At 65.3% G+C, this 50,727-nt stretch carries 73 protein-coding genes and 2 tRNA genes (1 of these 75 only partly in view); 36 read left to right on the forward strand and 39 right to left on the reverse strand.

All coding sequences use genetic code 11. The annotated features are described in order from the left end of the window. Positions 1-274 precede the first annotated feature (274 nt). Complete coding sequence (locus HWX62_RS31145) at positions 275-991, forward strand: FCD domain-containing protein (protein WP_174386656.1); 717 nt, start codon at positions 275-277, stop codon at positions 989-991. A 101-nt stretch (positions 992-1,092) separates the two neighbouring features. Further along, positions 1,093-2,079, forward strand: a complete 987-nt coding sequence (locus HWX62_RS31150; RefSeq protein WP_175932425.1) for a Gfo/Idh/MocA family oxidoreductase — start codon at positions 1,093-1,095, stop codon at positions 2,077-2,079. A gap of 60 nt (positions 2,080-2,139) precedes the next feature. Here HWX62_RS31150 and HWX62_RS31155 read toward each other — a convergent pair whose 3' ends face one another. The 7 genes from HWX62_RS31155 to HWX62_RS31185 all read right to left on the reverse strand — a co-directional run bounded on the left by HWX62_RS31155 (position 2,140) and on the right by HWX62_RS31185 (position 7,431). After that, positions 2,140-2,832: an amino acid ABC transporter permease gene (locus HWX62_RS31155; RefSeq protein WP_006484207.1), complete on the reverse strand. Its 693-nt coding sequence runs from the start codon at positions 2,830-2,832 to the stop codon at positions 2,140-2,142. A gap of 122 nt (positions 2,833-2,954) precedes the next feature. After that, complete coding sequence (locus tag HWX62_RS31160; RefSeq protein WP_175985323.1) at positions 2,955-3,749, reverse strand: cystine ABC transporter substrate-binding protein; 795 nt, start codon at positions 3,747-3,749, stop codon at positions 2,955-2,957. A gap of 99 nt (positions 3,750-3,848) precedes the next feature. Continuing rightward, positions 3,849-4,886, reverse strand: a complete 1,038-nt coding sequence (locus HWX62_RS31165) for a quinone-dependent dihydroorotate dehydrogenase (protein WP_027807358.1) — start codon at positions 4,884-4,886, stop codon at positions 3,849-3,851. Positions 4,887-4,985: 99 nt separating this feature from the next. Next, positions 4,986-5,816 (reverse strand): arginyltransferase, encoded by an 831-nt coding sequence (locus HWX62_RS31170; protein ID WP_175932426.1) that lies wholly within the window; start codon positions 5,814-5,816, stop codon positions 4,986-4,988. 33 nt (positions 5,817-5,849) lie between these two features. Further along, a complete protein-coding gene (gene aat, locus HWX62_RS31175; RefSeq protein WP_175932427.1) occupies positions 5,850-6,614 on the reverse strand; it encodes a leucyl/phenylalanyl-tRNA--protein transferase in 765 nt (254 codons plus the stop codon). An 11-nt stretch (positions 6,615-6,625) separates the two neighbouring features. Then, a complete protein-coding gene (locus HWX62_RS31180; RefSeq protein WP_006476111.1) occupies positions 6,626-7,171 on the reverse strand; it encodes an NUDIX hydrolase in 546 nt (181 codons plus the stop codon). A 183-nt stretch (positions 7,172-7,354) separates the two neighbouring features. Then, positions 7,355-7,431: transfer RNA gene (locus HWX62_RS31185), tRNA-Met, on the reverse strand. Between the two features lie 198 nt (positions 7,432-7,629). Between HWX62_RS31185 and HWX62_RS31190 the strand changes: the two genes are divergently transcribed. The 3 genes from HWX62_RS31190 to HWX62_RS31200 are packed head-to-tail and all read left to right on the forward strand — an operon-like array spanning position 7,630 to position 9,655. Continuing rightward, positions 7,630-8,127 (forward strand): heme-degrading domain-containing protein, encoded by a 498-nt coding sequence (locus HWX62_RS31190; RefSeq protein ID WP_124677587.1) that lies wholly within the window; start codon positions 7,630-7,632, stop codon positions 8,125-8,127. 3 nt (positions 8,128-8,130) lie between these two features. After that, positions 8,131-8,469: a multidrug efflux SMR transporter gene (locus tag HWX62_RS31195; protein WP_174386649.1), complete on the forward strand. Its 339-nt coding sequence runs from the start codon at positions 8,131-8,133 to the stop codon at positions 8,467-8,469. Between the two features lie 31 nt (positions 8,470-8,500). Continuing rightward, the gene (locus tag HWX62_RS31200; protein WP_175932428.1) at positions 8,501-9,655 is read left to right on the forward strand and encodes an enoyl-CoA hydratase/isomerase family protein; all 1,155 of its coding nucleotides are present in this window, start codon (positions 8,501-8,503) and stop codon (positions 9,653-9,655) included. Positions 9,656-9,767: 112 nt separating this feature from the next. On the opposite strand, the gene HWX62_RS31205 is transcribed toward HWX62_RS31200, so the two are convergent. After that, on the reverse strand, positions 9,768-10,196 hold the full coding sequence (locus tag HWX62_RS31205; protein WP_114176913.1) for a hypothetical protein: 429 nt from the start codon (positions 10,194-10,196) through the stop codon (positions 9,768-9,770). Positions 10,197-10,537: 341 nt separating this feature from the next. Between HWX62_RS31205 and ssuD the strand changes: the two genes are divergently transcribed. From ssuD to HWX62_RS31250, 9 genes are all read left to right on the forward strand, one after another. Further along, positions 10,538-11,695: an FMNH2-dependent alkanesulfonate monooxygenase gene (gene ssuD / locus HWX62_RS31210; RefSeq protein WP_175932429.1), complete on the forward strand. Its 1,158-nt coding sequence runs from the start codon at positions 10,538-10,540 to the stop codon at positions 11,693-11,695. A gap of 16 nt (positions 11,696-11,711) precedes the next feature. Continuing rightward, positions 11,712-12,524, forward strand: coding sequence for an aliphatic sulfonate ABC transporter permease SsuC (gene ssuC / locus HWX62_RS31215; protein ID WP_175932430.1), 813 nt, complete (start codon positions 11,712-11,714; stop codon positions 12,522-12,524). Further along, positions 12,521-13,480 (forward strand): ATP-binding cassette domain-containing protein, encoded by a 960-nt coding sequence (locus tag HWX62_RS31220; protein WP_175932431.1) that lies wholly within the window; start codon positions 12,521-12,523, stop codon positions 13,478-13,480. The genes ssuC and HWX62_RS31220 overlap by 4 nt, the downstream gene beginning before the upstream one ends. 56 nt (positions 13,481-13,536) lie before the next feature. After that, the gene (locus HWX62_RS31225) at positions 13,537-13,752 is read left to right on the forward strand and encodes a TOBE domain-containing protein (RefSeq protein ID WP_006476104.1); all 216 of its coding nucleotides are present in this window, start codon (positions 13,537-13,539) and stop codon (positions 13,750-13,752) included. 145 nt (positions 13,753-13,897) lie between these two features. Beyond that, positions 13,898-14,095: a hypothetical protein gene (locus tag HWX62_RS31230; RefSeq protein ID WP_175932507.1), complete on the forward strand. Its 198-nt coding sequence runs from the start codon at positions 13,898-13,900 to the stop codon at positions 14,093-14,095. Positions 14,096-14,150: 55 nt separating this feature from the next. After that, on the forward strand, positions 14,151-14,396 hold the full coding sequence (locus HWX62_RS31235) for a hypothetical protein (RefSeq protein WP_175932432.1): 246 nt from the start codon (positions 14,151-14,153) through the stop codon (positions 14,394-14,396). 130 nt (positions 14,397-14,526) lie between these two features. Further along, complete coding sequence (gene dusA / locus HWX62_RS31240) at positions 14,527-15,513, forward strand: tRNA dihydrouridine(20/20a) synthase DusA (RefSeq protein WP_244136127.1); 987 nt, start codon at positions 14,527-14,529, stop codon at positions 15,511-15,513. Positions 15,514-15,567: 54 nt separating this feature from the next. Further along, positions 15,568-15,643: transfer RNA gene (locus HWX62_RS31245), tRNA-His, on the forward strand. Between the two features lie 144 nt (positions 15,644-15,787). Next, positions 15,788-16,648: a toll/interleukin-1 receptor domain-containing protein gene (locus tag HWX62_RS31250; protein ID WP_175932434.1), complete on the forward strand. Its 861-nt coding sequence runs from the start codon at positions 15,788-15,790 to the stop codon at positions 16,646-16,648. 29 nt (positions 16,649-16,677) lie between these two features. Here HWX62_RS31250 and HWX62_RS31255 read toward each other — a convergent pair whose 3' ends face one another. The 8 genes from HWX62_RS31255 to HWX62_RS31290 are packed head-to-tail and all read right to left on the reverse strand — an operon-like array spanning position 16,678 to position 21,023. Continuing rightward, entirely contained in the window at positions 16,678-17,799 is a 1,122-nt protein-coding gene (locus tag HWX62_RS31255; RefSeq protein ID WP_175932435.1) for a hypothetical protein, read from the reverse strand. Positions 17,800-17,801: 2 nt separating this feature from the next. Further along, positions 17,802-18,041 (reverse strand): DUF4224 domain-containing protein, encoded by a 240-nt coding sequence (locus HWX62_RS31260; protein ID WP_175932436.1) that lies wholly within the window; start codon positions 18,039-18,041, stop codon positions 17,802-17,804. Then, positions 18,038-18,703, reverse strand: coding sequence for a hypothetical protein (locus HWX62_RS31265; RefSeq protein ID WP_244136120.1), 666 nt, complete (start codon positions 18,701-18,703; stop codon positions 18,038-18,040). Before HWX62_RS31265 ends, HWX62_RS31260 begins: the two co-directional genes overlap by 4 nt. 29 nt (positions 18,704-18,732) lie before the next feature. Then, positions 18,733-18,930: a hypothetical protein gene (locus HWX62_RS31270; protein ID WP_175932438.1), complete on the reverse strand. Its 198-nt coding sequence runs from the start codon at positions 18,928-18,930 to the stop codon at positions 18,733-18,735. Further along, positions 18,927-19,856, reverse strand: a complete 930-nt coding sequence (locus HWX62_RS31275) for a phage Gp37/Gp68 family protein (protein WP_175932439.1) — start codon at positions 19,854-19,856, stop codon at positions 18,927-18,929. Before HWX62_RS31275 ends, HWX62_RS31270 begins: the two co-directional genes overlap by 4 nt. Further along, entirely contained in the window at positions 19,853-20,233 is a 381-nt protein-coding gene (locus tag HWX62_RS31280) for a hypothetical protein (protein WP_175932440.1), read from the reverse strand. The genes HWX62_RS31275 and HWX62_RS31280 overlap by 4 nt, the downstream gene beginning before the upstream one ends. Next, positions 20,230-20,466, reverse strand: coding sequence for a hypothetical protein (locus HWX62_RS31285; protein ID WP_034201659.1), 237 nt, complete (start codon positions 20,464-20,466; stop codon positions 20,230-20,232). Before HWX62_RS31285 ends, HWX62_RS31280 begins: the two co-directional genes overlap by 4 nt. Further along, positions 20,463-21,023 (reverse strand): hypothetical protein, encoded by a 561-nt coding sequence (locus tag HWX62_RS31290; RefSeq protein WP_175932441.1) that lies wholly within the window; start codon positions 21,021-21,023, stop codon positions 20,463-20,465. Before HWX62_RS31290 ends, HWX62_RS31285 begins: the two co-directional genes overlap by 4 nt. 36 nt (positions 21,024-21,059) lie before the next feature. On the opposite strand from HWX62_RS31290, the gene HWX62_RS31295 reads away from it, so the two are divergent. Together HWX62_RS31295 and HWX62_RS31300 are read left to right on the forward strand one after the other, a co-directional pair. Then, positions 21,060-21,269 (forward strand): hypothetical protein, encoded by a 210-nt coding sequence (locus HWX62_RS31295; RefSeq protein ID WP_175932442.1) that lies wholly within the window; start codon positions 21,060-21,062, stop codon positions 21,267-21,269. A gap of 153 nt (positions 21,270-21,422) precedes the next feature. After that, positions 21,423-21,908, forward strand: coding sequence for a hypothetical protein (locus tag HWX62_RS31300; RefSeq protein ID WP_175932443.1), 486 nt, complete (start codon positions 21,423-21,425; stop codon positions 21,906-21,908). A 45-nt stretch (positions 21,909-21,953) separates the two neighbouring features. Here HWX62_RS31300 and HWX62_RS31305 read toward each other — a convergent pair whose 3' ends face one another. From HWX62_RS31305 to HWX62_RS31325, 5 genes are read right to left on the reverse strand one after another with little or no spacing between them, the layout of a single operon-like run. Next, entirely contained in the window at positions 21,954-22,193 is a 240-nt protein-coding gene (locus tag HWX62_RS31305; protein WP_175932444.1) for a hypothetical protein, read from the reverse strand. Then, positions 22,190-22,375: a hypothetical protein gene (locus tag HWX62_RS31310; protein ID WP_175932445.1), complete on the reverse strand. Its 186-nt coding sequence runs from the start codon at positions 22,373-22,375 to the stop codon at positions 22,190-22,192. Before HWX62_RS31310 ends, HWX62_RS31305 begins: the two co-directional genes overlap by 4 nt. After that, positions 22,369-23,832: a hypothetical protein gene (locus tag HWX62_RS31315; RefSeq protein WP_175932446.1), complete on the reverse strand. Its 1,464-nt coding sequence runs from the start codon at positions 23,830-23,832 to the stop codon at positions 22,369-22,371. The genes HWX62_RS31310 and HWX62_RS31315 overlap by 7 nt, the downstream gene beginning before the upstream one ends. Continuing rightward, positions 23,829-24,089 (reverse strand): hypothetical protein, encoded by a 261-nt coding sequence (locus tag HWX62_RS31320; RefSeq protein ID WP_175932447.1) that lies wholly within the window; start codon positions 24,087-24,089, stop codon positions 23,829-23,831. The genes HWX62_RS31315 and HWX62_RS31320 overlap by 4 nt, the downstream gene beginning before the upstream one ends. Positions 24,090-24,102: 13 nt before the next feature. Continuing rightward, complete coding sequence (locus tag HWX62_RS31325) at positions 24,103-26,013, reverse strand: DNA cytosine methyltransferase (RefSeq protein ID WP_175932448.1); 1,911 nt, start codon at positions 26,011-26,013, stop codon at positions 24,103-24,105. Positions 26,014-26,179: 166 nt separating this feature from the next. Here HWX62_RS31325 and HWX62_RS31330 point away from each other — a divergent pair, with 166 nt between their 5' ends. Then, the gene (locus HWX62_RS31330; protein WP_175932449.1) at positions 26,180-26,449 is read left to right on the forward strand and encodes a hypothetical protein; all 270 of its coding nucleotides are present in this window, start codon (positions 26,180-26,182) and stop codon (positions 26,447-26,449) included. 67 nt (positions 26,450-26,516) lie between these two features. Beyond that, entirely contained in the window at positions 26,517-27,005 is a 489-nt protein-coding gene (locus tag HWX62_RS31335) for a hypothetical protein (protein WP_175932450.1), read from the forward strand. 90 nt (positions 27,006-27,095) lie between these two features. Here the strand turns inward: HWX62_RS31335 and HWX62_RS31340 are convergent, their stop codons facing one another. The 16 genes from HWX62_RS31340 to HWX62_RS31415 form a co-directional block, all read right to left on the reverse strand. Next, on the reverse strand, positions 27,096-27,656 hold the full coding sequence (locus tag HWX62_RS31340; RefSeq protein ID WP_244136121.1) for a 1-pyrroline-5-carboxylate dehydrogenase: 561 nt from the start codon (positions 27,654-27,656) through the stop codon (positions 27,096-27,098). A gap of 53 nt (positions 27,657-27,709) precedes the next feature. Continuing rightward, positions 27,710-29,476 (reverse strand): AAA family ATPase, encoded by a 1,767-nt coding sequence (locus tag HWX62_RS31345; RefSeq protein WP_175932508.1) that lies wholly within the window; start codon positions 29,474-29,476, stop codon positions 27,710-27,712. Further along, positions 29,473-30,354: a DNA translocase FtsK gene (locus tag HWX62_RS31350; RefSeq protein WP_175932452.1), complete on the reverse strand. Its 882-nt coding sequence runs from the start codon at positions 30,352-30,354 to the stop codon at positions 29,473-29,475. Before HWX62_RS31350 ends, HWX62_RS31345 begins: the two co-directional genes overlap by 4 nt. A gap of 30 nt (positions 30,355-30,384) precedes the next feature. Next, a complete protein-coding gene (locus tag HWX62_RS31355) occupies positions 30,385-31,584 on the reverse strand; it encodes a hypothetical protein (protein WP_175932453.1) in 1,200 nt (399 codons plus the stop codon). An 11-nt stretch (positions 31,585-31,595) separates the two neighbouring features. Next, positions 31,596-32,405, reverse strand: a complete 810-nt coding sequence (locus HWX62_RS31360) for a PD-(D/E)XK nuclease family protein (protein ID WP_175932454.1) — start codon at positions 32,403-32,405, stop codon at positions 31,596-31,598. Beyond that, positions 32,402-32,701, reverse strand: a complete 300-nt coding sequence (locus HWX62_RS31365; RefSeq protein WP_175932455.1) for a KTSC domain-containing protein — start codon at positions 32,699-32,701, stop codon at positions 32,402-32,404. Before HWX62_RS31365 ends, HWX62_RS31360 begins: the two co-directional genes overlap by 4 nt. Before the next feature lie 132 nt (positions 32,702-32,833). Then, on the reverse strand, positions 32,834-32,977 hold the full coding sequence (locus tag HWX62_RS31370; protein ID WP_164531162.1) for a hypothetical protein: 144 nt from the start codon (positions 32,975-32,977) through the stop codon (positions 32,834-32,836). Beyond that, on the reverse strand, positions 32,974-33,141 hold the full coding sequence (locus HWX62_RS31375; protein ID WP_164531161.1) for a hypothetical protein: 168 nt from the start codon (positions 33,139-33,141) through the stop codon (positions 32,974-32,976). The genes HWX62_RS31370 and HWX62_RS31375 overlap by 4 nt, the downstream gene beginning before the upstream one ends. Then, positions 33,138-33,314, reverse strand: coding sequence for a hypothetical protein (locus HWX62_RS31380; RefSeq protein ID WP_164531160.1), 177 nt, complete (start codon positions 33,312-33,314; stop codon positions 33,138-33,140). Before HWX62_RS31380 ends, HWX62_RS31375 begins: the two co-directional genes overlap by 4 nt. A gap of 1 nt (position 33,315) precedes the next feature. Beyond that, positions 33,316-33,588, reverse strand: coding sequence for a hypothetical protein (locus tag HWX62_RS31385; protein WP_244136122.1), 273 nt, complete (start codon positions 33,586-33,588; stop codon positions 33,316-33,318). Then, positions 33,585-33,935: a hypothetical protein gene (locus HWX62_RS31390; RefSeq protein WP_175932456.1), complete on the reverse strand. Its 351-nt coding sequence runs from the start codon at positions 33,933-33,935 to the stop codon at positions 33,585-33,587. Before HWX62_RS31390 ends, HWX62_RS31385 begins: the two co-directional genes overlap by 4 nt. 1 nt (position 33,936) lies before the next feature. Continuing rightward, positions 33,937-34,359 carry a hypothetical protein gene (locus tag HWX62_RS31395; RefSeq protein WP_175932457.1) on the reverse strand — a complete coding sequence of 141 codons (423 nt, stop codon included), beginning with the start codon at positions 34,357-34,359 and terminating at the stop codon, positions 33,937-33,939. Next, a complete protein-coding gene (locus HWX62_RS31400; protein WP_175932458.1) occupies positions 34,356-34,700 on the reverse strand; it encodes a hypothetical protein in 345 nt (114 codons plus the stop codon). Before HWX62_RS31400 ends, HWX62_RS31395 begins: the two co-directional genes overlap by 4 nt. 129 nt (positions 34,701-34,829) lie before the next feature. Then, the gene (locus tag HWX62_RS31405) at positions 34,830-35,087 is read right to left on the reverse strand and encodes a hypothetical protein (RefSeq protein WP_175932459.1); all 258 of its coding nucleotides are present in this window, start codon (positions 35,085-35,087) and stop codon (positions 34,830-34,832) included. Between the two features lie 42 nt (positions 35,088-35,129). Continuing rightward, entirely contained in the window at positions 35,130-35,546 is a 417-nt protein-coding gene (locus HWX62_RS31410; protein WP_175932460.1) for a hypothetical protein, read from the reverse strand. A 941-nt stretch (positions 35,547-36,487) separates the two neighbouring features. Beyond that, on the reverse strand, positions 36,488-36,832 hold the full coding sequence (locus HWX62_RS31415) for a helix-turn-helix domain-containing protein (protein WP_059638737.1): 345 nt from the start codon (positions 36,830-36,832) through the stop codon (positions 36,488-36,490). Between the two features lie 84 nt (positions 36,833-36,916). Here HWX62_RS31415 and HWX62_RS31420 point away from each other — a divergent pair, with 84 nt between their 5' ends. The 3 genes from HWX62_RS31420 to HWX62_RS31430 all read left to right on the forward strand — a co-directional run bounded on the left by HWX62_RS31420 (position 36,917) and on the right by HWX62_RS31430 (position 37,934). Beyond that, on the forward strand, positions 36,917-37,225 hold the full coding sequence (locus HWX62_RS31420; RefSeq protein WP_175932461.1) for a YdaS family helix-turn-helix protein: 309 nt from the start codon (positions 36,917-36,919) through the stop codon (positions 37,223-37,225). Between the two features lie 116 nt (positions 37,226-37,341). Beyond that, positions 37,342-37,716 (forward strand): hypothetical protein, encoded by a 375-nt coding sequence (locus tag HWX62_RS31425; RefSeq protein WP_175932462.1) that lies wholly within the window; start codon positions 37,342-37,344, stop codon positions 37,714-37,716. Next, on the forward strand, positions 37,713-37,934 hold the full coding sequence (locus tag HWX62_RS31430) for a hypothetical protein (protein WP_175932463.1): 222 nt from the start codon (positions 37,713-37,715) through the stop codon (positions 37,932-37,934). Before HWX62_RS31425 ends, HWX62_RS31430 begins: the two co-directional genes overlap by 4 nt. A gap of 35 nt (positions 37,935-37,969) precedes the next feature. Here HWX62_RS31430 and HWX62_RS31435 read toward each other — a convergent pair whose 3' ends face one another. Continuing rightward, complete coding sequence (locus HWX62_RS31435) at positions 37,970-38,671, reverse strand: hypothetical protein (RefSeq protein WP_175932464.1); 702 nt, start codon at positions 38,669-38,671, stop codon at positions 37,970-37,972. Positions 38,672-38,727: 56 nt separating this feature from the next. Here HWX62_RS31435 and HWX62_RS31440 point away from each other — a divergent pair, with 56 nt between their 5' ends. The 8 genes from HWX62_RS31440 to HWX62_RS31475 all read left to right on the forward strand — a co-directional run bounded on the left by HWX62_RS31440 (position 38,728) and on the right by HWX62_RS31475 (position 43,931). Then, positions 38,728-39,846, forward strand: a complete 1,119-nt coding sequence (locus tag HWX62_RS31440; protein ID WP_175932465.1) for a site-specific DNA-methyltransferase — start codon at positions 38,728-38,730, stop codon at positions 39,844-39,846. After that, positions 39,843-40,817, forward strand: a complete 975-nt coding sequence (locus HWX62_RS31445) for a phosphoadenosine phosphosulfate reductase family protein (protein WP_175932466.1) — start codon at positions 39,843-39,845, stop codon at positions 40,815-40,817. The genes HWX62_RS31440 and HWX62_RS31445 overlap by 4 nt, the downstream gene beginning before the upstream one ends. Further along, positions 40,814-42,013 carry a YdaU family protein gene (locus HWX62_RS33155; protein WP_244136123.1) on the forward strand — a complete coding sequence of 400 codons (1,200 nt, stop codon included), beginning with the start codon at positions 40,814-40,816 and terminating at the stop codon, positions 42,011-42,013. The genes HWX62_RS31445 and HWX62_RS33155 overlap by 4 nt, the downstream gene beginning before the upstream one ends. Then, on the forward strand, positions 42,010-42,270 hold the full coding sequence (locus HWX62_RS31455) for a hypothetical protein (protein ID WP_175932467.1): 261 nt from the start codon (positions 42,010-42,012) through the stop codon (positions 42,268-42,270). The genes HWX62_RS33155 and HWX62_RS31455 overlap by 4 nt, the downstream gene beginning before the upstream one ends. A gap of 11 nt (positions 42,271-42,281) precedes the next feature. Continuing rightward, positions 42,282-42,536 carry a hypothetical protein gene (locus tag HWX62_RS31460; RefSeq protein WP_175932468.1) on the forward strand — a complete coding sequence of 85 codons (255 nt, stop codon included), beginning with the start codon at positions 42,282-42,284 and terminating at the stop codon, positions 42,534-42,536. Next, positions 42,533-43,003, forward strand: a complete 471-nt coding sequence (locus HWX62_RS31465) for a RusA family crossover junction endodeoxyribonuclease (protein WP_175932469.1) — start codon at positions 42,533-42,535, stop codon at positions 43,001-43,003. Before HWX62_RS31460 ends, HWX62_RS31465 begins: the two co-directional genes overlap by 4 nt. A 101-nt stretch (positions 43,004-43,104) precedes the next feature. Continuing rightward, on the forward strand, positions 43,105-43,341 hold the full coding sequence (locus tag HWX62_RS31470; RefSeq protein ID WP_244136124.1) for a hypothetical protein: 237 nt from the start codon (positions 43,105-43,107) through the stop codon (positions 43,339-43,341). Further along, positions 43,338-43,931: a hypothetical protein gene (locus tag HWX62_RS31475; protein WP_059898327.1), complete on the forward strand. Its 594-nt coding sequence runs from the start codon at positions 43,338-43,340 to the stop codon at positions 43,929-43,931. Before HWX62_RS31470 ends, HWX62_RS31475 begins: the two co-directional genes overlap by 4 nt. Positions 43,932-44,122: 191 nt before the next feature. Here the strand turns inward: HWX62_RS31475 and HWX62_RS31480 are convergent, their stop codons facing one another. Next, complete coding sequence (locus HWX62_RS31480; protein WP_175932471.1) at positions 44,123-44,374, reverse strand: hypothetical protein; 252 nt, start codon at positions 44,372-44,374, stop codon at positions 44,123-44,125. 198 nt (positions 44,375-44,572) lie between these two features. Here HWX62_RS31480 and HWX62_RS31485 point away from each other — a divergent pair, with 198 nt between their 5' ends. The 7 genes from HWX62_RS31485 to HWX62_RS31515 all read left to right on the forward strand — a co-directional run. Then, positions 44,573-45,136, forward strand: coding sequence for a putative metallopeptidase (locus HWX62_RS31485; protein ID WP_244136125.1), 564 nt, complete (start codon positions 44,573-44,575; stop codon positions 45,134-45,136). Between the two features lie 18 nt (positions 45,137-45,154). Next, positions 45,155-45,634 carry a DUF2280 domain-containing protein gene (locus HWX62_RS31490; protein ID WP_175878887.1) on the forward strand — a complete coding sequence of 160 codons (480 nt, stop codon included), beginning with the start codon at positions 45,155-45,157 and terminating at the stop codon, positions 45,632-45,634. After that, complete coding sequence (gene terL / locus HWX62_RS31495) at positions 45,585-47,138, forward strand: phage terminase large subunit (RefSeq protein WP_175932473.1); 1,554 nt, start codon at positions 45,585-45,587, stop codon at positions 47,136-47,138. Before HWX62_RS31490 ends, terL begins: the two co-directional genes overlap by 50 nt. Positions 47,139-47,158: 20 nt before the next feature. Further along, entirely contained in the window at positions 47,159-48,625 is a 1,467-nt protein-coding gene (locus HWX62_RS31500; RefSeq protein WP_175932474.1) for a DUF1073 domain-containing protein, read from the forward strand. After that, complete coding sequence (locus tag HWX62_RS31505) at positions 48,622-49,377, forward strand: phage minor head protein (protein WP_175932475.1); 756 nt, start codon at positions 48,622-48,624, stop codon at positions 49,375-49,377. The genes HWX62_RS31500 and HWX62_RS31505 overlap by 4 nt, the downstream gene beginning before the upstream one ends. A gap of 1 nt (position 49,378) precedes the next feature. Beyond that, positions 49,379-49,672, forward strand: coding sequence for a DUF6527 family protein (locus HWX62_RS31510; protein ID WP_124503269.1), 294 nt, complete (start codon positions 49,379-49,381; stop codon positions 49,670-49,672). A gap of 171 nt (positions 49,673-49,843) precedes the next feature. Continuing rightward, on the forward strand, positions 49,844-50,727 hold the 5' portion of the coding sequence (locus HWX62_RS31515) for a DUF2213 domain-containing protein (protein ID WP_175932476.1). 571 nt of this gene lie beyond the right edge of the window; the window shows 884 of its 1,455 coding nt (coding positions 1-884); its start codon is at positions 49,844-49,846; the stop codon falls past the right edge of the window.

The following is a 50,727-nucleotide window of genomic DNA, read 5'->3' on the forward strand; positions in this document are numbered from 1 at the left end:
ACCATCAAGGTCATCAAGCGTCGAGCTTACGGGTACCGCGACGACGAATACTTCTTCCTCAAGATTCGCGCCGCGTTCCCCGGTAATCCTCGATGAACCTTTTTTTGGCCGTATAAATCTACCTCGTTCAAAAGAGGGATAACCCTGTCAGGTGTTTACCAGATAGCGAAATATCGTCGAACTCATCAACTTATAGATCATAAGAACAGAGTAGTAACCAGGGCCGGCGGAACTGCGGAGCAGGTGTTCGCAAATCGACGCACGGGGAGGTGTCATGGAGCAGGGCAAAGACCGGTCACTGGTCGCCAAAGTGATGGATGGGCTTGTCACGGGTATCGTCGAAGACAAGTACGGCGGCATCTTGCCGCCACAGGACGTGCTGTCGAAAGAATTCGATGTGAGCCGCACGGTAATGCGTGAAGCGTTGTCGATGTTGCTTGCGCGCGACATGCTCGACGTGCGTCCGAAAGTCGGTACGCGCGTGCGGCCGATGCGCGACTGGCGGATGATCGACGAAGACGTCGTGAGCTGGCGATTTCGGGCAAAGCCCGATCCGCAGTTCATGCGCGACGTCATCGAATTCCGGATGCTGATCGAACCGCGTGCGACCGCGCAGGCGGCAGTGCGCGCGACGGCGGCCGACATCGCGGGCATTCGGGAAGCGTTCGACGCGTTCAAGGTGCTGCAGCCGGGCGACCCCGGCTACGACACGGCGGACGAGTTGCTGCATACGCGGATCGTCCAGGCGAGCGGCAACCAGTTCTTCCAGCAGATGGCGGCGATCGTGCGCGGGGCCGTGCGTCTCGTGAATCCGCGCGTCGTGCAGAAGGAAGGTGCGCACGACATCGCGGTGAAGGCGCATGCGCGCGTCGTCGATGCGATCGAGCGGCGCGATCCGCGCGAAGCCGAAGCGGCGTCGCTCGCGCTGATCGATTTCAGCGCGGACGAGATTTCGCGCGATTTCTCGGTCGACGTCCCGGTGCGTGCCTGACGTCTCGCGTGTCGTTCATCCTTGTGCCGCCGGGCCGTTTATCATGACGGCCGGCCGGCAGCGTGCCGGCTACCGTCATACGACCGACACGGAACCTCAGGATGAACGACAACGAACATCGCCCGGTGCGCTTCGGCATCGTCGGTGCAGGCAGCATTGCGCACCGCTTCGCGCAAAGCCTCGCGCACGTGCCGGGCGCGGCGCTCGCCGGTGTCTGGGCCCGCCGGGCCGACGCAGCGGCCGCCTTCTGCGGGACATACGGCGGCAGGCCTGCCGCGAGCCTCGACGCGCTCCTCGCGAGCGATATCGATGCGATCTACGTCGCGACGCTTCATGACAGCCACGCGCAGTACACGCTCGCCGCATTGGCCGCCGGCAAGGCCGTGCTGTGCGAGAAACCGGCGACGCTGAACGCCGCGCAACTCGACACGGTGCTGCACGCGGCGCGCGCTGCCGGGCTGCTCTTCATGGAGGCGATGAAACCGCCATTCTTCCCGCTGTACCGTCAATTGCGTGCGCATCTGCGTGACGATCCGATCGGCGAGATCCGGCTCGTGCGGGCGGGATGTGCATCGTCGTCGGTGCCGGAGGACCATTCCGTCTATCGTCTCGATCGCGCGGGCGGCGCGCTGCTCGACATCGGCATCTACGAGGCGTTCCTGGCCGTCGACTGGCTCGGCGCGGCGCGCGACGTGCAGACGCTCGGCCGCGTGGGTGCGACGGGGGTCGATCTGTTCGCAAGCCTGAACAGCGTGCATGCGAATGGCGGGATCGCGCAGCTCTTTTGCGGGCTCGACGTGATGGGACGCGGCGATGCGCTGATCGCCGCGGCGGGCGGCCACGTGACGATTCACGAGAAGTGGTGGAACCCTGCGCGCGCGACGATCCGCTATGCGGACGGGCGCACCGTCGAACTCGATGCACCGGCGGACGGAGGCGGGCTGAACTACGAAACCGCGCATTTCTGCGACCTGCTGCGCGCGGGCGAGACCGAAAGCCCGATCATGACGCACGACCATTCGCGGCAGATGATCGCGATGACCGATGCGGCGCGCGCCGCGCTCGGCGTGCGCTATCCGGGCGAATAGGCGATAGGCGGAAAAGGAGGGCGCCGGGCCCGCGAGCGCGGCCCGGCGCAACGGCGTGGCTCAGTGCCGCGACGGCAGCGACAGGCGCTTTTCGTACCAGCGCTGCACCCATTCGAGGATCTGGCACAGGATCCAGTACACGGCCGCGGCGGCGAGATAGAGCGGCAGCGGCTGGTAGGTCGCCGCGATCACTTCCTGCGCGCTGCGCAGCAGTTCGGTCACGGTGATGACGGACACGAGCGACGTGTCCTTGATCAGGCTGATCAGGCTGTTCGACAGGCTCGGCACCGCGATGCGCAGCGCCTGCGGGCCGATCACGTAGCGCAGCGTCTGCCCCCACGACAGCCCGAGGCTGTACGCGGCGAGCCACTGGCCGCGCGCGATCCCGTTGATCGCGCCGCGCATGCTTTCCGACATGTAGGCGGCGACGTTGGCCGACAGCGCGATGACGCCGGCCGGCGTCGGATCGAGCGAGATGCCGAGGCTCGGCAGCCCGTAATAGATGACGAAGATCTGCACGAGCAGCGGCGTGCCGCGCATCAGGCTCACGTACGCGCGCGCCAGCCATGCAAGCGCATTGACCCAGATGCGCTCGAAGCCGTCGAGCGCTTCGCTTTGCCGGATCCCCATCATCGCCAGCACGACGGCGCCAAGCAGGCCGAACACCATCGACAGCACGGCGAACTTGACGGTCAGGACGGCGCCCTGGGCGAGCACCGGCAGCGATTGGACGAGCAGGGACGTTGTCGACATGGAATACGAATCGAATGCGTGCGCGAAAGCGCAATCATAAACCGGACCGATAAAACAAAGGGCGGCATCGTTGCGGATGCCGCCCTTTCCGGCCCGCCGTCAGGCGGGAAATGCAGGCGTGCTTACTTGATCGGCTTGGTCACGTCGATGCCGAACCACTTGTCGGAGATCTTCGTGAACGTGCCGTCGGCCTCGAGTTGCGCCATCGCATCGTCGATCGCCTTCTGGAACTTCGGGTTGCCCTTCTTGAACGGAATGCCCGACGGGTTCGCCGAACCGACGTTCGCGCCCGGGCGCAGCGGCAGCTGCGAATTCTTCGTCAGGTACGCGAGCATCAGGCGGTCGTTGAGCGCCGCGTCGAGACGGCCGGCCGCGAGATCGCGCAGGTACTCGGGCGCACCCGGGTACGTCTTCACGTCGATGCCCGGCACCGACTTCGCCATGTCCATGTAGTTCTTGCCGAGCGCGACGCCGAGCTTCTTGCCCTTCAGGTCTTCCAGCGACTTGAACTCGCGCGTGTCGTCCTTGCGCTGGATCAGTTGCGCCGACGAGTACGTGTACGCGGGCGAGAAGTCGAGCGTTTCCTTGCGCTTGTCGGTGATGCCGACCTGGTTGACGATCACGTCGAACTTGCCGGCCTGCAGGCCCGCGATGATGCCGCTCCATTCGGTCGTCACGAATTCGGCCTTCACGCCGAGCTTCGCCGCGACGGCCTTCGCGATGTCGACGTCGAAGCCGACGAGTTCGCCTTGCGGGTTCTTCGAGTTGAACGGCGGGAACGTGCCTTCGAGGCCGACGCGCAGCGTGCCGCGCTGCTTGACCTGATTGAGGAGGTCGGCCGCGTGCGCGGTGGCGGCGGCGAACGACGTGCCGATCACGCCGGCAACCAGCAGCTTCTTCAGCAGCGAAAATTTCATCGTGTGTGTCCTTGCCCTGTCGGGGTCAATGGTTTTCATCATGCAGCGATGATAGCAAAAATGCTATCGGTATCTAAATATAGTTTGCTTATGGCTATATTACGCGCTGCGCTCGCGGGCGATCGCCTTCACGCATTCGGACACGAGCGCCGGGCCGCGATAGATGAAGCCGGTATAGAGCTGGACGAGCGCGGCACCGGCCGCCAGCTTCGCACGGGCGTCCTCGCCCGAGAAAATGCCGCCGACGCCGATGATCGGCACGTCGTTGCCGACTTCCGCGTGCAGCTTGCGTATCACTTCGTTCGACGCGTCGAACACGGGGCGGCCCGACAGGCCGCCGGCTTCGTCCGCGTGCGGCAGACCCTGGACGGCCGCGCGCGACAGCGTCGTATTGGTGGCGATGACCGCTTCGATCTTGTGGCGCAGCAGCGTGTCGCCGATTTCCTTGACCTGCTCGTCGTCGAGATCGGGCGCGATCTTCAGCGCGAGCGGCACGAGCTTGCCGTGCAGGTCGGCAAGGCGCTGCTGCTTGTCCTTCAGCGCGGCGAGCAGCGCGTCGAGCTCGCCCGCGCCCTGCAACTGGCGCAGGTTCTTCGTGTTCGGCGACGAGATGTTGATCGTCACGTAGCTCGCGAACGGGTACACGCGCTCGAGGCAGTACAGGTAATCTTCGGCGGCGCGCTCGATCGGCGTGTCGGCGTTCTTGCCGATGTTCAGGCCGAGGATGCCGCGATAGCGGGCGGCCTGGACGTTCTTCACGAACTGGTCGACGCCGTGGTTGTTGAAGCCCATCCGGTTGATCAGCGCCTCGGCCTGCGGCAGCCGGAACATCCGCGGGCGCGGGTTGCCGGGCTGCGGGCGCGGCGTGACCGTGCCGACCTCGATGAAGCCGAAGCCGAGCGCCGCGAGGCCGTCGATGGCCGCGCCATCCTTGTCGAGGCCGGCCGCGAGGCCGACCGGGTTGCGGAACGTGAGCCCCATCACGGTGCGCGGCGCATCGGGCACGCGGGCCGACAGCGCGCAGGCGAGGCCCGTGCGGCCGGCCGCGCCGAGCGCGCGCAGCGTAAGGTGGTGAGCGTCTTCCGCATCCATCTTGAACAGGGATGCGCGGGCCAGCGGGTAGAGGGAACTGAACACGGGAATGAGGCGGACGGCCGAAATGAATGACAACCCACTATTTTACCGGGAGTTGCACGGCACGGGCGTGCTTCGCTTCGTAGCCTTTCGCGGCGCGGGTCAGCTCGAGCCGGAATGTCCGCCCGGCAACGGCGCGCGCGCCAGCGCCGCGTCGACGGGCGGCAAGTCGATCCGTTCCGGATCGAGCGTCTTCCAGCGGCCGTCGATCAGTCCTTCGAGCGGATGGAAGTTCGCCTTGTAGGCCATCTTCGGGCTCTCGCGGATCCAGTAGCCGAGGTACACGTAGGGCAAGCCGAGGCTCTTCGCCTGTTCGATCTGCCACAGGATGTTGTAGGTGCCGTAGCTCGTGTGCCGGTCGTCGGGCTCGAAGAACGTGTAGACCGACGACAGCCCGTCGCCGAGGATGTCGATCATGCTGACCATCCGCAGCTTGCCGGGCTCGCCGCCCGGTGCGTCGAGGTCGCGGAATTCGACCAGGCGCGAGTTGATCCGGCTTTGCAGCAGGAACTGTTCGTACTGGTCGCGGCTGTCGCGATCCATGCCGCCGCCCGCGTGGCGCGCGGATTGGTAGCGCATGTAGAGCGCGTAGTGCTCTTCGTCGTAGTGCAGCGGCGACACCGTCGCGACCAGCGTGCGGTGCCGTTTCCACATCCTGCGCTGCGTGCGCGTCGCCGCGAAGGCACCGACGGGCACGCGTACCGGCACGCATGCGCGGCAGCCGTCGCAGTACGGGCGGTACGTGAACACGCCCGAGCGGCGGAAGCCGGCCTTCACGAGCTCGGTGTAGATGTCGGAATTGATCAGGTGGCTCGGCGTCGCGACTTGCGAGCGCGCGATGCGGCCGTCCAGATAGCTGCACGGATAGGGCGCCGTTGCATAGAATTGCAGCGCCGAAAGCGGTGAAAGCGGCAGCTCAGTCGGGTGAGTCATGGGCAGCTCTCGATGCAGGGAAGGAGTGCCGCGCTAGCGCTCGGTCCCGGTGGGCGCCGCCGTTTCGGCGGGGCTCGTCAGCGCGGCGAGCACGCGCTTGTCGAACTGCCACGGAATCGGCGGTTCGGCTACCGCGCCGCGCACGTGAGCGACAAAGGCCTTGCGTGCGATCTCGCGGCCGCCGAGCGACGCTAGATGCGACGTATTCTGCTGGCAGTCTATCATCTCCAGCCCGTGCTCGCGAAGGTGGGCGACGAGCGCGGCCAGCGCGATTTTCGACGCATCGGTCACGTCCGCATACATCGACTCGCCGAAAAACATCCGGCCGAACGACACGCCGTACAGGCCGCCGACGCGGCGCCCGTCGTGCCACGTCTCGATGCTGTGCGCGTTGCCGGAGCGGTAGAGCGACGTGTAGGCGTCGATGATCTCGGCGGTGATCCAGGTGCCGCGCTGCCCGCGGCGCGGCGCCTGCGCGCACGCGCGCATCACGCCGGGAAAGTCGTGATCGACGCGCACCTCCCATCCCGGCTCGCGCAGCACGCGCTTGAGCGTCTTGCGCAGCGACGGCGATACCTTGAATTCGGCCGGCACGAGGATCATGCGCGGGTCGGGGCTCCACCAGAGCACCGGCTGGCCGTCCGAGTACCACGGGAAGATGCCGCGCAGGTAGGCGTCGATGAGGCGCGACGGCAGCAGGTCGGCGCTGGCGGCGAGCAGCCCGGGGGCGCCGGTCGCGGGGCCGAGCGCGCGTTCGATGGACGGAAACGGGTCGTCCGGGCCGAGCCAGGGAACCATGGGTGCGGGGCTCAGCCGTTGCGCAGCGAGCGGAAGATATCGCCGGTGTGCACGCCGTAGTCGCCGGCGGCGCGATCGGCGAAGAAGAAGCGCAGGGTCTGGCTGACGGTCGGGAACGCGATCTCGTCCCACGGGATGTCGGCTTCGTCGAACAGTTTCACTTCGAGGCTTTCCTCGCCGGCTTCGAAACCCGGATCGGTGAGCCGCGCCAGATAGAACAGGTGGACCTGGTGCACGTGCGGCACGTTGAGCAGCGTGAACAGGTTCTGCACCTCGACGCGCGCACCGGCTTCCTCGAGCGTTTCGCGCGCCGCGGCTTCCGCGGTCGTCTCGCCCATTTCCATGAAGCCCGCCGGCAGCGTCCAGAATCCGTAGCGCGGCTCGATCGCGCGGCGGCACAGCAGGATCTGGTCGCCCCAGACCGGCACCGTGCCGACGACGTTGCGCGGATTCTGATAGTGGATCGTGCCGCAGTGATCGCAGACGAAGCGTTCGCGGTTGTCGCCCGGAGGAATGCGCGCAAGGACTTCGTGACCGCAGACGGAGCAGAATTTCATGTCGAGTGGAAGGGACAAGGTGATGCGAGTGTATCACCGGGCCGCGGCATTCTCGAACGCCTGCGCGCGGCGCGGCGTGTCGGGCGAAACGGCGGGCGCGCGAGCGAAGGGGGCGCGGCGCCCGGACGCGCAAAAACAAAAAGCCCGGCGCGAGGCCGGGCTTTTTGCGAAATTCTGGACGGTTGGTTGCGGGGGTAGGATTTGAACCTACGACCTTCGGGTTATGAGCCCGACGAGCTGCCAGACTGCTCCACCCCGCGTCCGTCGAAGAAATGAATTATATGGGATAACCCGAATGCGTGCAAGTGTTTTCCGGCACCCGGTAGGGCGAGCGCCGGTGGCGGCCGGTACGTCGAAGCACGTGCGCTAGAATCGAGCGGTTTGTGTCGCCATCCCGGCAGCGGCCCGCGCGATCGCATCGGCGCCGTTGCGACTCTCATTACTGCATCGACGGATTCATGGATATCGCTCACGATCTGCAATCGATCGGCGCGCAGGAACAGGCGCTCGTGTTTCCCCATTTCGACCCCGCCCGCGCGTGGGCGCTCGGCAACCGGATGCATGCGCTAGCCACGTCGCGCGGCCATGCGATCGCGATCGACATCGTCACGTTCGGCCAGCCGCTGTTCTATGCGGCGCTCGCCGGCGCGACGCCCGACAACGCCGACTGGGTGCGCCGCAAGCGCAACGTCGTCGCGCATTTCCGCCGCAGCTCGTACGCGATCGGCCTGCGCATGCAGCAGGCCGGCGCGACGCTCGCGGACAAGCACGGGCTGCCGGTCGCCGAGTACGCGTCGCACGGCGGTTCGTTTCCGCTGACCGTCGCCGGCGCCGGCGTGATCGGCTCGATCACCGCGTCCGGGCTGCCGCAGCGCGCGGATCACGAATTCGTCGTCGAGGCGCTGTGTGCCGAGCTCGGTCACGACTACGCGGTACTGGCCCTCGCAAGGAACTGAGCGATGCAACTGCCCGGTTACGCATGGCTCGCGATCGCGATCGTCGCGGAAGTGATCGGCACGTCCGCGCTGCGCGCGGCGGACGGCTTCACGCGCTTGTGGCCGTCGGTGCTCGTCGTCGCCGGTTACGGCATCGCGTTCTACTGCCTGTCGCTCACGTTGCGCACGATGCCCGTCGGCATCATCTATGCCGTCTGGTCGGGCGCCGGCATCGTGCTGATCACGCTCGTCGCGATGCTGCTCTATCGCCAGGTGCCGGACGTGCCGGCGGTGATCGGCCTCGGGCTGATCATCGCCGGCGTCGTGGTGCTGAACCTGTTCTCGAAGATGCAGGCGCACTGAGCGTGCGACTGCCGTTTGCCGGATGACCTTCATGACCGATTCCACTTCCGCCGCCGTTTCTGTCGAATCCGTCCAGCCCGACGTGCGCGCGTATGTCGCGAACCGCATCGGCTTTCTCGAACTGAACCGGCCGAAGGCGCTGAACGCGCTGTCGGTCGGCATGATCCGGCTGATGCAGGAGGCGCTCGACGCGTGGCGCGACGATCCCGACGTCGTCGCGGTCGTCGTGCACAGCCCGCATCCGCGCGCGTTCTGCGCAGGCGGCGACGTGCGCTTCTTTCACGACGCGTGGCAGCGCGGCGACCGCGCGGCGGTCGACACGTTCTTCATCGAGGAATACACGCTGAACCATGCGATCTTCACCTATCCGAAGCCGTACATCGCGCTGATGCACGGTGTCGTGATGGGCGGCGGCATGGGGATTTCGCAGGCGGCGCGGCATACGGGCGGCCTGCGCGTCGTGACCGACTCGACGAAGATGGCGATGCCCGAAACGCGTATCGGCCTGTTCCCGGACGTCGGGATGAGCTGGTTTCTCGCGCGCACGCCCGGCGCGATCGGCCGCTATCTCGCGGTGACCGGCGCGACGCTCGACGCGGCCGGCGCGCTGTACGCGCAACTCGCCGACGTCTATCTGCCCGATGCCGCGCTGCCGGCGTTGCTCGACACGCTGCGCGGCGCGCGTATCGACAGCGGTGCGCAAGCCGTCGCATGCGTGACCGATGCGGCTGCCGCGCATAAGGTCGTGCCGACGCCCGATACGTCGGCGCTTGCCGATGCGCGCGCCGGGATCGACCGGCATTTCGCGCAGCCGGACATCAACGCGATCCTCGCATCGCTCGACGCCGAGCAGGATTGCGCGGCGGTCGACGGGTGGGTCGAGAAGGCGACCCACGCGATGCGCGAGCAGTTGTCGCCGTTGTCGATGGCCGTGTCGCTCGAAGTCGTCGAACGCGCGCGCGGCGCGACGATGGCCGATTGCCTGCGGCGCGACCTCGATCTCACGCGCTCGACCTTCGCGCGCGGCGACGTGATCGAAGGCGTGCGCGCGCTGATCGTCGACAAGGATCACCAGCCCGTGTGGCGCTTCAAGTCGACCGCCGACGTCGGGCGCGCCGACGTGCTCGCGATGTTCGACAGCCCGTGGACACCCGACACGCATCCGTTGCGCACGCTGAAGGACTGACGTCGATCGGGCCGACCGGCGCGCGACGCTGAAACGAAAAGGCCGCGTGCATTGTGCACGCGGCCTTTTTCATGGATGCCGGCCGGCCCGAAGGACGCGCCGCCCGCCGGCGTTATGCGTCGCCCGCGTCGTCCGACATGAACGCGCGCATGAACACGAGCGCGCCGAAGCCCCACACCGCGTTCGCCGCGAAGCCGGCCGCGAGCACGGGCATCATGTTGCCCGACGGCCAGATGCCGCGCAGCGGATCGATCGCGAACACGCGGGCGGCCGTCAGCACGATGCCGCCGAACACGAGCGCGCCGATCCACGATGCTTCGCGCTCAGGCGAGACGCGCAACAACCACGCCATCGGAATCGCGCAGCACGCGCTGATCAGTGCATTCGCGACAAATTCAGGAATGCCGAGCGGCGCGAACGGTTGGGTCGAGAAGCCGGTTGCGGCGATCAGGTCGGCCGTGTGGAGGAGGGCGAGCGTGGCCTCGCGGAAAAACAGTGCGGCCAGGAAGCCGGACAGGAATGGCAGGATGACTTTCTGCATCGATGAGTGCACCGCGGGCGCGCACGGCCGGGGCCGGGCGCGCGAAGTTATTCGGATAGGTGCGTCATTATAGGGCCCGGCCGCGGCGATATTCGCTCCAGCGTCGTGCTAATCACGAAAGCGGAAAACCTAAGCTCAAAAAAATCGTTCCAAAGCCCCGTAGCGATCCCTAGACTGATTTCCCAGAAACAGCCGTGCGATCGCGTCCTCGTCCGCTGCACGGCCTGACCGGCGAGCCATCCCGATTCGAATGCACACCATGCATGCGTCGCTCATTCGCGACGCGAGCAGGGCGATGCTTTTTTCAAATTTCGGCAGTGACAGTCAAGCAGGAGCAGCAGATGAATGTGTTCTGGTTTATCCCCACGCATGGCGACAGCCGCTATCTCGGCACGGCCGAGGGCGCGCGCGCCGCGGACTACGATTACTTCAAGCAGGTCGCCGTGGCGGCGGACACGCTCGGCTACGACGGCGTGCTGCTGCCGACCGGCCGTTCCTGCGAGGATGCGTGGGTCGTCGCGTCGAGCCTCATTCCGGCGACGCAGCGCCTGAAGTTCCTGGTCGCCGTGCGTCCCGGCATCGCGTCGCCGGGGCTCGCCGCGCGGATGGCCGCGACGTTCGACCGCCTGTCGGGCGGCCGCCTGCTGATCAACGTCGTCACGGGCGGCGATGCGGCCGAGCTCGAAGGCGACGGCCTCTTTGCCGATCACGACACGCGCTACGAGATCACCGACGATTTCCTGAATATCTGGCGCGGGCTGCTCGCCGCGTCGCACGACAACGGCGGGTTCGACTACATCGGCAAGCACCTGCAGTCGAAAGGCGGCAAGGCGCTTTATCCGCCCGTGCAGCATCCGCATCCGCCGCTGTGGTTCGGCGGTTCGTCGCCGGCCGCCCACGCGATCGCCGCCGATCACATCGATACCTACCTGACGTGGGGCGAGCCGCCCGAGGCCGTCGCGAAGAAGATCGCCGACATCCGCGCCCGTGCCGACGCGCGCGGCCGCAAGATCAAGTTCGGCATTCGCCTGCACGTGATCGTGCGCGAGACCGAGGATGAAGCATGGCGTGACGCCGAGCGGCTGATCAGCCGGCTCGACGACGACACGATCGCGCGTGCGCAGAAGGCGTTCGCGAACATGGATTCGGAAGGCCAGCGCCGGATGGCCGCGCTGCATGGCGGCAAGCGCGGGGGGCGCGAGACGCTCGAGGTGTATCCGAACCTGTGGGCCGGCGTGGGGCTCGTGCGCGGCGGCGCCGGCACGGCGCTCGTCGGCAATCCCGAGCAGGTCGCGGAACGCATGCGCGAATACGCGGATCTCGGCATCGAGACGTTCATCCTGTCCGGCTATCCGCACCTCGAGGAGTCGTATCGCTTCGCGGAACTCGTGTTCCCGCTGATCAAGGGCAAGGGCGCTCAGAAAGCGGCCGGCCCGCTGTCGGGGCCGTTCGGCGAGATCGTCGGCAACAACTATCTGCCGAAGACGAGCCAGAGCTGAACGACGGAGGCATGCGATGACAACGAAAACGTCGACGACGGGCGTCGCCGTGGCTGCCCGCGCGTGGCGCGGCGTCGCGCCGTGGCTCGTGCCGCTCGCGTTGCTGGTGGTGTGGGAAGTCGGTGCGCGTACCGGCTGGCTGTCGACCCGCATACTGCCCGAGCCGGTGGCGGTCGTGCGCGCGGCCTGGTCGCTCGTGACGTCGGGCGAAATGTGGGCGAACGTGAAAGTAAGCACGTGGCGGGCGCTGTTCGGTTTCGCGATCGGCGGCGGTGTCGGTCTCGCGCTGGGGCTCGCGACCGGTCTGTCGAAGGCCGCCGAGGTCGCGCTCGACTCGACGATCCAGATGATCCGCAACATCCCGGCGCTCGCGATGATCCCGCTCGTGATCCTGTGGTTCGGCATCGACGAGAAGGCGAAGCTGTTCCTCGTCGCGCTCGGCGTGTTCTTTCCCGTCTACATCAATACGTATCACGGGATCCGCTCGGTCGACGCGAACCTGATCGAGATGGCGAAGAGCTACGGCGTACGCGGTTTCGCGCTGTACCGCGACGTGATCCTGCCCGGCGCGCTGCCGTCGATCCTCGTCGGCGTGCGTTTCGCGCTCGGACTGATGTGGGTGATGCTGATCGTCGCGGAGACGATTTCCGCGCAGTCGGGCATCGGTTACATGACGATGAACGCGCGTGAATTCCTGCAAACCGACGTGGTGGTGGTCGGCATCCTGCTGTACGCGGTGCTCGGCAAGCTGGCCGATGTGCTGGCGAAGTGGCTCGAGCGCGTGACGCTGCGCTGGCACCCCGCCTATCAATCAGGAGCGAAGGCATGAATGCGACGACTTCGGCGGCCGCCTACGGCCCGCTCGCCGGCGCAGACCTCGAGGCCGAACTGGCGCAAGCCCGCGTCGCGGACGGCGACGCTCGCGATGCGGCGATCCTCGAACGTGACGGCGGCGCATCCGTCGTGCCGCTCGCGCGGCGGCGCGCGGGCAGCCCGGCCCCCGACGACGCGGTGACGCTGTCGGGCGTCAGCAAGCGCTTCGGCGCTCGCACGGTGCTCGACAACGTCGAGCTCGGCATCGCGCGCGGCAGCTTCGTCGCGATCGTCGGTCGCAGCGGCTGCGGGAAATCGACGCTGCTGCGTCTCGTCGCCGGGCTCGAGCAGCCGAGCAGCGGCGCGCTCGTGACGCGCGGCGAGGGCGGCGGCGCGCTCGACACGCGGATCATGTACCAGGACGCGCGGCTGCTGCCGTGGAAGACCGTGCTGCAGAACGTGATGCTGGGCCTCGGCCGCGGCGCGCGCGACCAGGCCCGCGCGGTGCTCGACGAAGTCGGGCTGCTGGAACGCGCGAACGACTGGCCCGCGCAACTGTCGGGCGGGCAGCGGCAGCGCGTCGCACTGGCCCGCGCGCTCGTGCACCGGCCGCAGTTGCTGCTGCTCGACGAGCCGCTCGGCGCGCTGGACGCGCTCACCCGCATCGAGATGCATGCACTCATCGAGCGCCTGTGGCGCGAGCATCGGTTCACCGCGCTGCTCGTCACGCACGACGTGCAGGAGGCCGTCGCGCTCGGCGATCGCATCCTGCTGATCGAGCAGGGGCGTGTGGCGCTCGACCAGGCGGTGCCGCTCGACCGGCCGCGGGCCCGCGCGTCGGCCGCATTCGCGGCGCTGGAAGACCGCGTGCTGAAACGCGTGCTCGCCGGCGGCCCCGGCGCGGCCGAGCCGGACGCGGAGCATGAAGCTGACAAGGTTCGACCGGTCGGGCAGATCCGCTGGGCCGTTTAATTCCGGGCGGCTCCGGCCGCCCGTTCTGAGACTTTTTCTTCGGAGCGATCATCCCGATGAGCATCACTGCAATCAACGTACGTAACCAGTTCAAGGGCAAGGTCAAGGAGATCATTCGCGGGTCCGTGGTTTCCGAAGTCGACGTCGAGACGCCGTTCGGCATCGTCACGTCGGTGATCACCACCCGTTCGGTGGACGAACTCGAACTGAAGGTCGGCGCCGAAGTCGTCGCGCTGGTGAAGTCGACGGAAGTTTCGATCGCGCGTCTCTGAGCGCGCGTGTCGCGCATCCCGCGCGGCGCCGGCGGGCAGCATGCCTGCCGGCGCCGCGTTTGCGTTCGCGCAGCGCGTTTGCCTCGGTATTCGGCGTGCCGACGAAGTGCTAGGATGGAACGACACCGATGCCGGAGGCCAACGCATGACCCCCATCCTTTCCCCCGAAGCCATCGAGGCGCTGAAATGGATCGACCAGTTCGGCGACAGCCGGCCGGTTCCCGTCGCGTTCGACGACGTCGTCTATGCGTTGCTGAATGACGGGCTGATCTATCAGGCGACGGCCGACCGGGTCGACCTGACGGCCGATGGTCGGTCATTTTTGTCCGACGAATACGATTGAGCGCGCGGCGCCGGCCGCGCAGGCGGCCTGGCGCGGCGTCGCCACGGAGCGTGCGATGGAACCGAGAGGCAGCGACCTCGGCGATTTCAGCGAGCCGTACCGCGGCTTCGAGATCGAGGTGAAGACCGAGCAGGTCTGGGACGGCGAGCACGCGCACTACCGCGTGCTGCAGGGCGACGCCGTGCGGATCGACTGGCGGCGGGTCAAGGTCGACGGGATGCTGCTCACCGAACGGCGCGTGATCGAGCGGGTTTTCGACGAGGCGCGCCGGGCGGTCGACGCGGAGCTGGGCGACCGGTAGCGCGTGTGTCGGACCGGCATGGCCGGTATTGCGGTAAAATATCAGGTTGTTTCCGCGCCGTCCGGCCTGTACCCCAAACTCCATGTCCGTTTCGTCCTCGCTTCCTCCCCGCCGCGTATCCGTCGCGCCGATGCTCGACTGGACCGACCGCCATTGCCGGTCGTTCCACCGCACGCTGACGCGCAATACGTGGCTGTATACGGAGATGATCACGACGGGCGCGCTGCTGTTCGGCGATGCGCAGCGGCATCTCGCGTTCACGCCGAGCGAATCGCCGATCGCGCTGCAACTGGGCGGCAGCGAGCGCGACGATCTCGCGCGCGCGGCGAAGCTCGGCGAGCAGTGGGGCTACGACGAAATCAACCTGAATTGCGGGTGCCCGTCCGAGCGCGTGCAGCGCGGCGCGTTCGGTGCATGCCTGATGAACGAGCCGCAACTCGTCGCCGACTGCGTGAGGGCGATGCGCGACGCGGTGTCGGTGCCGGTGACGGTCAAGCACCGGATCGGTGTCGATGCGGTCGAGGACTACGCGTTCGTGCGCGACTTCGTCGGCACGGTGGCCGAGGCCGGTTGCGAAACGTTCGTCGTGCATGCCCGCAACGCGATCCTCAAGGGCCTGTCGCCGAAGGAGAATCGCGAGATCCCGCCGCTCAAGTACGACTATGCGTATCGGTTGAAGCGCGATTTTCCGTCGCTGGAGATCGTGATCAACGGCGGTATCACGACGCTCGACGAAGTCGCGCAGCATCTCGAGCACGTCGACGGCGTGATGCTCGGCCGCGAGGCGTATCACAACCCGTACGTGCTCGCGGAGGTCGATGCGCGCTTCTACGGATCCACCGAAGCGGTGCCGACGCGCGAAGCGGCCGAAGCGCAACTGATCGAATACTGCGCGGCCGAACTGAAGCGCGGGACCTACCTCGGCGCGATCGTGCGGCACGCGCTTGGGCTGTATCGCGGCATGCCGGGCGCACGTGGCTGGCGTCGCGTGCTGTCCGACAACAAGAAGCTCGCACGCGGCGATCTGGCGGTGTTCGATGAGGCACGCGCGCATCTGAACGAAGCCGAAGAAATTTTTGAAAAAAAGGCTTTGCAAGATTCAAAAGTCTTCGTATAATCTTGTTCTTCGCTGCTGAAACAAAACAGCGAAACGAAGCAAGCAGTATCAGTGGTGGCTGTAGCTCAGTTGGTAGAGTCCAGGATTGTGATTCCTGTCGTCGTGGGTTCGAGTCCCATCAGCCACCCCAACAAATTCAAGCACTTGCAGCAGAATCAAGCTGACGTGTTACAAGTTTTGGAAGATGAGATTCCAAAATTTGGAAGATGAATAATGAAGGCCCGCCAATGAGCGGGCCTTTTTGCGTCTAACAACATTGGCCAGAGGAGGCATCATGGCGCCGGGGCAGAAGCCGCTGATCTTTATCTCCCACATTCACGAGGAAGGTGCGCTCGCAAAACTCTTCAAGGACACGATCGAGACTGAATTTGGCGGATTCGTTGAGGTGTTCGTCTCGTCCGACCATGAAGGTATTGCCCGCGGGCCCGGGATCTCGGCTGGGTCTCATTTCGTGGAAGCGGTCGAGTCAGGTCTCGTCAACTGTGTCGCCGCGTTCTACCTGATTAGTCCGAAATCGGTGCGACGTCCTTGGGTCAATTTCGAGTTGGGTGCAGTTTGGTGCCGAGGCGCAGTCCAGAAGGCGTCTGGAGGCGATAGGATTATGGCGCTGCCGGTCTGCCATTCTGGTGTCATCCCATCGGGACTTCCGGCGCCACTAAACGCCCTGAATGCAATCTCGGCGACCCGAGCCTCGGATTTGGAGTTCGCATTCAAGTCGCTGCAGCGCGCGCTTGGAGTCGCCGGTTCGCCCTTGCGTACGGATTTCGAGAGTTTTGCCGCAAGTACCAAGCGTTTTGAGGGGCTGTATACGGTTGGAGAAGTCTTGGCGAAAAATCTCTATGCAACATTGACGATCCGCGACGAGGTCGATCGCTTGATTGACCTTTGTAAAAATGAAGCAAAGCGGGGGACCAAGGAGTTCACCATTAATATCGCGAGGGTGAGGGAGGCAACCGCTGACGTATGGTCCGAAAGCGTCCGAGAGCAGTTGTCGGGGAAAGTGTCGATGAAGATTGAAAACGGTGCTTTGGGTTTGGGGCCGACAGGCGCGCATAGCATCTGTGACATTGTGCTTACACTCGACCCGAGCTTGATTGTCGAACACGCGGACACGATCTTGTCGATGTATAAGTGACGACGGCGGTGGTCCCGCTCCCGGCGGAACTACCGAGTAGCGCGGACCCGGCGCTCTCGTCGGCGGTCGTACGTCTTCCGCACCATACGCTCATCCGCATGGCCGGTCGCATCAATGATGCGATCGTCGCCTTCCTCCTGGCGGTCAGTAACGGCGGCCGGACGCATGTCGCGCAGCGCGAACCGTTCGAACGGCAGGCCGCGCGCCAGCGCTTCCTTCTCGCAGTAGCCCATCAACCGCGACCAGTTCGTGTTCCACCCGCTGCGCGTGTACACCTGGCCGGCCGTGTTGCCGAAAACATAAACGCTCGACGTCCGCTGCAGCGCCAGCGCTTCGTCGATCACGGCCTTCAGCTCGGGCGACCACAGCACGAGCTTCACGCGCTGCTGCTCGCCGGCCTTGCGCTTCCCGATCGGTACCTCGATGCCCTCCGGGCGGATGCTCTGGCGGTGCAGCTCTCGCATCTCAGTCGGCCGGCTGACGGTCAGATATGCCGCCTTCACGCAGAGCGCGAGGATCAGGTACACGGAACTCGGGTGCTGGTCGCCCACGCTCCGGCGCGACCGCGCGACTTCCACGGCCAGATCAATCTCGTCCTGACGCACATACCGCTGGCGCGGCCGCGTCGGGTTGTACTCGATGCCGCGGCACGGGTTCGTTTCGAGCTCGCCGCGGCGCCGGCCATATTCGAGAACGGCAGACAGCAGGGCGATTTCCTTGTTCGCCTTCGCCGGCGCGCCGAGCTGCGCACGCTTATCGAGGTATCCGTACACGTGCTTCGGTTTGATCGCGGCCGGCGCCATTTTCCCGAAGACCTTGACCAGGCGCTTCGACTCGACGCGGTTCTCGTCCAGGGTGGACTGGGCCTTACGGCGCTCGTCGGAGTGCGGCAGTCCGTCCTGCCATTCGAAGTACCGGGCGACGAGCGCCTCGACCGTGCCCGGTTCGATCGCGTTCCCGTTGAGCGCCTCCGCGCGCTCGATCGCCTGCTTGCGGATCTCGGCGAGTGCTTCCTTGTTGTGCGCCGGCGCCGACAGGCGGAACGCCCAGCGGCCGTTCGGCAGCTTGTAGCCGAAGCTGACCTTGTGTTTCCCGTAGTGGGCGTAGAGCCGGAAGGGCAACCCATCCGGCCGTTTGCGTCGTCCGATCATGATCAAAGTGCGGCGAAGTTCGGTTCTTCCGACGCGGCGGCGCGGTGCCGGCGCGCGGGTGTCGGCAGTGCAGTGCCGTTCATGCGGGCGTCGTAGTACTCGCGCGCGACGAGCGGCACGCCGGCGATGTTGACCGCGAACGGCCAGTGATTGCGCTCGAGCCAGCGCTTCATGCAGGCGTGGCTACGCGGCTTGCAGCCGACCAGCTCAGCAAGCTCCAGCGTGGTGAGATAGAGGCTCATGATTCGATCCTTCGAAATGCCACGACCCATACCCATGGGTTCGTGTCCCAGCCGTGCCCGCGCGCGGCATTCAGGCTGTCCCACAGGTCGTGAAAGGCGCGGATGCTCGGCGGCCGGAAGGCTCCGGTGCTGTGGCTGCGCACGTGGTTATCAGCGATCGTCACGCCTTCGTCGCGCGCGTCCGACTCGCTGATGTTCTGGAGGCGCTCGGCGCGCACGCCGGTGATCTCGAGCGTGATGCGCGACGCCCAGCGCGGCATGTGGATGGATGGCGTCCAGCCGCGCGATTCCTTGGCGTCGAGCGCCTGGAACGTGTTGAGGTCGATGTCGACTTCGGCGCGGCCGTCGTCGGCCTGGTACGCGATGCCGGCATAGCGGCGTGTCGGTCGGCTGCCTTCGAACGTCTCGGTGCCGATGCGGCGCACCTCATGCGTTTCGCGCACCCACAGACGGTCGCCGACGTCGCCATGCGGGCAGACGTAGCAATCGCCGGTACGTGTGTGCCAGATCGCGGCCAGCTCCGGCGCGGGCGTCCCGCCGGCATACTTCACCGAGCCGCCACCGGCCGTCGTCGGTTCCCAGACACCGAGCGGGTTGTGGTGCGGCAGTTTGACGATGCGCCGGGTCTGCGTCTTCCGACCTTCGAGGATGGCGCGCACCATCGGGCCGCTGAAAAGGAGAGGGCGTTCCGTCACAGGTCGAGCTCCTTCGTTTCTGCGAACGTCGTCGTCGCGAGGCGCACCATCTCGCGGATGTTTGTCGACAACTTCCACGACGGGTAGGTGGTCGCGAGCTGCTCCTGCAGCTTCTTCCACTCGCCGAGCGTCATCGTCATGGTGAGCGTCATCGGCACGTCGTCGGGCCGCTGGATTTTGAATTCGAATTTCATCGTGCCTCCGGGAATTCGTCGTGCGTGCGGCCGTCGAGCAGCCGGCCGGCGGCGCGCTTGCCAAGGCGAACGGAATGCCTGCCGTCTGGCCATTCGTGGAGCGGCGAATGCACGGTGCCGAGCATATCGACGCCACGTTGATCGTGGTCTATCCACTCGCCCCATTGCTTAAACAGGAACGGAACGCCGGCGGCCGCGCACTGGTCGCGCAGCGACCGGGCCCAGTCCGGATGCATCGGCCGCGCGCCGGGACCGCTTTCGCCGCCGACGATCACCCAGTTGACCGCGTTCCCTGGCGATATATGGCCGCCACATTTGTGCGCGCGGAAGCCGCGCAGCACGTCGTCGCAGTAAGACCAATCGCTATCGGGTGAAGACCGCATGACGCGCGTCAGATCCACTGGCCCGAGAAGCGGCTCCATGGATAGAAAGCGGACGCGCGCCGGCACCGAGAGCAGCTTCGGTATGTCGCGGTCGGCCTCTTCCTGGTTGACGATCGTCGCGCCGAGCCACACGTTGTCCGGCAGCCGCTCGACGCCGATATGGCGCAGCATCGTCGGCACATTGCCGATCCGCTTCGTGAGCAGGAGCCAGTCGAGGTTCGGGGTGTCGGCGATCAGCCTGAACAGGTCGCGGCGCCACAACAGGTCGACCGCGTTGTCGAACGGATCGCAGAGGCTCGGGAAGATTCGCAGGCGCTTGCCGAGCTCGCGCGCCTTCCGGTCCCACCTCAGCGGCAACTTCCACGAGTCAGGCGCGGTGCGTCGACGTGGCGCGCCAGCGCCCCAGTTCACCGCCGTGCCGCCAGCGAAGCGTGCGTTGCGCGCCTCGGCGTAGCAGTGGTCGCAACCGGGGCCGACTTTCTGGCAACCTTCCCACGGCGACCAGGTGTAGTCGCACCACTCGATTTTTGTGTTCTCGCTCATGGTCTGTTGTCCGCTCCGCAGTGTGGGCAGTCGAGGGAATAACGGTCAGCGTCTCGCAGGAAGCGGCCGCATCCGACGCAGTTCACGCGGTCGGCGTGCAGCTTCTGAGGCTTGGTCAGTGTGATTCCGGTTCCAGCGAGCGCCTCGTCGCGCTTGATGTGCTGCGCGTCGACGGCCGGCCGCCACTTGGAATCGATGTAATCCTTCGGCCACGGGATGTCGGTCGCGCGCGCGTTGTGGCGCGCCTGTGCCTCTTCTTGCGTGTAGACGTTTGCTTTGCGCAGGTCGGTCGTGTAGCCATTTCCATTCTGGGCCCACCACAGCACGTCGTTGCCGACGAACGAACGGCTGTCCTGAAGGTAGAAAAGTTCGGTCATATCTGGATGTCCACGTATTTCGTGGTGAGACGCGCTTCCTCGCTGTGGTGCCGGCGATAGACGATACGAATGCCGCCACCGAGGTCGAGCGGCCGGCCGCGGCCGTTGTCGTCGTTGAGCTCGGCTTGGTGGTCGCAGCAGACCGAGCGCAGTGTGTCGGCGAGGGCGAGGGGATCGGCCAGCAGTCGATGCAGGAAGTCGTGGTTGATCTCGATGACAGTTCGCGTGCTCATGCCGCAAGCTCATCGTCGTCGACGTCCATGGGCTGCTGAAAGACACGGCCGCGCTCGCCGACGGGGATCGTCACGAGGCCGGCCGCGGCGAGGAACGGATTGCGCTTCATGGCGTGGCGCGCCGCACGAGCAGCTTCGGTTTTGATAGCTGCCGGGCACGGCACGTCAGGCCCGGTGCCGACCGCCCAGACCGCCCGCCACTGAGCTCGGCCCTCGGGTGGGATCCAGTCAACGATCTGCACTTCGGTGCGATGAATCGTCAGCAGCTCGCTGACGCGCTGCTGCGAGACACCGCAGCGTGTCACCAGCTCGCGAACCGACAGGTGCTCCGTTTCAAGAATGGCACGCATCCTGTCCCACGCCGGTGTCGCACGCGCCCTGTAGTCGCGCCGCGCCCGCTTGATCTTGAGCACCCTGGTGGCAAAGGTCTGGACTGACTTACGCGAATGACGCGGAAACGCTGCGTACAGAGCCTTGGCTGGGATGGGAGACGGATAGAGGCGGGCGAGCAGGCGCGCCTCGGCGGTCGTCCACAGGTTGTGTGTCGACGTCGTCATGCTACGATTCCTCCGGATTTTTCCAGCGAGCACCAGATGAAGACGGTTTTCCTGATGCGTGGGTACGAGATGAACTGCACGCCACGCCCGACCGACGACGGCAAGTTCGCCGCGCAGGTGGAAGTGACGAAGGTGGGATTCAGCCGCGAGGCGGCGTTCCGTTCGCTGGGTCTGTTCGACGGCGAAGAGGAGGCCGTTGCGTACGCGAAGAACTTCTCGGTCGAATGGCTCAGCCGATATGGCTGAAGATTCTTGGGATTGGCGTCCTAAAACTATAACATCTGGGCGTTGTATTAATTCACTTTCGGCTTATCATCTGAAATTGGTAACATTATTTTATGGAGATGAAATGGCCGATTTTCCCGCGTACGGATCAGTGGCTAAAGCCGAGGTGCCTGCATGAGTTGGCATCGTGGTGATTGGCTTTCATTTGCGCAGGCTGCTGCAACTATGCTTGCAATTGTCGCAGCATACGGGGTTGTGTTCTTGCAGAGTCGCCTCGATAAATTGCGCAATCAGCACCGACTCGATTCAGTGCGAGCGGCGATAGTTGAGGTGGCGACTAAGTGCCGTGAGCTTACGTACGAGGCCTACGACCCCATGGACGTTTTTCACCAGGTCGGAACATGGGAGCAATATCGAGCGTTTCGCTCACGCCAATTCCTTGAATATCGCGAGATAGTCGGAACACTATCAACTCAAGATATTGCGGATCTTAAGTTGCTCGATGTCGCTATGAAGCTCCGTGTTAATTTACGCGATATGGAGACAATTATCGCGGAATCAAACTTTCACTCTGCAGAAGGTTGGATTAACTCGCGACGTATGATTACCCATTGCAAGAATAACTTCGACGCGATTTCGGGGGCACTTGCGAGCCCCTGATTTCACGGATTTCATGGTGCTGCACGTCGTCGCCGTCGACAGTGGTCAGGTCCGCACCCACCCTGTCGACGTCGAGCGGATCTTCCCAGTCTTGCGCATCGCCTGAAGGCGCCTGTCGACGATTCGCCAAGCCACCACTTCACCGAAGGTGGTTGGCCGACATTCTTCGCGCGCGAGGCGCTCGCTTTCCTCGCGCACTGCGCCGGTATTGACCGCCGCAAACTTCTTCGGCGTCTCGTCGATCGACGCGACGATCATCGCGTCGAGCTTCTCGTACTTGCTCATGATGGGTCTCCTGACACGGTACAGGCGGTGCATACGCCGCGCCACTCGCCGGTCGCGTCGTGGACGTCCCCCGTTCCGTCGCAGGCCGAGCAGCGCGGCGTCAATTCCGGATACAGCCTCTCGCGCAGGTGATCGGGCAACCCGGCCGCGCGGATCTCGAAAACTTCGACGTCGGTCAGCATGTGGCATCTCCTGCGCGGGCGGCGAAGTGATTGACGAGCGCGGTCGCCGCTCCAAGCGCTTCGACGGGCAGAGTGATTCCATGCGCGTCGCAGACCGCGATGATGTCGTCGTCCGTCACCTCGGCGCGCGGCTCCGGCTCGCCCGGATTGGCGGCGAGGAGGTTCCGGACGACCGTGGCCGTCGCGGCTTCTACGGTCTGGTAAGGGCCGCTGGCTTCCATCGCGCTCATTGCTGCTTCGTACATGCGATACGCGCGCTCGTCCGTCAGCCGGACCCGATCGTCTGCCTGGGCGTTTGGCTGCGGGGCAGCATACAGCTTCGTTTGAGGCGGAAGCTCTCGTAGCAGCTTGACGCCGCCGACGTAGTTCGGGTCGCGGATCGCCACCGGTTCCATCGCCTGCGCGGGGGTGATCACGCCGAGCGCGATCGAATAGTTCTCAGCCAGTCGCGCGCCTGGTGCGCCGGCATGCTCGATCATGTCGCGCTTCTTCGCGTCGGAGATGCAGTCGCGCGGATCGTTGGCTCGCATCCATGCGACAGCCGCCCCTTCCGCCCCCGTCTCGTTGGCAGAGGAGGCGCGAGCAGCCGCGAGTTCTTCGATTACGGCGGTCGCGGCGGTGAAGTCGTTCATGCGGCCGGTATAGTCGCGCGCCCACTCTGGCACGCCGTTCGACCATTCGCCGTGCGTGCGCAGGTGCAGCCATTCGGCATAGCGCGGCGCCCGTTCCGCCCCCGTCTCGTTGGCAGAGGAGGCGCGGGCGGTGCGCAGCCACGACAGCGGCGATCCAGCCTCGGTGATAGCGTCGAGAGCGCTAACCGCCGCATCCAGATTTCGGCGAATCAGCTCCGGCCGACTTGCGAAACCGACCATCGCGACCGCGAGCGCATGTCGCGTGCGATCCCATGCCGCCCGCTCGTTCGCTGGCGCGGGTGCGCGCCGTGCCGCATCTCGGCGAGCCCACCATTCCCTTGCCGCCAGCCGGTTTTTCTCGATTTGCTCGTCTGTCAGATGAATCAGGTCGTCGATCGGCGCTGCTGCGGGCTGCTCGACAGGGGATGTGGTGAGGATAGCGCGCACGGCCGCAATTAGCCGGTTCACGTTTGCTCGGTCACGCGGAAATTCCACTCCCGAGAGGTCGAAGGCGTGAACGATATGCTCGTCCGTCAGCGCATCAGCGCGGCTTACTTTCGAACTCGTCTCATTGCCGGCGGCGGTGTGCGTGTCGACAATGCCTTCTGCGGTTGGGCTCTCCATACCCGGCCGCGCTGCTGTCGCCTCGCTTGCCTGTTCGGGAGCGGGGCTCTTTCGCGCGCTAAGGTTCTCGGTCTGCGTGCCGTTAACTGCTGAGGACAGTCCTCGTGCCTCGATTGCTGTTCCGTTTTCTTGCCCGCTCGCGCTCCGCGTGAGCGGGCTTTTTTCGTTTCGAGTTGTCATGGTGTGAGCCTCGGTGGTCATGCGAATAGGTCGCCCTGCTTTTTGCCGCTCGACTCCGCCAGGTGCGTAGGGCAGAAGTGGGTATCGGCGCCGATCAGATGTGCATGCACCGCGCACAGGTGCCGGTCGCACGTCTTGCCCGGCTTCGTCTGGAAATCGCACTGGTAGCCGCTTGGCGCGTTGCAGCCCTCGACCGAGCAGCGGCGCTCGCGCGTGCGACCTCGCGTGCAGATGATTCCTGACATGCCGCCAGGCAGGCGAAACGGGGTGCAGGGCATAGGTGCCTCCGTTCTACAACGACTGCGGCGCGACCGTCAGCGCGATCGCGATCGGGCGCACCCAGACCGGCGTCGACGAAAGCTGGAACGTCTCGCCGGACTCGGCGAGCAGCAGCGTGGTGCCCATCACTTCGGCGATCGCCTGTGCGGCGTCCGGTGGTACGGCGTTGCCGATGCGCTCGCGCCACGCCTGGTCGGACAGTCCGTCGAGCTCGAGATACTCCTCTGGCTCGACGAGCGACTGCAGGACGGCCAGCTCGAGCGTGGTGAACGGCCGGTGCCACGTACCGTCGAGCGCGCGGATTACGGCGACAGTCTTCTCGTTCGCCGCGGGCATGCGCGGATCGGCGACGGACCAGCGCCCGTTGTCGTGGCCGGCGGCGGCCGACACCGCGCCGCTGTGCTGGTCCCAGCCGACGACGCCGTAGTGGCCGCCGGTCAGGTACGCGTCGCCGCGCTCGCGGCGCATGCCCGGGCGCGGATCGGCCACCGCGAACGCGCCTTGGCCGCTGTCGCTGCGCGCGATGACCGTGCCGGCGGGCTCGTCGAAGCCGGTCACGCGGTACTTGCCGGCGCCTTCGAAACCGGTTCTCGAGCGCGGATCGGCAACCGCATACGCGCCCTGGTCATCGCCGCCGATGACCGTGCCGGCGTGGCCGGCCCATTCGGTCACCTTGTACTTGCTGAACAGCGGGCCGGCCGGCGGCCGCGGGTCGGCGATGCCCTGACCGCCGGCGCTCGGCCCAGTGCCGCCCGTGACAACGCCGGCCGGCTGATCGAACGGCACGATGCGGAAGCAGTTGTTGTGCTTCACGCCCGTACGGGGATCTGCCACGGTGTAGTAGCCCTGTCCAGGCGTCTGCTGCCCCGCGATCGTGCCGCTATGGTCATCCCATGGCAGCACGCCATACGCGTGTCCGTCGTTCCACTTCGTACTCTGGGCGAAACGCGGATCAGCGACCGAAAACGTACCATTGCCCGGGCGGCTCGCACCGGCCACCACACCGCACGGTTCCTCCCAGCGGTTCACGCCGAGCACGCCGTTGTGCATGTCCGGCACGATCAGGTAGTCGCGCAGCTGCCCGTTCTCGACCGCGAGCTTGTTCAGGCTGCGCCAGTCGCTGCCTGCTTCGACGAACGCGAGGCGCACCCACGTTTTCCACTGCAGCGACGGCACGCGGTGCATCGGGCCGGCGGCCTCGACGTCGCCCGGCAGCGGCATGCGTCCGAGCAGCGTGCCGACTCCCTGCAGCCGCTTTTGCTCCGGTTCGTACAGGAACGCCGGCACCTTCTCAATGTGCCGCGCGACGAGCAGAAATCGCTTGCGGCTCTGTGCCAGCCCACCGATCACGCCGCAGTCATGCGTCGTTTCGTTGACCGCGTAGCCGTAGTGTCGAAGGATCTGGCCGATCTGGTCGAGCAGATGGCGGCCGCGCGTCGCGAGCCGGGGGACGTTTTCGAACACGATCAGCTCGACCGGGTCGTCCTTCCATGCTTCGCACATCAGCCACACGCAGCGCAGCGTCAGCTCGTTGAGCGCCTGGTACTTCGGCGTGCGGCTGAGCGTTTCCGACAGCAGCCCGGACGCGCCCTTGCACGGCGACGAGATGAACACGCAGTGTGGGTGCTGGTAGCCGGCGGCGCGGCGCACGTCATCGGGCGTCGCCTCGCGCCACCCGGGCGGCGGCTCGGCGCTATGGAAGGCGGTGTATTGAGCCCGCGTGAAGAGGTCCATAAGCGTGCACGGCACGCCGACGATCGTCCGGAAATCGCGGCACGCGGCGGGATCATTGTCGATACCGCCAAGCACGCGCCATGCAGCGATCATTGCGCCGACTTGCGAGACCGCTTTCTTGAAACCCTTCATGCCGGCGCCGAGGCCGGAGCAGAATCCGAAAACCTTGAATTCGCGAGTAGTGTTCATGGTTCGATGGAATTTTCGAAAAAAGAAGGGCGCCGAAAATCGGCGCCCCCTCGAATGCCGCGCGGACCGAGGTAAGCCGCGCGGGGGATGATCAATTGCTGGAAACTGTGGACGTTCGAGAGCACCGTGCTATAGGATTTAACGAACCTTCCAAAGGAGATCCGTGATGTGGCGCGATGAAACGTACAAGGGCTTTGAAATCCACGTTCTCCCCGTGTTGAAGCACAATCCATCGCCCGGGCAACAGGTTCCATATAGCTATACGGGCTACGTGAATCGACCTGGCGCAGTCATTCAGGTGGAGGCGAACGTTCGTCGTTTCACTCACTCGTCTGCCGATTTTCCCGACGAAGCGACGGCAGCTCAGGCTGCATTCGAAGAAGGGCGGTCGATAATCGATCGAACGCATCCTGGCCTGACGACAGACGGGCTCTGACTGTAGGATTTTCGGCATGGCGAGCGCGTGGCACGCTCGTCGAACATCACTCAAATTGGACACTTCCGTGAGCGACACTGAAAAGCGACTGGCCGCATTGGAGATAGCAATCAAGCATGTTTTTGAGCAGTTGCCTTCTGAATATTTGAAAGCAGCGTGCCAAGAGCTCGATAACAAGATCGCGAACTGGCAGGCAACTCCTGTTCCACAAAGTTCGACAATGACTCGGAGAAACGCAATGCAATCGGTTGCTGAGTACAATCCGAATGCCACTTCGCAGGCAATGGAGCGACAAGCCATTGGGGATGCGTTGACGCAAGCTCGCAAATTGATTGCGCAACATATCTACACGATCGAGTACCGCGGATACAGCGTTGACTTCACGCCACTTGACTGCGGCGACGGGGAGTTCGGAGCCCGGTGGTCTGTGCGAAACAATCACCCGAATGCGGATGGATCCTGGGTAAGCCTTAGCGACCTCGGGTGTCGCGGCTCGAAAGAGGAAATGGCCAGTGTCGGGGAGCGAGAAGCGAAGCGCTGGATCGATGAAAAGTGATCAGGCTTTGTGAGCAGGAGATCTGTCCGATGGTCGCCCGCCAAAATACCGCGCAAGGTTATGTGGCTTGCGCGGTGGTAGAGTGATCAACTACTTCGGGCGCCACTCGGTGCCGCGGACAATCCGGCCGACCGGCTCGAGCACAAGTACCTCGGATTCCTTCTCGCTGCGCACGAGCGCGCTGCCGCGCCGCTGGGCTTTCTCGAGCGACGCGTGGCGCCGCGGCTTGCAATATCTGCCGACCGTCACGAACAGCGGTGCACGCGCGCCGACCGGCCCAAGCGTCAGCTCGTCGATGCGCGCTTCGAGTGCCGCGGCGTTCGCGCGCCAGGTGTCAGCTCGTCGATGCGCCGCGTCGCGCTCGGCGGTGAGCCGTTCGACCTCGGCTTGCAGGTCTGCGATGACGCGCGGGACGTTGTCAGCGCCGACGGCCGACGCTGGAAGCTTGGCAATGGCTTCGGCCAGCGTCGGCGCCGCGGCGGCCGCAGGTGCATCATTGGATGCCGGTACTGTCGCGGCGGCGCGCGCGAGCCAGTACACGTACTCGTTGCCGCCGCCGGCCCGCTTCTCGCGCTCGACGAGCGCCTCGCCGAGCATCTGGTTCAGCTCCTTCGTCACGTCGAGATGCGGGAGCCCGGTTCCGGTCGCCACGGCCTTCGCCGTGGCTTCCGATGTCGCGGCGAGATACTTCTCGATGTCCTCTCTCACGCTGCCTCCCGTATTGCGTGCTGCGCGGCCGGCGCGACCTGACCGTCCTCGACCCAGAACGCTTCGATGGCTTCGGGCAGGCCGCCGGGCGGCGTTTTCAGACTCATGAACACCAGCGCCGAGTCGATCTGCTCGGTGTAGGCCAGGTCGTCGAGCCAGTAGAGCAGCCGGTCGCGTTCCGGGCCGACCAGGACGTCGGCGCGATCGAGTACAAGCAGCTTCAGGCCCGAGAAGTGGCTGATCGCCGCGGCGACGTGCGCGTCGACGCGCCAGCGCTCCGATTCGGACAGCAGGGCGTAGGCGCGCCCGTCGGCGAAGATTTCCATCTCCGGCGTGATTGTCACGTCGGCCCATTCGGACATCTCGGCGAGCGCGACGAGGCGCTCGTTCATCGGCGTCAGCGCTTCGCTGAGCAGGTCGGCCGGGATGCCATTCGGTGCGAGCGCGTCGGCGATCGCCTCGTACGCCGCGACGTCTTCGTGCAGCGCCGCAGCCTGCTTTGCCAGAGAGGCGGCGCCGGCGGCGCGCCGTTCGATTTCGCGAAGCGTCGCGATGTCGGTGTCGAGCTGCTTTCGGCGGCGTTGGAGGTCGGCCAGTTCGGAGCGCGCGGCGTCGCCGCTCTCGCGCGCGGCGGCCGCGCCGCTGTCCTCCGCGTCGTCCTCGAGCGCCCGCAGCTGCGTCGCAGCCGCGTCCGCCGCTTCGACGTCCCGTTTGCGATTCGCGGCTGCGTTCTGCAGCGTCTTCAAACCCTGCTCGTACTCGGGCAGCTTCGCGGCCGCGTCAGCGTCGCGCGCGCCGGCTGCGGCCGCCGTCGATAGCACGCCGTTGAGGTAGCGCAGGAGCGCGCCGCATTCCGGGCACGAACATTCGGTGCCGGCCGGCGCCGCGCCGGCGAGCACACGAAGCGCTTCGACCTTGGGCTGGAATTCGGCGACCTGTTCGTCGGCGATCTGCGCGAGCTCGACCGCCTTCGCATAACCGGCGGCGCGCGTGCGCAGGTCGGCGATCTTCGACGCACGCGCACGTGCCGCCGTGTCCGCCGCGTCGGCCGCGCCGATCTGCTGCTGCAGTTCGCCGATGCGGTCGTCGAGCGCCGCGCGATCACCCGTGAGCTTCCGCAACGCGGCTTCGTCGAAGTCGACCGCCGCCGGGCGCCAGGTTGCCGCCTTCTGGCTGCCGTATGTCTCGCCGGTCGCGTTGCGCCACGACTGCTTCGCGCCGCGCGCGCGATCGGCCGCTTCCTTCTGTGCCGCTTCGAAGCCGGCGCGCAACATCGGCGTGATCGCCGCGAGCCGCGCGGCGGCCGGCGCCGGTACCGCATCGGCGCGAAGCCCAAGCTTGTCGAGCAGCCGGGCACGCATTTCGTCGACGCCGATCTTCACGCCCATCAGGTCGTACAGGAACACCCGGCGCTCGGCCGCGCCGAGGTGCGCGAACCGCTGCGCGTCGAGCACCAGCGGAAGGCGTGGATCCTCGGCGAGCTCGCGCTTCAGCTTGCCGGACGGCAGCATGACGCTGTTCGCCTGCTCGCCGCACGCGACCACGATCTGGCCGCCGTCGGCCCCCTCGGTGACGAGCGAGCCGTATTCCTTCTTCAGCGCGACGCGCACCGTGTCGCCGGTGAGCGCCATACGCACGGCTTCCTGCAGGCTGCTCTTGCCTGCGCCGTTCGGGCCGGTGAAGAGGGTGACGGGCTTCGCGAGCCGGATGTCCGCCGAGCGGATCCCGAGCACGTTCGCCACGTAGATGTCGGTGATTTTCACGATTGCTCTCCCTGCGGTCCGCGCGGCCGCAGCACCGAGCGGCCGCCGTCCGAATCCATCGCACTGACGATGCCCTTCGCTTCGAGCAGCTCGATCAGCCGCGCGGCGCGGTTGTAGCCGATCTTGAACTGGCGCTGCACGCTCGAAATCGTGACCTTCTGCTGCTCGATCACGAACGCTTCGACTTCGGCGTACAGCGGATCCTCGTTGCCCGAGGCGGCTTGCTCCTCGTGCCACTCCTTCCAGCCCTTCACCCATGCGATGCACAGCTCGCCGGCCATCACTGGGCATTCGCTTTCGGGCTTGCCGTCGGCGGCCGCCTGCCGGCCGGCCTGATGCTGTTCGGCGATCTGCGCTTGCGTCGGGCCGTCGCCGAGCTTCGGCACCTCGCGGAAATCGGCGTCGACGACGTCGCTGTCCGGCTTGTCGCCGTCCATGCCGTCGCCGTCGTTATCGGTGTACTCCCGGCCGAGGTCGAAACCGCGCTGATCCGATTCGCCGCGGATCTCGTCCATGCCGCCGGTGTGCTCGCTCGGGTTGGCGACGACGACCAGAACGGTTTTCCCGCTGGCTTCGTACAGCTCGTGCAGGTTCGGCTGAGAGCCGCCGAATTTCACGACCGCCTTGACGCCGTCCTTGATCGTTATCTGGTCCAGGTCTCCCTGGACGACGATGCGGCCATCGCTCGCGATCAGGTGCGTCGCCATCTTCACGTTGTGCTCCACGCGCGCACGCAGCCGATCGATGACGTCGTTCTGCTTCTTCTCGGACAGCTTCACCCAGATGTCGGGCATCAGCTTCATCTCGGTCACCAGCGCGGAAAGCAGGTCTTTGCCGATGCTGTCGGCGGTCATCTGGAGGACGTTCTTGTCGGTCATGTCGAAATCCTTGGCGGCGGGAGGTGCGCGTTAGTCGGCGTTGATCGGGTTGCGCGGGCGGCGGCCGGCCGGCGCGGTCGTCTGAGTGGTTGTCTTGCCGGCGGCCGCCTGTTCAGCTGCCGCCGTGATGGCGCGCATGCGCGCCGAGGCGAGGGCGTTCAGTTCGGCCTTGGCGGTCTCGTCCGGCACGCCGGCGATCGCGCTGCGCGCGAGGTCGAGGTCCTCGGGCGTCTTGGCGGACTCGATGTCCTCGCGGATGCCGTGCACCAGACCGCTCACATCGAAGTCGAAGCCGCCTTGGCCGCCGTCATCGTCATCGCCCGGTTCACCCTGGTCGTCGACGGGGTCTGCGTGCGCGTCCGACGGCGGCGCGGCGTTTTCGCGCGATTCGGTGGCGGGACCGGTTTGCGCCGGCGTGGCGCGCGAGACTTCCTCGGCCGGCTGTGCGCGGCCGGCGCGCAGCTCGTCGAGCGTCGAGCGGTTGACGGAGTAACTGCCGTCTTCGTGCACGTCGACGATGTCCGCCACTTCCTCGACGCTCGTCAGGCCCATCAGCAGCTCGGGCGCGTACAGCTTCCCGAAGAACGACGCGGTGCGATAGCGCAGCATGACCTCGTCCATCGTCTGCCACTTGCTGCCGTTCTTCGTGTACCAGCCTTCCTTGACGGCCATCTCGATCGACACGGCAGGCGATTCAATCCGCTCGCCGGTCTCTTTCTCGATGGCCCACGCCACGCAGACCTTGTCGACGATCGGCACGCGCTTCGTGACCGTGCTGCGGTTGCCGTTCTCCCAGACCGTTTCGACGCGTTCGACTGTCTTGTCGCCGAGCACTTTGATGTCGAAGCGCAGGGGCGAGAAGCGACCGCAGCCGTTTACCGCAGCGATGATCCACTGCGACGACCAGGACGGCCGGCCCTCGACGATGTACAGGTTCTGCATCACCATCAGCGGATCGGCGCCCATGCGCTGCGCCATATTCAGTGCAACGACGGCGTTCGCGAGCGCGTTCGGGTTCTCACGCGATTCCTTCACGTTGCCGTACTTGTCGAGCTTCTCGATGACCTTGCGATACGCGGCAGGCACGAGCGTCGACGACGCGAGAAGGTTCGCGGCGCGCTGCATCAGCTCGAACGACTGCAGCGAGCCGAAGCCGGGGGCCACGGCGGGCATGTTGGCCTCGCGCGGTAGCGGCGAGCGGACGGATTCAAGAGTGGTGGGCGTGGACATGGATTTCTCGGTTATTCGTGGAATTGGCAGATGCCGTAGCGCGGGCAGTATTTCTTGTCGCACAACAGCGATTTCGGGTTGGGGTAGAAGCGACCAGAGCGGAACATGTCGGCGGCGAACTGGATCAGCCCTGGCGTTTCCTCGGTGCCGAGCATCACGCGCTTGGCGTTCTTGACCGGGGCAGTCGCGACCTCCGGCGTGCCCTTCGTCTTGAGCCCGATGATCTCGGCCGTGTCGGCGATCAGCTCGCCGGTCGTGTGCTCGTAGAGCATCTCGTAGGTGCCGATCTGTGGCCCATGGCCCTTCGTGACAGCGACGCCCTGCGCGACAGCCTTCGATCCGCTCTTCAGGTCGGCGATGCCCGGGCCGAGCGCCGTGCGACGGACACGTGCGCGGTCCATCGTGCCGGTGAGGCGGATCACGATCCCACCGCCGCAGTCGATGTCGAGCGGCTTCGTTTCCATCTCGACCGCGACGAAGTTGTATCGCGGCGTGATTTCGAGGCAGTACTTCGTCGTGAGCGAGATGCCGATGCGCTCGGCTTCCTTCAGGTTGAGATCGTCGCTCGCCGGGTTGTACTCGTTCGACGGGTCGTGCAGCTTGTCGACGAATGCTCCGGCCGCGTCCTCGACGGTCAGGCCGGAGCCGTCGAGCACGCTTTGGTCGTAGGCGGCCGTGCCGGCGTGGATCGCGGTACCGAGCGCGGCGCGCAGGCCCACGACGTTGCGCATCTTCAGTAGGTGGATTGCTTCCCACCTGTAGGCGCATTCGAACAGTGCACCCCAGCTCGACGCGCGCACGGTATAGACCGAGGGAGTCACGCCGCACCTGCCGTTTCGGCATCAACATCCGCGGCCGGTGCCGGCATCTTTTCGATGCACACGTACGGGAAGCGATCGGGGAACGGCTTGATGTGCTTGTAGAAGTGCGAACCGAGAGAGTCGGCGGTCTTGAGCGCATCGAAGTTCGCCTGCGTGAAGCCGGTGTAGTGGTACAGCGACGTCGGCGCATTCGTCTTGCGATCCTTGAAGCGGACCGCGAGCGTTTCGGATTCGACGTCGTAGCCGATGCTATGGATCTGCGTCGACTCGACGGGTTGGGTGTCGATGGTTTTCATCTCGGATGCTCCTGATAGAGGGTGCGGGGCGTGCGCGGGCAGCACGCAGACTCACGGCGCGGCGGCATTGGATTCGACGGGGTGAGCGGAAACAGCGCGCCTCGTGTTGCGAAGCTGGGCCGCTAGGAGGCGTTACAGAATGCCGAAGTGCTTGCTGATGCCGTCGACGGCGACAGCGAGAAGGGCGACCGCAACGAGGATCGCGACGACGAGGGCCCGCGCGGCGCGCGGATGCCGGCGCTCGAAGAGGTCGGCGTGATCGGTGAAGCGGCTCATGAGGGCCTCGTGACGAAAGCGGCGACGGCCGTGCCGTCCGCGTTGAGCCGGGCAAGCACGAATGTGCATACCGCGGCGATCGTGAGCGCGACGAGGTAACCGGCTATGGGATTCCATTCGAATACCCGATCGAGCAGCGCGCCGAGGAGGTCGAAAGGCGTCATCCGAGGCTCCGGAGGTAGGGGCCGGCCAGATCAGCGCCGAACCAGAGCGCGCCGATCACGACGCCGTATGCGATCGCCCAGGCCGATCCTTCGAGCACGTAGCGCAGGCGCGATACAGGCGATTGCCTGTACTGACGAAATACAGGCTGGAAACTGTTGAGAGGTGAGCGCATGTTAGTCCTTCCCGTGGAAGTAGTCTTCGTTGCTGAACAGATGCGCATCGGCAAATTCCGTCGGCTCGCCGCCGCGCTCGCGCGCCTCTTGGCGATCCCAGTACGCGCGGCACTGGCCCGTGCGCTGTTCCTGCTTGATGGCCTTGCACGACTTCGAGCAGAACAGGCCCCAACCACGCTTCACATCAGCAGCGCGCGCGAAGAACGGCGTCTTGCAGCGCTTGCATTTGCGCTCGACCATCTTCGGCGCCGGCGTGCGTTTGACTTCGCTCACGGCGCACCTCCCGCGACCGTGATGTGGCGAACGGGATCGGACACCGGCATTGGCGCGCGGAAACCTGCCTTCGCCAGCGCGTCGTCGACAACGGCGCGGATGCCGGACGTGAGCACGGTCTTCGAAGCGACCAGGTGCAACGCGTCGATCAGGTGCGCCACCGGTTGAAGGTGTGCGTCGAGCGATCTATCGGCCGCGAGCGAGCGCGCGTAAGCGTCAGCCGACGCGTTGTCGCCAGCGTCGGACGGTAGCTCGCCATATGCGAAGCTCGAATCAGCCCGTTCCTGCGCCAGTTCCTTCGCACGCTGCAGCCATGCTTGGCCGACCGAGTGCTTGTTCTCGTTCATGTCAGGCACCTCGCGCGGCGAGAATGGTGTCGGCTTCACGTAGCCTTTGGTCGTAGAGCTTGATGACCGCCTCGCGATCGAGCGGTTTGCGCCAGCTCTTGCGCTGGAATGCGCGACATGTATGGAAGCAGCCGTTCATGAGCTCCTGAGACGGGGTTCGCATGTCCAGCGGGCAGAGTTGCCGATCCTCGAGATACTTCGGGGTGTTGCGATCCTTCGTCTCTGGAAACAGCATGTCGATCGGGTATTCCCAGTCTCCGGACTCTTCGCTGCAGAGTCCCCACGTGCAGCCGCTCGATTTGAAGCCGGGCTCATCATCGTCGTGCGCCGCATATTCGCGACCGTCGACAATGCGTTGCCGAAAGCGTTTCAGAGCAGCGACGTACCGCTCGTCTGATAGATACAGTTCATCGCGTTCGCTCATGCTGCACCTCGCGCGCGGAGCATGGCATCGGCTAGCACGTATGCAGCAGCGGCGATCCGGTCGCCGGGCTGCGCGTGCTCTCCGTGGAAATTCGGGGTGAAGAAAATCGAGCTCGGGTCAGTGTCGTCGCTAAGCGGTTCAGCCAGCATTCCGGTCAGCGCCTTCGCTGCGAAATAGTCGCGCAGCGTCATGCCGGCGCAAGCGCGAGCCGTCGCTTCGATATAGAGGCGGTCCCGCTCGGCCGAGTCGGTGATTCCTTCAATTGCGGCTGCGCCGATGCGATGCACCGACTGTGCATCGGTAAGCGGAAACGCCGGGCCGCCGTGCTTCGTGTTGTCCATATCGATCCTCGTCGCGGTACTGACGGCCATCGTCAGGCAGCGCCACACGCTGCGACCACGCCGCGATGCTCTGCAGCGGGCAGGTTTCGGCCTTGTGGTCAGATTGCCCGCCGTAGCGGGCGCGGTTGGTCAGGCGATGGGCCGCTGCTCGTCCGGCGCGGCTGCAGAGGCCGTAATCTTGTCGAGCGCGAGCCCGGCGTTCTCGGCTTCCAGCGCGGTGATGCGGGCAGTCGCTGCAGCGAGGCGCTTGCCGGCGTCCTCCAGCAGTGCGACCGCGAGCGCGGCGGGGTTCGGGTGGAACGCGTCGAATTCGTTCAGTTGCAGGAACGCGCGGATCACCGCGAGGGCACGCTCGTCGCTTACCAGCTTCAGGCTTTGGATGTCCATCCTTTTTCTCCAGGGGGGGCCGCGCGGGGCGGGCGGCGTTGGTCAGTCGTCGAGCGCGCGACGAGCGGTGTGGTCGGTGCAGCTGGAGAACCCGGCGTTGCCAGGGCCGAATTTCTGGCCGCATCCCGAGCAGTAGACGTTGGCGAAATGCGGCGCGGCGCTGGCGAGATCAGCGTCGGCGATGCGCTGCGCGATTTCCGCGTCGAGGACTGCCTTGCAGACGCTCCAAACCTCGTACACGTCCTCGATGTAGCCGCGGCGCAGCGCAGCGTCGAGCACCGCGATCTGCTCGGCCGAGAACGGGAGAACGTCGAACGTAACGCCGTCGGCGATCGCTTCGTTGCGCTCGTCGCGCGCCAGTGCGGCGTCGTCGTCCGCGGCCTGCAGCTGGTCGGCGTGTCGGTCGACCAGCGCGGGCAGGGTGCGGACGTTGTGGTGAAGAGGTCGAGGAGTGTGCATTGCGCCCTCCAATGAAAGTAGGATTGCTAACCAAATTACAGTCTTGAACTGCGTTGCTGCATGCGCAGCTCTCACTGGTGACGCCTCGAGAGTACGAACCGCCACCGGTCAGAGCTGTTTCGGGACAGTCTTATGGAGCCGGGCCGGCGCTGATCTCCGGCTTTGGGACTCCAGCGCTCAGCTGGTTGCGCATCAGCCTGCGCATTCCGGCTCCATGAGACTGCATCACTCGCGCGCCCGGCTACTCCCGGCCGTGCCGGCTCCGGGCCGCGCGAGGTTTGTGCCGATTACGAAGCCATCGGTCACGTGTTGCTGGCTGTCTTGCATCAGGTTCGTTCAAGCCTGCAAGCGGTAGCCAAACTTCGGCCTAGCGCGCTGCGCCTGTCCTGACTCACGACGCTGATCGCGCCGGCCGGTTGCTCCGCATGTGCGGTCCCGGCTTACCTTCGATTGTTAGAGAGCGATCCGCCTGGGCGGTGGCGCGGCATCGGTGTCGCGTTGATGGGAATTATAACTAAGGTTATCAGCGTGTCAACAACCAAAGTTATCGACCGGGTCAGAAATTTGTAACAGCGTGGCGGCGGCCCGTTTGTTAAGCGTCTGCTGACGGCAGTTGAAAGTCTTCGGGAACTGGGGCTAAACTACTGTACATGCATACAGTACATTGACGAACCGAAGACGAGGGCGGCCAGTGAAAGAGGAATCGAAGACGCGCCTGCGCTGCAAGCCCGGGGGCTTGGCAAGGGTGGTGGCGAGCAGGAACCCTGCGTTGGTCGGCACGATCGTGGCGATTCAACGGCTGCGGTCGGATGGTCGATGGGATGTGCTGCTCGAGAAGCCCGTGTTCGGTTTCACGGAGCGGATGAAGCGACCGGTCGTGACACGGGAGTTTTCGTTCTGGGATGCGTCGCTGGAGCCGCTTCCAGAAGTGGTTTGGCGGGTCAGCCGCCGAATGGCCTGTCTTCGTCCTGAGCGGGCGAATCGTGCGGAGCTGACTGGGCTAGCAGCCCACTGATGTACGCCTCGACTTTGGCGCGGCCGAGCTCGTCGAGTCGATCGTAGCCGGGCGGAACCGGCTGGGCCGCGTCGCCGAATTCGAGCCACTCCAGTGTGGTTTGCAGTGCGCGCGCGAGCGCGAACCCGTTCGTGGTCGTGGTGCTGCCGCCTCGTTCAACCTTGGCTATCGCAGGCTGCGATACGCCGACAAGTTCCGCGATGTGCTTCTGGGACAGGCCCAGTGCCTCGCGACGCTCCTTTGCCCGGCGCCCGAATTCAGGATTTTCCATAGCGGGCATCGTATAACCTTGGTTGTAGGGCGGCAAATAACCAAAGTTCTTGCGGATGAATAACTTTGGTTATAGTATTGCCGCATGAAACCGACCAATTGCTCCGTGCCGGCTCTGCAGGCAGCGATCCAAAAAGCTGGGTCGCAGTCCGCACTTGCCCGCCTGATCGGCAAAAAGCAGCCGCACATCCACAAGTGGCTGCATTCCCCCAATGCAATGAGACCCGAGAACTGCGTGCTCGTCGGGAACGCCGTCGGCATCCCGTACAGGGACTTTCGCCCCACCGATTGGCATCTGATCTGGCCTGACGCGTCGGCCGCTGCGTCGGGGCGCATGGGCGCATGCATGTCGAATGAGGGGCAGCGCGACGTGCTTCGTGCAGGCGTCGACTGATCGCAATGGTTTGCATTCGTTGATAGCTGGCCAGGTGTTGTCCTGGCCTTTATTTCGCCCCGGCGCCAACTGGGTAAGCAAGTGGGTAATCAACTGGGTAACGATTGATTTTTCGTATGAATCAGACCGAATTCAGGATGTTCGCGCCGTGGGTGCAGGCTGCGACGCTGCCGGACGGGGAGATCGAAGCGATGAGCTTCGAGGACTGCCTCGCGCACGCGCTCGAGCTCGGGCTGCGGCGTTTCGATCGCAAGACGCTCGCGCGCAACTGCGGGATTCACTACCCGCATTTCAACGACGTCATCGCCGGGCGCCGGCCCTTCAACGCGACGAAGCTGCACCTGTTCTGCATGTTCACGGGCTGCGACTACCCGCGGCAGTGGCTCGCCATCCAAGAGCGGAAGGCGATCGAGGAATACCGGCGGGTCAGCCAGCAAGCGATCGGCGAATTCGTGCAGCAGGCAGTCGGCCAGCGCCAGGTGGCGGCATGACGCTGACTCTCAGCCAGCGCGACGTCGGCAAGCCCTTCGCCCGAAAGCTCGGGCGCCCGATGACTTACCTCGGCCTCGTCGAGGAAAAGCACCTTTTCATCTTCCGCGATCCCCCGCAGGACTATCTCGCGTTCCGTCCGGACCAGCTCTGGATGCTCGAGCGCGTGCGGCCCGAGGCGGCGCCGATCGATTACAAACGTGAGGGCCATGTGAAATGACGTGCGCCCTCAATTTGCGCAGTGGAGAGCTCGCGCTAGATTTTCTGCGTTTCACGTCCACAGATCCAAATTGCTTCGTCGAGACTCGTCTTCGCGTTCGCGAGATGCACCCTGGATTCGTTGAGGCATTTGTCACGAAATTGTGTAGCAAGACCAGACTGTCCGGCGAATTTCAGCAACCTAATTGCTTCTCTCTGCTGGGCTTGTGCGGTCGCAATGTGCATCGCGCAGTTGTGGGGCATGCCAACAAGGTCTCGAATTTCCTCGTATGTCAGCATATCGAGCGATTCCAGTTGAGAGTGAGCGGTGTTTGCGAGAAGAGCGCACTGACGATTTCGGGTATCGAACGCTGGGATCTTGCTCTTGGGATAGCCTGCTTCCGTAGTCCTTTGGGCTATCGATACTGCCTGATCAACGTTAAAAGTGGCGGCGGCGAGGAGTTCTCTGCTCCTGGTCAAAATATGAACCTTTCCGGCAGCAGTCAGGCGCGCGATGACAAGTTCGTCGTTCCTGCGCTGACGGCGATCGGAGAGTGCGGCCCACAGTGCAATGCCAGCTGCCCCAAACGTGCCAAGCGCAACCAGTGCATTAACTGGTACTCCGATTGCGGTCCAGAAATCTTTCGGCTCTACGTTCGCCCGAAATATCGCGATGGCGACGCAAGTGATTGCCACGTAGCCAATCACGATCAACAGTGCGACGAACGCAAAGTGAGCGATGGTCCATGCTCGTTTCATAAATTCCCCGTAGCTCTTTTTAGGGGAAAGATCGTAGCACGCGTGGGAGGCGGGATATGAACTGGCTCGACCGCTCCCACCGCGGCGACTGCCGCGACCTGATGCGCGCAATGATCGCCGACGGCGTGCGCGTGCAGACGATCGTGACGTCGCCGCCATACTGGGGCCTGCGCTCGTACCTGCCCGACGGGCACCCGGACAAACATCGCGAGATCGGCCAGGAGCCGACGCTGCGCGAGTTCATCGACACGCTGGTCGGCGTATTCGACCTCGCGCGCGAGCTACTCGCCGACGACGGCACGCTCTGGATGAACATGGGCGACGCATACGCTGGCTCATGGGGCGCGCAAGGGCGCGGCGGTCAGATGGCCAGCCGGTCTACGATCAGCGCTCAGCAGATCGCGGCCGCTCAGCGCAAGCAGAGCGGTACCGGCGCGCTGTCTCGCTCTGGACTGAAGGCGAAAGACCTCATGGGCCAGCCGTGGCGCCTCGCGTTCGCGCTTCAGGACGCTGGCTGGTACCTGCGGCAGGACATCATCTGGCACAAGCCGAACCCCATGCCGGAGAGCGTGCGCGACCGGTGCACGAAAGCGCACGAGTACCTGTTCTTGTTGAGCAAGAGCGAGCAGTACTTCTACGACTTCGATGCGATGCAGGAACCGGTCAGCGGCGGCGCACACGCTCGGCGCGAAGCGCAGGGGCTCAAACGCCCGGGCTTCGGACATGGATACGATGCCGCGCCAAAGGATCGATACAAAACCCCGGACGGATGGGCAACGCATCCGGGCGCGCACGGCTCGTTTCACCGCGATGGCCGAGAAAAGGGGCGAAAGCTTTCGGCGGCCGGCAGCGGCGTGAAGAACAACACGAGCATGGATGCTGCGCTTTCAGACATGCGCAGTACCCGCAACCGTCGCAGCGTCTGGACCATCCCGACGCAGTCGTTTGACGGCGCGCACTTCGCGACCTTCCCCGAGGCACTCGTCGAGCCCTGCGTGCTCGCCGGCAGCCGGCCGGGCGACGTTGTGCTCGATCCGTTCTTCGGCAGCGGCACCGTCGGCCAGGTTGCGCAGCGGTTCGGGCGGCGCTTCCTTGGCTGCGAACTGAATCCCGACTACGAGCCGCTGCAGCGCGATCGCCTGCGGCAGCCCAGTTTGATGCTGGGGGGGGCGTGATGGAACGGCAAACCTTGCACGTCGTTTCCCTGTCCGGTGGCAAAGACAGTACCGCGACGCTGCTCGTCGCGCTCGAGCTGCACGGTCGCGAAAACGTACGCGCGGTGTTCGCCGACACCGGCAACGAGCACGAGTCGACGTACGAATACGCGCTTGAATACCTGCCGCGCGTGCTCGACATCACCGTCGACGTGGTGCGCGCCGACTTCACCGACGAATTTGCGACGAAGCGCGCGAACCTCGCGCGGATCGCCGCCGGCGAGCCGGAATCATCTGTGTACGGCAGGCGCGAGTTCATGTACGCGTGGACGCCCGAGGCGGCCGCTCGCGCGCTCGACCTGCTGCACCCGACCGGGAACCCGTTCCTTGACCTCTGCATGGTGCGGGGCGGCTTCCCGTCCCGGAAGCGGCAGTTCTGCACGGAATGTCTGAAGCGGAACCCCCTGACGGAATACGCTCTGAGCCTGATCGACGCCGGGTATTTCGTCGAATCGTGGCAGGGCGTGCGTGCGGACGAGAGCGAGGCGCGTCGGTGGCTTCCGCATTACGAGTGGCGCGGGGGACATTACGCCGTGTTCCGTCCGATCCTGCGCTGGAACGTTGCCGACGTGTTCGACGCGCACGCGGCTGCCGGCATCGCCGCAAACCCGTTGTACCGCGAAGGTATGACGCGCGTCGGCTGCATGCCTTGCATCAATGCGGGGAAGCTCGAATTGCGCGAGATCGCGCGCCGCTTTCCCGAGCACGTTGAGCGCGTAGCGGAGTGGGAGCGCCTCGTATCGGCGGTATGCCGTCCAGGCAGTCCAGTCTCGTTCTTCCACTCCGATTCGTGGCGCGTTGACCGACGTGTGACGCTTATCTCCGATGTCGTCGAGTGGTCGAAGACCACTCGCGGCGGCCGGCAGTACGACCTCCTCGCGGACGCCGAACCGGCGACCGCATGCGCCTCGGCGTATGGACTTTGCGAATGAACGACCTCCCGAATCCTCTCACCCCAGCGGACTGCGATCTGCGCAATTTCCGCGAAATGCCGATCGATGTGCCGCGGCTCCTTGGCTCCGATCTCGTGCACGACGAGTCGCCCGAGGCGTGTTGGTCCGCGATGCTGCTCTGGTGCGTGTCGTGGCACGAGGTGCCCGCCGGAAGCATGCCCGATAACGACGAGTGGCTCGCGAAGCGTGCCGGCTACTGGCATAAGGGCAAGCTCGATCCGACATGGCACCAGGTGCGCGCCGGCGCGCTGCACGGCTGGATCAAATGTACCGACGGGCGCCTGTATCACCCGGTCCTCGCTGAAAAGGTCAACGCGGCGTGGTTCTCGAAGCACCGCCACGCGCACGACAAGCTCGGCGAGCGTATCCGGAAACGCAACAAGGCGAGGGCGGAACGAGGGCTTGCTCCGCTGGAAGTACCCGAATTGGATGCATGGATCGACATGGGCCGCCCGTTGGAGCGCGAACTTTTTCCGTTGGAATTTAGTACTACTTCCAGTGGAAGTGAGAAGACTTCCGGGGGAAAAGGGAAATCTTCCGGAGGAAGTGGAGCTCCTTTCCGTGGTCAAGGCGGGGGAATTCCTCGGGAAGGGTCTGATAGTTCCGCCGGAATTCCTCCGGAAAACGCTCTTAAGGGAGCGGAGCGGAACGGAACAGAACATGTAAACCCAAGCGGCGGCGGCACAGCACAGGCAGTAGCGCGCGACGACGCGCCGATCGCCGCCGCCGCTTTCGTCGAAGTTCTTCGCTCGTCGGGCGTCGGCTTCGCCGCCGATGACGCGCGCTTGGCGAGCTGGCCCGGGCGCGGGGTGACGGCCGACGACCTCCGCGCGGCCATCGCCACGGGGCGCAAGCGCCGTGAGCGCGAGCGGTCCGAGCAGCCGCTGAACCTCGGCCTGCTCGAGCTGATCCTCGGCGATCTGCTCGCCGCGCGCGCTGCGAAGCCGGGCCCCGGGACACGCCCGGTCGGCGACTGGTGGCGCTCGTGGACCGGCATCGTCGAGCACGGCGGCACGCTCGGCGTCGAGCAGGGCCGCGACGAACCTCCGTTCGATTTCAAGCTGCGCGTGTTCGACGCCGCGGGCGACGGCCCGTGGTGGGACGACCACAACCGCGCGTTTCGCAACACTGCCGGCCCCGTCGCGGCCGGCGCTTTGATGGGGGAAGGGCGATGAACTGCAAAGTCGGCGACATGGCCGTGATCACGCGCGGCAAAGCCCGCGACCGCATCGTCGAGGTGAAAGCACCCTACGGCGACTACCTGGGCTTCGGCTTCTGCTGGTACGTCGAGGCACCGACGCCGATCCCGGGGACGGACGTCCTCACGTTTCGGCCGTGCGAGCTGAAGACCGGGTGGATTCCGGACGCGTGGCTGCGCCCGATAAGCGGCGTCCCGGTGACTGGCGACGTGTGCGACGAGGTGACGGCATGAGGGTCTTGGGAATGGATGTGATCGAGTCGCCGCTGTGCGCTGACGTGCCGCGCATGACCGTTTCGCCGCGATTCGCCGAGCTGATGCCCGCCGAGTTCGTGAGCGACTTGAACCGATGGATGCGCGAGTTCTTCGGCACTTCCGACGTGTCGTACATCGTCGAAGGCCGCACGATCGTCATGAGCCCGCGCGCGGCCGCTGCTCTCCGCCGGCAGGCTTCTCAGGCTTCGGTTCGTCCCTGGCACTGGCAAGGGTGGCGGGCATGACGCAGCAATCGCTCATCACGGCGTCGCCGATCGCGCAGCGTGTCGAGTTCGTTGTCCCGGGCAAACCGGTCGCGAAAGGGCGGCCGCGTTTCTCTCGCCGCAACGGCATCGTGCGCACGCACACGCCCGAGGAATCCGAGCGCTACGAAAACCTCGTGAAGATGGCCGCGCGCGCGGCGATGCGCAGTGCGTCGCCGTACGCCGGCCCGATCCGCCTGATCGTGCACATCGGCCTGCCGATTCCGGCGAGCTGGTCGATGAAGCGGCAGGACGCGGCCGCGGCCGGCGCCATCGGCGCGACGAAGAAGCCCGACGCCGACAACGTTGTCAAGGCGTTGAAGGACGGCATGAACGGAGTGGTGTACGTCGACGACGGCCAGGTCGTCGACCTCTGGGTGTCGAAGCGCTACGCGCGCACGCCGGGCGTGCGGATTGAGGCGATCGAGTTGAATTTGAAGTCAGCATAAGGAGCGGGGCCTTGAAAGCAAAATGCAAACTCACAATCAACGAGATGATCGGGAAGATGAAGCCTGGCGTCCGGTATTCGGCGCACGACCTAGCACGCCGCTTGAAGCATCCCGTTTCGTCCGTGCGGCAGCTGCTGTCGCTCGACGTCGCGCTCGCGCGGCTCGACTGCCACTCGGAGAGCCGCGGCCGCATGTACTCACTCGCGGGCACGAGCCGCTCGCCGGGCACGCACGTCGACACGCGCATCCGGCCGGACTTCACGAGCAACCTGACGGGTTACATGGCCGAGCTCAACACGCGCCAGGCGCTGGCGATGATGACGCGGGGTGTGCGATGAGCGATGTCGTCGAGTTCAAATCGGCGTTCGACGCCGTGCGCTTCGCGCTCTGCTACTCGTCGCAGCAGTACGGCGAGACGATGATGGCGAAGCGGCTGCGCGGCGAGTCGATCGGCACCGGCATGGGGCTGGTCGGACTCGACGGAGCGGGGCAGGCCGGAGAGATTCGCCGGCACCTGTGGGAACTGCCCGATCTGCACCTGTCCGTGCTCGTCGCGCGCGCCGCGCCACACGACCTGCCGTGCTCCTGCGGCGCGGCGTGCTGCAGCGGTCGGACGCCGAACCTCGAGTGGCAGGCGGCGGTCGGCTGGCTCATTCGCGCGTCGGCAGCCTACTGTTCGGGCTTTTCGCACTACCGCGTGCGGCGCGCGATCATCGAACGTCTGTTCGGGGTGAAGTGCGACCTGGTCGACATCGCGCACGACTGCGAGGCGCACGTGAACACCGTCAGCAAGCACAACTCCGCGGTACGGAAGTGGATCGAGGGCGACAAGAAGGCCGGCGAGGCGGGCGTCGAGGGGCTCGCATGGTCGGTGATCGAACGGCGGTTCAGCGAGCTCGGATTGCTGCAGGAACGATCGACCGCTTGACAATGTGTGTTTGGCACACAATAATCCGCCATATTCGATACACGTCATACGTGCGTCCGAAGCAAAGAGGCCCGCGAAAGCGGGCTTTTTCGTTTTCGGGGGCGTCTCAGTCGCGACCTGCTGACAATCTCAAAAAGAGAGCCCGCGAACGCGGGCTCTGTCGATTTTGCTCGCCTGCGCTGAAGTCGCGGTTAGCCGGTGATTTGCTTCGCCAAGCTTACGACGCCATCCACGCGGCTTTTGATTGCGTCGATAGTCGTTTGCGAGGCGCTCGTATCAGCGTAGGCGCCGCGAAGCGAGTTGTGAACCGAACGTTGAAATTGGTCGATCTTCTCCTGATCCAGTCCAGCGACGGCGCTAACCAGTACCGACAGAATCGCAGTGTCGGCGATCTTGACGCCGATATTGAACTGCTCTTCAGGGCTTTTTTCGTTGTTGCTCATTTTTACCTCGTCTGCGATGTGGTTGAAAATTGGGCACAGGCCGGTACCCATTTTAAAAAATGGGGGCGCATTTGATTCTTTCAAGAGCCGGTCTCGATGAAGGATGAGATTTTCAAGAAGGGCGGGAAGTCTGGAGTTGTGTCCCGGCCCGTCCCACCTGACGCTCTCTTCGACGACTCGAACTGGATCCGACACATCATGCCGGCCGACGGCGTCGCCGAGTGGGTGAACGAGACGCTCCTGCGCGACGGCGCGCCGCTGCACAACCCTGACCACGAGCACCTGATCGGCGCCGACGTCGCTTACCTCTGGGCTGCCGTCGAGAACGTGCGCCAGATGCGCCGCGTCGTCGGCCAGTGCGAAGAGGTGACGATCCGCGCCGGCGGCTGGCAGCGCGCCCGGCAGGAACAGCAATACCTCGAATGGTTCGGCCGCGTGCCGGCGTTCCTGATCACGCTCGATGCGCACTACGCGCGCGAGTGCAACGATCTGCAGTGGTGCGCGCTCGTCGAACACGAGCTGTATCACATCGGCCAGCGCCTCGATGAGTTCGGCGCGCCGGCCTTCACGAAGGACGGCATGCCGAAGCTCGGCATCCGCGGGCACGACGTCGAGGAATTCGTCGGCATCGTCCGGCGTTACGGCGTGGCCGGCGGCGCGGGCGACACGGCGAAGCTCGTCGCCGCGGCCCAGCGCTCGCCCGAGGTCGGCCACGTCGACATCGCGCGCGCCTGCGGCACCTGCATCCTGCGGGCTGCATAACCCGAACGTTTTCCCGCTATGGCAGCACTTCCCGACGCGATCAAGGTGTTCATCGTGCAGTCGCTGGCGTGCTTCGACACGATCTCGCGCACCGCGAAGGCCGTTCGCGAGGAGTTCGGCGTGGAGGTGTCGCCGCAGCAATGCGAGCGTTACGACCCGACGAAGCGCGCCGGCGCGACGCTCAGCAAGAAGTATCGCGAGATCTTCGAGCGCACGCGCGAGGAGTTCCTCAACGACACGTCGCGCATCGGCGTGTCGCACCGCGCCGTGCGCCTGCGCGCGCTCGACCGTGCCGTCGCGGAAGCGGAGCGACGCAACAATCTGCCGCTGATGGCGCAGCTGCTCGAACAGGCTGCGAAGGAATCCGGCGACGCCTACACGAACCGGCGCCGCCTCGAACACACTGGGGAGAACGGCGGCCCGATCGAGAACAGGACGGTCGTCGTCGATGAAAGCCAGGTCGCAGCCGCCGTCGCCAAACTCGAAGACGAGTATTGACCCCGCCATCGAGCGGGCCGTCCTGAAGGCGAAGTGCGAGCGGGATCACCTGTTCTTCAGCCGGTACTTCTTCAAGCACCGGCAGGCGATCAAGTTCCGCGTCAACTGGCACCACGTGCTGATCGCGGACACGGTGCAGCGCGTGATCGACGGCACGCTAAAGAACGTCGTCATCAACGTGCCGCCGGGCTCGTCGAAGACCGAGCTGGTCGCGATCAACCTGATCGCTCGCGGCCTCGCGCTGAACCCGCGCGCTCGGTTCCTGCACATCAGCTACTCGGACGATCTCGCGCTGTTGAACAGCGAGACGGCGCGCGACATCGTCGCCTCTGGCGAGTATCAGGCGCTCTGGCCGCTCGCGATCGCCGACGATGCGAAGTCGAAGAAGCGCTGGAACGTGATGATCGACGGCCGAAAGGCCGGCGGCGTGTACGCGGTTTCGCTCGGCGGCCAGATTACCGGCTTCCGCGCCGGGCACATGACCGAGGGTTGGCAGGGCGCGATCATCATCGACGACCCGCTGAAGGTTGAAGACGCGTACAGCAAGACCGCGCGCGACAAGGCGAACCGAAAGCTGCTGTCGACCGTGAAGAGCCGGAAGGCGAATCCGGACACGCCGATCATCGTGATCATGCAGCGGCTCGCGGAGGAAGATCCGACGGGCTTCATCAAGGCGCGCAAGCTGCCCGGCGAGTGGGAGTTCATCGAGATCCCCGCGCTGATCACGGACGAGTACGTCGCGAAGTTGCCGGCGCACATCCGCGAGCGCGTCGAGTGCGACGAGCGGGACGCGGACGGCCGGTACAGCTACTGGCCGTACAAGGAACCGCTGCAGGAGCTGCTCGCGTCCGAGAAGGCCGACGCGTACGTCTTCAACGGCCAATACATGCAGCGGCCGTCGCCGCTGGGCGGCGGGATCATCCAGAGCGGCAAGTTCCTGCGCTACGGCGCGCTGCCGCAGCTGCAATACCGGAAGATCTTCGCCGACACGGCGCAGAAGACCGCCGAGCGGAACGACTACAGCGTGTTCGAGTGCTGGGGCCTCGGGTACGACAACCGTGTGTACCTGATCGACCTGGTGCGCGGGAAGTGGAAGGCGCCCGAGCTGAAGCGCCGCGCGATCGACTTCTGGAACAAGCACGCGGCCATCGGCGCCGACGACCCTGGCGCGCCGGTGCTGCGGCAGATGAAGGTCGAGGACAAGTCCAGCGGTACCGGCCTGATTCAGGACATTCAGGCCGAAGGCGGCATCCCTATCGAGGGCATCGAGCGCGTGAAGGACAAGCTGACGCGCGTGATGGACGTCGTCAGCCACATCGACGCCGGCAACGTCGGCGTTCCGCTGGATGCCCCGTGGGTCAGCGACTTCTTGACCGAGTGCGACTCGTTCACAGCTGACGACACGCACATGCACGACGACCAGATCGATCCGATGGTCGACGCAATCAACGACATGCTGGGAGGCGCGAAGGACCTGTCGGTCTGGGAGCGGCTTGCCGGTTGAGCACGACAGGATTTCCCGGAATGTCGAAACGGAAGCAACAGACCCGGCCGCCGCGCGCGCCGGTGGCGACGCACGCCCATCGCACGGTCGACTCGTTCGCCAACTTCGAAGCGCGGCTCGGATGGGGGGCCGACAACCAGGCGTCGGCGGCGCAGTACACGCTGTCGTACCAGAGCCGCAACCGCGTCTGGCTGGAAGCCGCCTACCGCGGTTCGTGGATCGTGCGCGCTGCGGTGGACGCGATCCCGGAGGACATGACCCGCAAGGGCATCGAGATGTCCGGGCTCGATCCGACCGACGTGTCCAAGATGGAGACGGCGCTGACGCGCAAGGCGATCTGGGACCAGCTCTGCGATACCGGCAAGTGGGCACAGCTGTACGGCGGCGCGATCGCAGTGATGCTGATCGACGGCCAGGACATGTCGCAGCCGCTGCGGCGCGAGACGATCGGGAAAGGCCAGTTCAAGGGCCTGCTCGTGCTCGACCGCTGGATGGTTGCGCCACCGGTCGGCGAGGTCGTTACCGAGTTCGGCCCCGATCTCGGCATGCCGAAGTACTACGACGTGCTGCCGTCGACGATCGGCTTGCCGCAGGGGCGCATTCACCACTCGCGCGTGCTGCGAATGGACGGTGAGGCACTGCCGTACTACCAGCGCATCAGCGAAAACGGCTGGGGACTGTCGATTCTCGAGCCGATGTGGGACCGGCTGATCGCGTTCGACAGCGCGACGGTCGGCGCCGGCCAGCTCGTCTACAAGGCGCACCTGCGCACGCTGAGCGTCGAGAAGCTGCGCGAGATCATCGCGGGCGGCGGCCCGGCGCTCAACGGTCTGTTGAAGCAGGTCGAGATGATCCGGCTTGGGCAGTCGAACGAGGGCATCACCCTCATCGACGCGACCGACAAGTTCGAGACGCACCAGTACGCGTTCAGCGGGCTGTCCGACGTCATGCTGCAGTTCGCGATGCAGCTCAGCGGCGCGACGGGCATTCCGCTCGATCGCCTGTTCGGCCAGCAGCCGGCCGGCCTGAGCGACACCGGCGAAGGGTCGCGCCTGCTGTATCACGAGAAGGTGCACACGCGGCAGGAGCGTCGGCTGCGCAACCCGCTGCACGGGCTGCTTGACGTGATGTGCCGGTCGGAAATCGGGCACCCGCTGCCCGAGGACTTCTCGTACGAGTTCAACCCGCTGCAGGAGATGTCGGCCGCCGAGAAGGCGGAGATCGGCAACAAGACGGTCGACTCGGTGACGAAGGCCGTCGACGCCGACCTGATTCCGCGCAGCCAGGGCATGCGCGAACTGAAGGCGTCGGCGCCCGACACCGGCATGTTCGGCGACATCCCCGACGAAGCGATCAAGCAGGCCGAGCGCGATGAAGAGGGCGAAGACCCGCCGGGAATTGATCCGGCGCTTCCGCTCGGACCGGCGCCGGGCGCGGCCGCGCGCACGAACGATTCTCTGCTTCGCAGGCTTTTCCGACGTCGATGATCCTCACCCTCGATCGAAAGCGCGACCGGCGCAAGAACCCGGTTCGGCTGAGCGGTGCCGAGCGGCAGTACGGCAGCCAGTTGCGAAAGATCGCCCATCAGGTCGGCGTGCTCGTGAACGGCTTTCCGGCCGATGACGCGTCGTATGCGCCGACGATCGAGGAACTGTTGCGGCGGTACACCGAGGCGCTCGCGCCGTGGGCCGAGGCGACCGCAGCGCGCATGATCGCCGACCTGAATCGGCGCGACGAGCAGATGTGGATGAAGCAGGCCGCGGACATGTCGCGCGCGCTGCGCGACGAGATCCGCGGGGCGGCCACCGGCGAGACGATGCGTGCGCTCTTGTCCGAGCAGGTGCGGCTGATCAAGTCGATCCCGCTCGACGCAGCCGAGCGCGTGCACCGGCTCACGCTGGAAGGAATCGTCGACAGCACGCGCGCCGCGCAGATCTCGAAGGCGATTCAGGAGTCAGGGCAGGTCGCGAAAAGCCGGGCCGACACGATCGCGAGAACCGAGGTCAGTCGTACGGCCGCGACCCTCACCGAGGCGCGCGCGCTCGACGTCGGCAGCCCCGGCTACTTCTGGCGGACGTCGGGTGACTCGGACGTGCGCGAGGACCATCGCGAGCTCGAAGGCAAGTTTTTCACCTGGGACAAGCCGCCGATCGCGGACAAGCGGTCGGGTGCGCGAGCGCATCCGGGCTGCATCTACAACTGCCGGTGCTGGGCGGAAGTCGTGCTTCCGAAGGGGTGATATGGCGAAGATGAAACGCGACAGCAGCGGATCACTGCTGTTCGAGTGCCCGTGTGGTGAGCTGCACGTCGTCTATCCGCATGGTTGCGATTCCCCGAACCCGGCGCGATGGAATTGGAACGGCAGCGTCGATGCCCCGACGTTGTCGCCGTCGATCCTCGTGTCGTGGCCCGGCCCCGGCGACCGCCAGAACGTCTGCCATTCATTCATCACGGATGGCCGGATCCAGTTCTGCGGCGACTGCACACACGAGCTCGCCGGGCAGACGGTCGAGATTCCGGATTGGGTGGACTGAACGTGACGACACATCGAACGACGTTGCGCGTGCGAGTGCGCACCGCATGGTGGTTGCCGCTGTACGTGCGATCCCTAGCCGTCTGGTGCCGGATCACACGCACCGAGCCCGATTACGAGCGAGTCCGTGGCGTCATCGCGCGCGGCGTCCGAACCAGCATCGAAGACTGATATGCGCATTTTCACCACAGACCACGCGTGCACGTGCGGCTCGCATGCGCCGCGCGCCCGCGCGCATACCCGCGACGGCATCACCGCGTCGGGCGTGTACGCGACCGAGCAGCTCGGCGAGCGGCAGTCGATCACGCCGGAAGGCTTCCTGCTCTGCGAGGCCGTGCCGATCGCGCGCGTCGGCGCGCAGGACTACGCCTATTTCGAGCTGCCCGAGATCGAGGCAAAGGACGGCGTCATCGTCGCCGAGCGCACCGCGGAGGTGCTGTTTGCCCCCGAGACGCTTGCCAGCTTCGAAGGCAAGCCGATCACGATCGACCATCCGCCGGATTTCGTGACGCCGGCTAACTACATGTCGGTGGCGCGCGGCACGGTCCGCAACGTGCGGCAAGGCGAAGGCGACCAGGCCGAGCTGATGCTCGCCGACCTGTTGATCACCGACGCCGAAGCGATCCGTCGCGTCCAGAGCAAGGGCGCGGACGCGCTCACGCAGGTCAGCAATGGCTACGACGCCGACTACGAACAGATTGCGCCTGGGCGGGCGCGACAGGTGGTGATCGTGGGCAACCACGTCGCCCTCGTGAAAAGCGCCCGCTGTGGCCCCGTGTGTTCGATCGGGGATAGCAGTTCCAACCTACTCCCGACAGGAGATGCAAGCATGGCAACCAAGAAAGGCTCCAAGTTCGTCGACGCGTTGCGCAAGGCGTTCATGACGCGCGATTCCGAAGCGTTCGAGAAGGTCGCGAGCGAGATGACCGGCGACGAAGGTGGCGAGGGTGGCGACGGCCAACCCCAGATTCACATCCACATGCCCGGCACCGGCACCGATCCGAAGGCGGGTGTCTCCGCGACTGGCGACGATGGCGCGGGCGGTGGCGAAGGCGA

The sequence above is a fragment of the Burkholderia sp. BCC0506 genome (genome assembly GCF_902833145.1).
Taxonomy (GTDB): Bacteria; Pseudomonadota; Gammaproteobacteria; order Burkholderiales; family Burkholderiaceae; genus Burkholderia.

Excerpts from the sequence above, each read along its gene's own strand:
- HWX62_RS31145 (WP_174386656.1), top strand. The coding sequence starts at position 275 with ATGGAGCAGGGCAAAGACCGGTCACTGGTCGCCAAAGTGATGGATGGG.
- HWX62_RS31150 (WP_175932425.1), top strand. The coding sequence starts at position 1,093 with ATGAACGACAACGAACATCGCCCGGTGCGCTTCGGCATCGTCGGTGCA.
- HWX62_RS31155 (WP_006484207.1), bottom strand. The coding sequence starts at position 2,832 with ATGTCGACAACGTCCCTGCTCGTCCAATCGCTGCCGGTGCTCGCCCAG.
- HWX62_RS31160 (WP_175985323.1), bottom strand. The coding sequence starts at position 3,749 with ATGAAATTTTCGCTGCTGAAGAAGCTGCTGGTTGCCGGCGTGATCGGC.
- HWX62_RS31170 (WP_175932426.1), bottom strand. The coding sequence starts at position 5,816 with ATGACTCACCCGACTGAGCTGCCGCTTTCACCGCTTTCGGCGCTGCAA.
- aat (WP_175932427.1), bottom strand. The coding sequence starts at position 6,614 with ATGGTTCCCTGGCTCGGCCCGGACGACCCGTTTCCGTCCATCGAACGC.
- HWX62_RS31180 (WP_006476111.1), bottom strand. The coding sequence starts at position 7,171 with ATGAAATTCTGCTCCGTCTGCGGTCACGAAGTCCTTGCGCGCATTCCT.
- HWX62_RS31190 (WP_124677587.1), top strand. The coding sequence starts at position 7,630 with ATGGATATCGCTCACGATCTGCAATCGATCGGCGCGCAGGAACAGGCG.
- HWX62_RS31195 (WP_174386649.1), top strand. The coding sequence starts at position 8,131 with ATGCAACTGCCCGGTTACGCATGGCTCGCGATCGCGATCGTCGCGGAA.
- HWX62_RS31200 (WP_175932428.1), top strand. The coding sequence starts at position 8,501 with ATGACCGATTCCACTTCCGCCGCCGTTTCTGTCGAATCCGTCCAGCCC.
- HWX62_RS31205 (WP_114176913.1), bottom strand. The coding sequence starts at position 10,196 with ATGCAGAAAGTCATCCTGCCATTCCTGTCCGGCTTCCTGGCCGCACTG.
- ssuD (WP_175932429.1), top strand. The coding sequence starts at position 10,538 with ATGAATGTGTTCTGGTTTATCCCCACGCATGGCGACAGCCGCTATCTC.
- ssuC (WP_175932430.1), top strand. The coding sequence starts at position 11,712 with ATGACAACGAAAACGTCGACGACGGGCGTCGCCGTGGCTGCCCGCGCG.
- HWX62_RS31220 (WP_175932431.1), top strand. The coding sequence starts at position 12,521 with ATGAATGCGACGACTTCGGCGGCCGCCTACGGCCCGCTCGCCGGCGCA.
- HWX62_RS31225 (WP_006476104.1), top strand. The coding sequence starts at position 13,537 with ATGAGCATCACTGCAATCAACGTACGTAACCAGTTCAAGGGCAAGGTC.
- HWX62_RS31230 (WP_175932507.1), top strand. The coding sequence starts at position 13,898 with ATGACCCCCATCCTTTCCCCCGAAGCCATCGAGGCGCTGAAATGGATC.
- HWX62_RS31235 (WP_175932432.1), top strand. The coding sequence starts at position 14,151 with ATGGAACCGAGAGGCAGCGACCTCGGCGATTTCAGCGAGCCGTACCGC.
- dusA (WP_244136127.1), top strand. The coding sequence starts at position 14,527 with ATGCTCGACTGGACCGACCGCCATTGCCGGTCGTTCCACCGCACGCTG.
- HWX62_RS31250 (WP_175932434.1), top strand. The coding sequence starts at position 15,788 with ATGGCGCCGGGGCAGAAGCCGCTGATCTTTATCTCCCACATTCACGAG.
- HWX62_RS31255 (WP_175932435.1), bottom strand. The coding sequence starts at position 17,799 with ATGATCGGACGACGCAAACGGCCGGATGGGTTGCCCTTCCGGCTCTAC.
- HWX62_RS31260 (WP_175932436.1), bottom strand. The coding sequence starts at position 18,041 with ATGAGCCTCTATCTCACCACGCTGGAGCTTGCTGAGCTGGTCGGCTGC.
- HWX62_RS31265 (WP_244136120.1), bottom strand. The coding sequence starts at position 18,703 with ATGGTGCGCGCCATCCTCGAAGGTCGGAAGACGCAGACCCGGCGCATC.
- HWX62_RS31270 (WP_175932438.1), bottom strand. The coding sequence starts at position 18,930 with ATGAAATTCGAATTCAAAATCCAGCGGCCCGACGACGTGCCGATGACG.
- HWX62_RS31275 (WP_175932439.1), bottom strand. The coding sequence starts at position 19,856 with ATGAGCGAGAACACAAAAATCGAGTGGTGCGACTACACCTGGTCGCCG.
- HWX62_RS31280 (WP_175932440.1), bottom strand. The coding sequence starts at position 20,233 with ATGACCGAACTTTTCTACCTTCAGGACAGCCGTTCGTTCGTCGGCAAC.
- HWX62_RS31285 (WP_034201659.1), bottom strand. The coding sequence starts at position 20,466 with ATGAGCACGCGAACTGTCATCGAGATCAACCACGACTTCCTGCATCGA.
- HWX62_RS31290 (WP_175932441.1), bottom strand. The coding sequence starts at position 21,023 with ATGACGACGTCGACACACAACCTGTGGACGACCGCCGAGGCGCGCCTG.
- HWX62_RS31295 (WP_175932442.1), top strand. The coding sequence starts at position 21,060 with ATGAAGACGGTTTTCCTGATGCGTGGGTACGAGATGAACTGCACGCCA.
- HWX62_RS31300 (WP_175932443.1), top strand. The coding sequence starts at position 21,423 with ATGAGTTGGCATCGTGGTGATTGGCTTTCATTTGCGCAGGCTGCTGCA.
- HWX62_RS31305 (WP_175932444.1), bottom strand. The coding sequence starts at position 22,193 with ATGAGCAAGTACGAGAAGCTCGACGCGATGATCGTCGCGTCGATCGAC.
- HWX62_RS31310 (WP_175932445.1), bottom strand. The coding sequence starts at position 22,375 with ATGCTGACCGACGTCGAAGTTTTCGAGATCCGCGCGGCCGGGTTGCCC.
- HWX62_RS31315 (WP_175932446.1), bottom strand. The coding sequence starts at position 23,832 with ATGACCACCGAGGCTCACACCATGACAACTCGAAACGAAAAAAGCCCG.
- HWX62_RS31320 (WP_175932447.1), bottom strand. The coding sequence starts at position 24,089 with ATGCCCTGCACCCCGTTTCGCCTGCCTGGCGGCATGTCAGGAATCATC.
- HWX62_RS31325 (WP_175932448.1), bottom strand. The coding sequence starts at position 26,013 with ATGAACACTACTCGCGAATTCAAGGTTTTCGGATTCTGCTCCGGCCTC.
- HWX62_RS31330 (WP_175932449.1), top strand. The coding sequence starts at position 26,180 with ATGTGGCGCGATGAAACGTACAAGGGCTTTGAAATCCACGTTCTCCCC.
- HWX62_RS31350 (WP_175932452.1), bottom strand. The coding sequence starts at position 30,354 with ATGACCGACAAGAACGTCCTCCAGATGACCGCCGACAGCATCGGCAAA.
- HWX62_RS31355 (WP_175932453.1), bottom strand. The coding sequence starts at position 31,584 with ATGTCCACGCCCACCACTCTTGAATCCGTCCGCTCGCCGCTACCGCGC.
- HWX62_RS31365 (WP_175932455.1), bottom strand. The coding sequence starts at position 32,701 with ATGAAAACCATCGACACCCAACCCGTCGAGTCGACGCAGATCCATAGC.
- HWX62_RS31370 (WP_164531162.1), bottom strand. The coding sequence starts at position 32,977 with ATGAGCCGCTTCACCGATCACGCCGACCTCTTCGAGCGCCGGCATCCG.
- HWX62_RS31375 (WP_164531161.1), bottom strand. The coding sequence starts at position 33,141 with ATGACGCCTTTCGACCTCCTCGGCGCGCTGCTCGATCGGGTATTCGAA.
- HWX62_RS31380 (WP_164531160.1), bottom strand. The coding sequence starts at position 33,314 with ATGCGCTCACCTCTCAACAGTTTCCAGCCTGTATTTCGTCAGTACAGG.
- HWX62_RS31390 (WP_175932456.1), bottom strand. The coding sequence starts at position 33,935 with ATGAACGAGAACAAGCACTCGGTCGGCCAAGCATGGCTGCAGCGTGCG.
- HWX62_RS31395 (WP_175932457.1), bottom strand. The coding sequence starts at position 34,359 with ATGAGCGAACGCGATGAACTGTATCTATCAGACGAGCGGTACGTCGCT.
- HWX62_RS31400 (WP_175932458.1), bottom strand. The coding sequence starts at position 34,700 with ATGGACAACACGAAGCACGGCGGCCCGGCGTTTCCGCTTACCGATGCA.
- HWX62_RS31405 (WP_175932459.1), bottom strand. The coding sequence starts at position 35,087 with ATGGACATCCAAAGCCTGAAGCTGGTAAGCGACGAGCGTGCCCTCGCG.
- HWX62_RS31410 (WP_175932460.1), bottom strand. The coding sequence starts at position 35,546 with ATGCACACTCCTCGACCTCTTCACCACAACGTCCGCACCCTGCCCGCG.
- HWX62_RS31415 (WP_059638737.1), bottom strand. The coding sequence starts at position 36,832 with ATGGAAAATCCTGAATTCGGGCGCCGGGCAAAGGAGCGTCGCGAGGCA.
- HWX62_RS31420 (WP_175932461.1), top strand. The coding sequence starts at position 36,917 with ATGAAACCGACCAATTGCTCCGTGCCGGCTCTGCAGGCAGCGATCCAA.
- HWX62_RS31425 (WP_175932462.1), top strand. The coding sequence starts at position 37,342 with ATGAATCAGACCGAATTCAGGATGTTCGCGCCGTGGGTGCAGGCTGCG.
- HWX62_RS31430 (WP_175932463.1), top strand. The coding sequence starts at position 37,713 with ATGACGCTGACTCTCAGCCAGCGCGACGTCGGCAAGCCCTTCGCCCGA.
- HWX62_RS31435 (WP_175932464.1), bottom strand. The coding sequence starts at position 38,671 with ATGAAACGAGCATGGACCATCGCTCACTTTGCGTTCGTCGCACTGTTG.
- HWX62_RS31440 (WP_175932465.1), top strand. The coding sequence starts at position 38,728 with ATGAACTGGCTCGACCGCTCCCACCGCGGCGACTGCCGCGACCTGATG.
- HWX62_RS33155 (WP_244136123.1), top strand. The coding sequence starts at position 40,814 with ATGAACGACCTCCCGAATCCTCTCACCCCAGCGGACTGCGATCTGCGC.
- HWX62_RS31455 (WP_175932467.1), top strand. The coding sequence starts at position 42,010 with ATGAACTGCAAAGTCGGCGACATGGCCGTGATCACGCGCGGCAAAGCC.
- HWX62_RS31460 (WP_175932468.1), top strand. The coding sequence starts at position 42,282 with ATGGATGTGATCGAGTCGCCGCTGTGCGCTGACGTGCCGCGCATGACC.
- HWX62_RS31465 (WP_175932469.1), top strand. The coding sequence starts at position 42,533 with ATGACGCAGCAATCGCTCATCACGGCGTCGCCGATCGCGCAGCGTGTC.
- HWX62_RS31475 (WP_059898327.1), top strand. The coding sequence starts at position 43,338 with ATGAGCGATGTCGTCGAGTTCAAATCGGCGTTCGACGCCGTGCGCTTC.
- HWX62_RS31480 (WP_175932471.1), bottom strand. The coding sequence starts at position 44,374 with ATGAGCAACAACGAAAAAAGCCCTGAAGAGCAGTTCAATATCGGCGTC.
- HWX62_RS31485 (WP_244136125.1), top strand. The coding sequence starts at position 44,573 with ATGCCGGCCGACGGCGTCGCCGAGTGGGTGAACGAGACGCTCCTGCGC.
- HWX62_RS31490 (WP_175878887.1), top strand. The coding sequence starts at position 45,155 with ATGGCAGCACTTCCCGACGCGATCAAGGTGTTCATCGTGCAGTCGCTG.
- terL (WP_175932473.1), top strand. The coding sequence starts at position 45,585 with ATGAAAGCCAGGTCGCAGCCGCCGTCGCCAAACTCGAAGACGAGTATT.
- HWX62_RS31500 (WP_175932474.1), top strand. The coding sequence starts at position 47,159 with ATGTCGAAACGGAAGCAACAGACCCGGCCGCCGCGCGCGCCGGTGGCG.
- HWX62_RS31505 (WP_175932475.1), top strand. The coding sequence starts at position 48,622 with ATGATCCTCACCCTCGATCGAAAGCGCGACCGGCGCAAGAACCCGGTT.
- HWX62_RS31510 (WP_124503269.1), top strand. The coding sequence starts at position 49,379 with ATGGCGAAGATGAAACGCGACAGCAGCGGATCACTGCTGTTCGAGTGC.